This window comes from Dokdonella soli (assembly GCF_039523175.1).
GTDB classification, from domain to species: Bacteria; Pseudomonadota; Gammaproteobacteria; order Xanthomonadales; family Rhodanobacteraceae; genus Dokdonella_A; species Dokdonella_A soli.
This window is the reverse complement of record NZ_BAAAEU010000003.1, coordinates 1-57671: the sequence shown is the minus strand read 5'-3', so window position 1 is coordinate 57671 and position 57671 is coordinate 1. Positions and strand designations below refer to the sequence as shown.

The following is a 57671-nucleotide window of genomic DNA, read 5'->3' as shown; positions in this document are numbered from 1 at the left end:
CGGTTACAAGCGACAGCCGTCGAAGCCGTCGTCGAACACCAGATCTGCATTCGTCACGACATGAAGCCTTGGCTCGTGCCGTTGAGGCTACTGCTGCTCGCGGCAATCTGCAGACCCGTGGCAATCGTATAGAAGCGCTGGCCGCTGCTCAGCGTGCTGACACCGTTGACCAGCGGCGCACTGCCCAGATTCGTGCTGCCGCCACAGGCGGACACGGCGAAGCTGACCGTATCGCTGCTGCTGACCGTGTTGCCGTAGGCGTCCTTCTGAGTCACGGCAATCGTACCCAGGTTGTTGCCAGCCGCGACATCGAACGGTTGCGTCGTGAACACCAGCTGCGTCGCCGGACCGACGGTGACGTTGAACGATTGCTGGGCCTGCGGCGCGGGGTTGTAGGCGCCGCTGCCAGCCTGGTTCGCATCGATCACGCAGGTGCCGATGCTGGTGAACGACACCGCCGAGCCGCTCAGCGCGCACACCGAACTCGCCGAAGCATCGATCGTCAATGTCACGGGCAGACCCGAGCTTGCCGTCGCGGCCACCGTGTAGGTCGGGCCATGGGCCATCGCGTTGGCCGGCGCCGTCGTCGTGAACGTGATCGACTGGTTGCCCTTGCCGACGGCGAACGACTGCTGCGCCTGCGGCGCCGCGTTGTAGTTGGCGTTGCCGGCCTGGCTGGCGTCGATCACACAGGTGCCGGCGCCGATGAACGACACCGTCGAGCCGGCGATCGAGCACACCGAGCTGGCCGCGGCATCGATCGCGAACGTCACCGCATTGCCCGAGGCGCCGCCCGTCGCCGCCACGCTGTAGGTCGCACCACCCACCTTCGCGCCGACCGGAGCCGTCGAGGTGTAGGTGATGGCCTGGCTGGCCTTGCCGATCGTCACGTTCTGGCTTACCTGCGGCGCGGCGTTGTAGTTGCCGTTGCCGCTTTGGTTCGCCGTGATCGTGCAGCTGCCGGCCGCCACCATCGTCGCTGCCGTGCCGGACACCGTGCAGACACCCGGTGTGGTCGAGGCGAAGCTCACCGTCAGGCCGGAGCTGGCGGTCGCCGCCAGCGCGAACGTGCCGCCATTGCTGTAGGTCTGCGTCGCGATCGCCGGGAAGCTGATGGTCTGGCTGCCCTTGCCGACTGCGAACGACTGCTGCGCCTGCGGTGCAGCGTTGTAGTTCGCGCTGCTCACCTGGTTCGCGTCGATCACGCAGGTGCCGGCGGCAGTGAACGACACCGTCGATGCGCTGATCGAGCAAACCGCGCTGGCCGCGGCGTCGATCGTGAACGTCACCGCATTGCCCGAGGCGCCGCCCGTTGCTGTCACGTGGTAGGTCGCACCGCCGACTACTGCAGCGGCCGGAGCCGTCGAGGTGTAGCTGATGGTCTGGCTGCCTTTGCCGACCGCGAACGACTGCTGGACCTGTGGCGCGGCGTTGTAGCTGCCGTTGCCCGCCTGGTTCGCATCGATCACGCAGGTGCCGGCGCCGGTGAACGACACCGTCGATGCGCTGATCGAGCAGACCGCGCTGGCGCTGGCGTCGATCGTCAATGCAACCGCCAGGCCCGAGCTCGCCGTCGCCGTCACGTTGTAGGTCGCACCGCCGACCACCGCAGCTGCCGGAGCCGTCGAGGTGAACGTGATCGTTTGGTTCTATTTGGCGGCAGCGCAGCCCGGGAACTTGAACGAGCCGATGCGGGTATTCCAGCCGGCAGCGTCGACGTACTCGTTGGTGTACCAGAACGTGCAATCGTCGATCGGATCGACGGTCAGGTCACTGTAGTCGCCCCAGCGGTTGCCGTTGCCGGTCTGGCTGAAGGTGCCGTCGAACAGGTGCGCCTCACCCTGAGTGAGAACGCCCGGCGGATCGGTTGCCAGCCGTCCGGCGTAACGAATCTGCGGATTGATGCCGGCGCTCGATGCGCTGAATCCGACCGCGATATCGCCCATGGCGTCCATCGCCGCACTGCCCATCCAGCGCCAAGTGGTATCCGGCTGGTAGGTGCCTTCCTGGAATACGGTCGGCGCGCCCGTGGTCGCGTTGCGCAACTCGAACCAGCGCACGCCGGCCACGTTATTCGCGCTCACCGAATAGTTGCTTACCAGCGCCTCATGACCGCCAAAATTGCGGTAGGCGAGACGGAACATCAGGCGGTCGCCGATGCCATCCAGCCAGTCGGTGTTGGCGACGCCCAACTGCGGCACGCAGGCGCGGCTCGACGCGCAAAGCGCCGTATAGCCCGCGGCTGCAGGGCTGCCGGCCAAGGTGAAGGTCGTGTTGGCCGGTGTGACGAAATCGGCGTGGAAGCGAAAGACCTGGTAGGTCGGCGGGGCATTGCCCGGGAACTCCACGAACGGGGCCGGCGCTCCCAGCGCGGGCAGGGTCTGACCATCGAAGTCGGCGGGCAGGATCGGCGCGTCGTTGGCGCTGATGATGCCGGTGCTGACGAAGGTCGCCGGATTGCCGGCAAGCATCGCGGCGCGATCGAACGCGAACGGCTGCGGGCCGAGGTAGGCCGTGCCGGCTGCATTGAACACGTTCATGGCCATGTAGTAGCCGTCAGGCCACACGCCCAGATGCGGATAATCGAAGAAGTTCGAACCGAGGTGAAAGCCGTAGCGATGGTAGCTGCCGGTCGCATCGCTGGTGATGGAGACCGCGATGCACTCGTCGGTGATGACGGTGCCGCCCGCGAACTGGCTGATGACCCAGCGTTTGGCGAGCTTGTCGTAGAGCACGATCGGGTCGCCGGCACCGCCGGTTTCGCAGACGCCGCCAAAACCGGCCCATAGCGCCGAGATCTGGGTCGGGCCTGCCAACGAGGCTCCGGTGGCTTTGTCGAAGATCTGATAGGCCGTGTTGACCATCTGCACATACTGCGTTTCACCGACCGCGCCATCCGTATCGGGCGGGGCACATGCGCCGCAGCCCGCAGCAACGTTGATACCGTCGAACGTCGCGATCGGGGCCGGCATCCGCAAGGTCGGCGCGAAAAGACGGCGCTGGATTACCGTGTCCTCGCTGTCGACATGGTGATTCGGAATCCTCGGATTCTCGGCGGCCTCGCGCCCGGCAGCCTTCTTGCCACTCCATGCCGGCAGGTAGTACAGCGGCAGCGAAGTGTCGTTCTGGTAGGAGGCGCCTGTCTGGACAGCGCCGCCGCCTTGTTTCTGCGCCGGCCCCTGAGCCAGGGCTGCGCCGGCCGACAAGCCGCATAGCACCACGCAAACCGTCCCCCACAGGGACGGATGTTTGAGACCTACCATTAGCTTTCCCTCTCCGAATCTGGTGGAACAAACTCTGGACGCGATTGCGCCGGGAGTTGGTAACGTGGTCACACGATGTCGCTTGCCGGCCATTGCGAGACGCCCGGCCAGTTCCGCCAGCGACTTTCCGAATCGACTCGTCTTTCCCCATCAGCCACTCCACCCAGACCGCGCCGAGCGAGAATCCCGGTCCCCCGCGCACCTGAGCCGTCACCGCCCTCCGTCCGGTGACGGGTCGACTATACGTCCATGGAATGATCGCGAGCAACGTCATGCTCGTGCCAACAGCCATGCGCAGGAGATGCGCCATCACCAGCCCTAACGCGACGGACCCACTGCAGATCCTTGCACGCTCGCGATGACGCGCGGAATGACGCGCGGCTCAGGTTTCACCGGATCCGGAACCCACTGGAGCGAGTACTGCGCTGATCGCGTGGCGGAGCAAGGTGCTCGTGACCGGCTTGCGCGGCATCGCATCCATGCCGGCCGTGCGGATCTGCGCTTCCTCGTCGCCGACCAAGCCTGCAGTGACGGCGATAAGCGGCGCGTTCGCGTAGCTATCGTTGCGCAGCGCGCGCGCTTCGCGCTGCGCAGCACCTATTCGATGTCGAACGACTGCAATTCCACGGGCACCGTTCCGCTGGGGCCAAACCGGATGTCGTCGAACAGATAGTCCGCGCTGCCGCCGGCAGCGGCCTGGACGTAGACGGAAACGCTGACGCTGACGGTGCCGACCGGCAGCGCGATCGCGAGTGAAGACAACTCCTCTCACGTCTGCGCAGCGCCATTGAAAAAGCCGGGGAACCCCGGAACCGCGCCGGTGGCAATGGAACCGACCAGGGGGCTGCCGGCGCAATTGGAGCCATCCCAGGCAATGATGTTCGTATCCGCTTCGGTCAATGGAGGGATGGACGTCACGATATGGCGACGGACGATCAGGTCGACGTTCTTCGGGGTTATCGCGATGCATTGCTGCGCATGAGCGATGCCCCCGTTGGTGGACGTCAGCCGGATCGATCCAATCGTGGGCGAGCCGGACGTGCCGGCAAATGTCACGCTGCCGGTTCCCGTCGTGGTGACCGTCCACCCCGAGAGATCGGTCGTGAAGTCCGGATTTGCGAGCAGGTTTGCGGCGTTCGTCGAGAGTCCATGCGCAGCCAGCACCGCTCCAAACACGATTCGATTCAGCGTGGACATTTTGCATTGCTCCTGGGTTGCGTCATGCGTTTTCGAACAGATGACGATCGAAGTTGCGAGAACCGAACATGACGGCGGGAATGTGCGGTTCGAGTCATGGGCAGCCGGCGTTGATTGGCAAGCGGGCCGCCGGCTCTCGATCGGAAGCAACGATCACTGGCACGCATCGACACCCCCGAAACCATCGACAAAGATCCCGTCGATCTGGTCCGGCACGGCATTGCCGATTTCCGACGTGTTGCCCGACAGCGGCGTCGTAGCGGCGCTCAGCCAACCGCCGACTTGCACCTGCGGCACTCTCAGCAGAAAGCTGCAATGTCCATTCGCATCGGTGACCAGCCCCTTCGCACCTGAAAAAAGACCCGCGCCGCCGCGTCCGGACGAGCCCAGCGGCGCGTTGTTCAGGTGATAGAAGTCGATGCGGTAGAACGTGTTCGGCGCGGCATCGAGCGTGCCGGCGACGAGCTGGTTGTTCGGCATCGCAAAGCTGCTGCGCAGCACCGGGTAGTTCTGCGGATTCAGCGGCGTGTTCGCGTCGGGGCCGACACCGCCCAGATCGATGGCGAGGCCGTTGTCCGCGGTGGGCCCGCCGTTGCCGATCAGATCGTTGCCCAGCACGTAGTTGCCGTTGCCCGCGCTCGCCGTGAGCCATACGCCGGGTCCGACGCTCAGGCGGATGATGTTGCCGAAGCTGGTGGTGAGGAACGACGCGTTGCCGATGACGTTGTCGTGCGCACCGTTCGAGACCACGACGCCGGCGCCGGAACTGGGCATGCTGCCGTAGAAGTCCCATCCGATTTCGTTCTGCTGCACCTGGTTGCCCGCGGAGGCGGAGCCATACAGGACGATGGCGCCGCTCGTGGCGAATGTGCTGTAGCCGATGTAGTTGCCGCGCAGCGTGTTGTTCGGCGAATTGGACACGAAGACGCCGTAGCCGTTGCCTTCCGGCGTCACGCCATCCGGTGCCACGCCGATGAGGTTGTTCTGCACGAGGTTGTTGCCCGCGGCGTTGGCGAGATAGATGCCGCCGGATAGACCGTTGTCGAACACGTTTTCGAACGCCGCATCCGCGCCACCGATCTGGGCGCCGCCGGAGTTCCCCAAAACCTCAACGCCGACCCGATTGGCGACCTGGGAGGGACCACCGAACGCGTTGCCGCCGATATTGTGGCCGCTGCCGCCTTCGAGCTTGATCGCGGCCTGACTGCCGAAACCCGCGAAGAGCATGCCGAACGCGGCCAATTGACTGCCGCTGGCGGTTGTCGGCGTGTGCAGTGCGTAGTTCAGGTTCGCCCCGTTGCTGATCTCCACGCAGAGCGTTCCATTGAATGCGCCGATCGCATTGTTGGCGACCCAGCCCGGATGTGTGCGCGCATCGATGAATACCGGCGCGGCGATGTCGGGCAGCAGGCTGCCGAGCGTGATCGTGTAGGGGCATCCGGCCGCCGTGCCGAGATTGAAGACGATCGTCGACAGCGTCGTCGGATTGGCGTTCGCGTTGGCGATCGCCCAGCGCAGCGAACCCACGCTGCCGTCGTCGCGCGTATTCGTCACGATGTACTGGTTGGGAACGAAGTTTGATTCGTAGGCACCGATGTCGATTCGACCGCCGATGACGCGCAGATTGCCGTCCAAGTCGGTCTCGCTGGGCGGGTAGCTCAGGTTCGGATCGCCGGTGTTGATCGCCGGCGATGACTGCGCAAGGTGATAGTCATTGGGGCCGGCGAACAGCGTGTAGTTCGATGGCGGCGGCCCCAGGTTGGAGAATCCGTTGAAGCCTGAGCCGCTGGAAAAGAACGAGAACGATACGTTCGGCACGTTGCTGACATCGCCAACGGAGAAATCGCTGCCCCCGTTGCTGAAGGAAATCGTGTTGTAGACGTTGAGCTGGCCGCCGTTGTACGTGTTCATCTGCAGGCCGCCGGCGGCGTTGCCGGCGATCGTGCAGTTGCGGACCGTCGCGTTGCCGTTCTCCGCACCGACGCGCATCGCCGGAAGGGTTGCATTGACCGGTTGGTTGTAGACGAGGCAGTCCTGCACCGCGATGTTCGGACTGCCGTTGTTGTTGAACACCTGGATCGAGTCGTCGTGATTGGCGATGAACCGGGTCATCGCCACGTCCGACACCACCGTATAGATATAGACGCCGTGGACCGGCACGCCTCCGAGCTGGGTCGTACCGCCGTAGAAATTGCTGAAGGTCAGCCCGTCGATCGTTGCCGGGGCGTTGGGTTCCAGCGCAAAGGCGCCACCCCCGCCGCCGTCGAGGACGGACACGTTCGTCTTGATGTTGCGCTGCGCGTCGTCGCAGCTGGTGTTCGCCTTGTAGCCCCCGAGCAGCACCAGGCTGGCCGCGTTGTTGTTCAGCTGCGTCATCGAAACGACGATCGGAAACGTTCCCGCGACGACCTTGATGTTGATCTGCTCCCCAACCCCGTTGAGCCAGACCTGGAGCGCGCTGAACAGGCTCGTCGGCGTATGGCCGGGATCGATACAGAACGTCTGGTCAGCAAGCGCTTCCCTGCCGGTGAAAAGGCTGCCCATCAACAGGCCCAACGACATCAACCATCCATGCAGTTTCATCGGTTCTCACTCGCCGCCATGACACGATCGTCAAAGGTGTAACGACGCGCGTAGAGGATTCCGAACATCGGGGCATCGGTGAACATCCGGGCAGCCGTCATTGCCGCGGCGCATTTTTCGACAGCGAAGCGGACCCGGCGGGGCCTGAAGGCAGCGCACAGAACGGCCGTTGAGCGACGGCGATCAACGGCAGGTTCGCGTGATCATACTGTCGATGCCACCACGCAACCTTTTTGCGCGCTCCTGTTACATACGATCAGCTCCGTGGGCCGATTGCAGGCGTGAGGATGTGGCGAAGGGAAGCACACATCCCCACACCCAGGCGCACTTCATTGGCATCTCGCGCTCCTTGTGGCCCGGATGGCAAGGATGTCGATCCACTTCAAGCGCTCCCTCCCCGTCCATCGTTTCAACTCGCATAGTGGAGAAATATTGATGCGCACCATCAGCTGTCCGCCCCTGCTGTTCGCCGCGAGCGCGTTCTTCTTCGCGGCGCCCGCGCTGGCCGCGAACCACATCGTCAACGTCGGTGGTTCCGGACTCGTATTCAGTCCGTCAAGGCTCACCATCACGGCAGGAGACACCGTGACGTTCACCAACGCCGGTGGCTTCCACAACGTCGCTTCGGCGCCGGGCGCGGTGACATCCTTCCGCTGTGCGAGCGGCTGTGACGGCGATGGTGTCGGTGGCAACGGTGCTGCCACCAGCACGGGCTGGTCAGCGGTCGTAGCGTTCCCGAAAGCCGGAACCGTTCCGTACTACTGCGAAGTCCACGGTGCTCCCGGGCAGGGCATGAGCGGCACCCTCACGGTGCAGGCCGCGCCGGCGGGCAACGTAGCCATCACGGCTGGCTTCACGGGCACCTGGGCCGATGCCTCGCAGAGCGGACAAGCGGGTTTCGGGCTTGAAGTGCTGCCCGGAAACAAGCTGGTAGCGGAGTGGTACACCTTCGGACCGCAGGGCGGTCAGTCGTGGATCGGTGGTGTCGGCGATATCAATGGCACTCAGGCCGTGATCACCGGTTTCCAGATCCTCGGACCGGGCGGCATGTTCCCGCCGAACTTCAACAAGGCGCAGGTGCAAACCCAGCCTTGGGGCACCATGACGTTCACCTTTACCGATTGCAACAATGGAACGGTCAGCTGGGCGCCAACGGCCGCCGGTTACACCGCCGGATCATTGCCGATAACCAGGGTGACCGAACCCGCTGGACTTACCTGTCCGTAACTCAGGTGATTGCATAGGGCTCGGTGGTCGCGCGATGACGTGATCCACCGAGCCCGCGGGGATCCTCACGCATCGGCTTTTCGACCTGCCAGCGTCGCTGCCATCGCATCGGCGAGCAGCGGCGTCGTCAGCGGCTTGCGCAGCAACGCATCCATGCCCGCCTCCCGGATCTGCGCCTCCTCGTCGCCGACCGAGCGCGCGGTGACCGCGATCAGCGGCAGCGTCTCGTGGCCGCCGCTGCGCAGCATGCGCGCCAGCGTCAGGCCGTCGATGCCGGGCAGGTCGAGATCGATCAGCGCGAGGCCGTAGCGCATGACCTTCAATTCGGTCAGCGCCGCGAGTCCGTTCGACACATGCGTCGCGCGGTGGCCCAGGTGCGCGAGCAGTCCGACGATCACTTCGGCGACGGTCACGTCGTCCTCGACCAGCAGCACGTCGAGCGGCGCGCTCACGTCCGGCGCACGCGCGGTCGCGACCGCCGCATCGTGCGCAGCCTGCTTTGCTTCGTAGATCGGCAGGTCGACATCGAACACGCTGCCCTCGCCGGGCGTGCTCGACACCGTGATCGTGCCGCCCATCAGCAGAGTCAGTTCGCGGCAGATCGCGAGGCCGAGGCCGCTGCCGCCATGCCGGCGCGTCACGCCTTCGGCTTGCTCGAAGCGATTGAACAGGCGCGCGCAGACCTCGGCGCTCATGCCCGGCCCGGTGTCCGCGACGTGGAAGCGCAAATGGCCGGGGCCGACGCGCGAGAGTGCCAAGGTGACGCCGCCGCGTTCGGTGAATTTCAGTGCGTTGTTGACCAGGTTCAGCAGGATCTGCTTGATGCGCAGCGCGTCGCCCCAGATCAGCGCGGGCACGCCTTCGGCAACCTTCAGCGTGATCGACAAACCCTTGCGCTGCGCCAGCGGCTGCTGCAACTCGGCCACCTCGCGCGCGATGGCAGCAGGATCGAGCTGCTGGTCATCGAGCGCGAACTTGCCGGCATCGATGCGCGCGATGTCGAGGCTGTCGTTGACCAGGCGCAGCAGCAACTGGCCGGACTGGTGGATCGCGGTTGCGTAGTTGCGCTGGCGAGCGTCGAGGTCGGTGCCCAGCAACAGTTCGCTCATGCCGAGCACGCCGGTCATCGGCGTGCGGATCTCGTGGCCCATCGTGGCGAGGAACGCGGATTTCGCCTCGACCACCTGCTCGCTGCTGCGCCGGCGCTCGTCGGCCAGCGCGAATGCATGCCGGCGCCGCAGGCGCGTGCGGTACGCGTGCAGCACCGCGGCCAATGCGAGCAACGCGAGCAACGCATACGCTGCATACGCGAGGGGCGATGCCCACGGCGCGCGCGCGACATGGATCGATAACGGCCGCGCGAGATCGGCCCAGGCGCCGTCGGCATTCGCGGCACGCACACGCAGCGTGTAATGGCCGGGCGGCAGTTGCGAATAAACGCGCTCGCCGCGCTCGGCGTCGACCCAGGTGCGGTCGAAACCTTCGAGCTGGAAGCGGTAGCGGTTCGCGGCCGGATTCGCGTATGACAACGCACGCGCCTCGACGCGCAGATCGAGGTCGTCGTGTTCCAGTTCGATCGGCGCAGCGCTGTCGAGCGCCAGCGTCGCGTTGCCGCGGCGCACGCTGAGCGCGGTGATGCGCACCGGTGGCGCCGGCACGTCGAGCTGCAACGCTGCAGGATCGAACGCGACCGCGCCGCCGAGCGTGCCGGCATACAGCGTTCCGTCCCTTGCCGCAGCGAGCGCACCGGCCAGGAACTCCTGGCTCGGCAGGCCATCGCGCGCATCGAAGCGCCGTATCGCGTTCGAACGCGGGTCGACGCGCCAGAGGCCGCGCGGCGAGGTGACCCAGACGATGCCGTCCGCGGAGACCGTCATCGCACGCGCATTGAAGGTCGGCCAGCCGTCCGCAGCATCGAGGTGCTGGTCGAGCAGCATCACGCCGCCGCCGACGCGATAGCGCTCCAGCGCACCGAGCCGGTGCACCCACAGCGAGCCGTCCGGCGCGAACGCAAGCGCGTGCACCGCGTCGCGCGGACCGGTGCTGACCTCGGCGAAACGATCCTTCTCGTCGTCGTAGTACTCGACGCCGCTCGCGGTCGCCAGCCAGGGCAAACCCTTGGCGTCGAGCGCCAGCGCCGTGATGTCGGCGTCGCCCAATGTCTTCTCGGCCGGCAGGTAGCGGCGCACGACGCGCGGCGGCTCGCCGGCGATGCGCACGACGCCGCCGCCGTGCGCGCTCGCCCAGAGGCTGCCATCCGGCGCACGCGCGAGGTTGTCGACGAAGCCCGGCGGCAGCGCATCGACGCGGGTGAGGTCGACCGGAAATTCGCTCACCGTGAGCGTGCGCGTCGAATACAGGCGCAGACCGGACTGGGTGCCGACCCAGAGGCGCTCGGTGCCGTCGGGCAGCACGGCGGTCAGCAGCGATCCGCCAACACGCAAACGCTCGCCCCAGCGCTCGATCCGCCCGTTGATGCGGTCGATGCGATCGAGGCCATTGTTGCCGCCGGCCACCCAGATCGCGCCCGCGGCATCGACGCCGAGCGCCTTCACGCGTGAGCGGGTCAGGCTGGCCGGATCGCCGGGCATGTGCCGGAATGCGGCGAAGTTGCGCCAATGCGGCGGCAGGCGCGCGACCCCGCCGTCGAACAACGCGAACCAGACGCCGCCTTCGCTGTCGCGACGAACGTCCATCGTGCGCGTGCCCGGATACCCGCCGGGCGTGGCCTCCTCGCCGCTGTAGCGCTGCAGTCCCTGTGCATCGAGGCGCGCGAGCCCGGCCAGCGTACCGATCCACAAGCCGTCCGCGTCGGTGCGCGCCAATGCGGCCACGCGCAGCGGCGGCGTCGCGTTCGCGAGCTCGCCCTGGTAATGCAGATCCGCGCCGACGCGGAACAAACCCTTGTAGGTGCCGACCAGCATGCTGCCATCGGCTTCCTGCAGGAACGACATCACGACGGACGCACCCGGACGCTCCGTGAGTGGGGGCAGCTCGACATGCACGATGCGGCCATCGGCCTCGCGCACGTCGAGGCCTTCGTCGGTGCCGATCCAGAGGCGATTGCGCGAATCGGCCTGCAGCGCGTACACCGTGCTCGAGCGCAGACTGGCCGGATCCTCGGCATCATGGTCGATGCGCAGGAAACTGTCGTCGTGCTGCAACCGGTTGAGTCCGCCGAGGTAGGTGCCAACCCAGATCGCACCGGAAGCATCCTCGGCGAGCGAAAAAATCGTGTCGGCGCCGAGCGTGCCGAGCTGGTTCGGCGCATGCATCCAGTGCCGGAAGCTCTTGCCGTCGGCTTCCAGCCGGTTCAGCCCGGTTCCCTCGCCGCCGCACCACAGGTGGCCGGAACGGTCGACCAGCAGGGCCGAGACATCGTTCGACGGCAGCGATGCAGGATCCGCCGGATCGTGGCGGAACACACGGAAGCCGACGCCGTCGTAGCGCGCGAGACCGTCCTGCGTACCGATCCAGAGGAAGCCGTCGTGGTCCTGCACGGTCTTGTAGGTGACGTTGGATGGCAGCCCGTCATCGACCGTCAGCGGCACGAACTGCGGCGGCGCCGGCGGCGGACCCGCGAACGCGACAGCAGCCAGTGCGAGCAAAGGCAAGGTCAATAATCGGCGCATGCAGGCATCTCCCCGCGCAGATACTGCCACGCATGCGTCTGCGGTTCGATACCTGGGCTTGACGGCGCAAGTACTCATTGCAGCGGGACCGTCCGCAGGCGAGTCGATGCCGGATACCCTTAGAATCGTGCAATGTCGCGACCTCGCCTGCCGCTGCGCCTGATCTTCCTCGCCGCCCTCGCGATCGGCGCGGCGCTGCTGCTCGGCCTTGTCGTCGCAACCTTGAACAGCCTGTTCGAGTTCTACCAGCGCCTCGCCGCGATGCCGATCTGGCTGCGCGCGCCGCTGCTGGTCGCCGGCGCGTTCGTGCTCGGCGCCCTGGGCTGGCTGCTCTGGCGTCTCGCGCGGCCGGCGAAGAAATCCTCGCTCGCCGCAGTGATTCCGGTATCGCGCAACGAGATCGACGCGCGCATCGATGCCCTGCGCGAGCGGCATGCGGAAACCGTAGCGCTCGAAGCGGAGCTGGTCGAACTCGATCGCCGCCGCGCCAGCGGTGAGGTCTATATCGCACTGTTCGGCGAGATCTCGACCGGCAAATCGAGCCTGATCCGTGCGCTTGCGCCACAGGCCGCGCCCGAGGTCGACGTGCGCGGCGGCACCACGCGTCACGTCGAACATCATCGCGGCGCACTGCCGGATGGTCGTGCGTTGATCCTCGCCGACGTGCCGGGAACCGGCGAGGTCGACGGAGCGATCCACGAACAACTCGCGCGCGACGAGGCGCTGCGTGCACATGCCGTCGTCTACCTGGCCGCGTCCGACCTGACCCGCGCGCAGGACACCGAACTCGGCTGGCTGGCCGGTTTCGGCAAGCCGCTCGTGCTCGCGCTGAACAAGGCCGATCTCTACGACGAGGCCGAACGCGCTGCGCTGCTGCAACGCTTCGGACAGCGCTACGCGAAGCGCGCGCGCACGATCGTAGCGATCAGCGCCGGTGGCAGTGAACGTTATGAGCGCACGCTCGGCGATGGCCGACGCGAACGCGTGGAGCGCGAGCGCGCACCGGAGATCGCGCCCCTGCTCGATGCGCTCGAAGCGCTGACCGCGACGGGCGCGGCCGGACTCGAACCCGCACGCGAAGCGGCCGTGCTCGCCGAAGTCGGCCGGCGCGGGGACGAACTCGCGCGTGCGACCGCGTCGCGCGAATCAGCCGAAACCGTCGCCAAGTACACGCGCCGCGCGATCGTCGGCGCGATGGCCGCGGTCGCACCGGGCAGCGACATCCTGATCCAGGGCGCGCTCGCCACCGCGCTGGTGCGCGAACTCGCGCGCATCCACGGCGTGCCGGTGCGCGAGCTCGATGTCGACGCGCTGCTGTCGCGGGTCGGCCTGACAGTGCGCAACACGACCGCGATCGTGCTCGCAATTGCCGGCAATGCACTGAAGGCGTTTCCCGGACTCGGCACGCTCGGCGGCGGCGTGCTGCACGCGATCGCGTACGGACTGGTGTTCGACAGCCTCGGCCATGCGCTGGCGGATACGCTCGCAGAACGCTCGACGCTCGATGCAGCCGACGTGGAGACCCGCGTGCGCGCGCTGCTCGCCGAACCCGCACGCGAGCGCGTCGAACGCGTCACACGGATCGCGTTCGATGCACTGCGCGACAGCGGCGCGCAGGATCGCCCGCGATGATCGACTGGGAGGATCTGCGTTACTTTCTCGCCATCGCCCGCGCCGGCAACCTCTCCGCTGCGGCGCGCGTGATCGGCACGACCCAGCCGACGATGGGACGCCGCATCGAAGCGTTCGAGCACCGCCTGGGCACGCGGCTGTTTCTGCGCACGCCGGACGGATTCGTGCCGACCGCCAGCGGGCGCGCGCTGCTCGCGCATGCGGCGCGCATGGAGGATGAAGCGCTCGCCGCAGAACGCGTGGCGAGTGCGCGCGACAACGGCTTGTCGGGCACGCTCCGCATCACCGCGCCGGAATGGCTGGCCGCACGCGTGCTCGCACCGCTGCTCGGCCCCTTCTGCACGCTGCACCCCGCGCTCACGATTGCGCTGATCGGCGAATCGCGCCGGTTCGACCTCTCACGCGGCGAGGCCGACATCGCGCTGCGGCTGGCTCGCTTCGAGCAGCAGGAACTGGCGCAGCGGCGGGTTGCGGACTTCGCGTTCGGTCTCTACGCAGCGCCGGCCTATCTGGAGCGCAACGGCGCACCTGATTTCGATGCAGCCTGTGCCGGCCACACGCTGGTGACGACGACCGAGGATCTGGCCGACGTCGCCGATGCGATCTGGTTGCGACAGCATGCTGCGCGCGCGCATATCGCGTTCCGCAGCAACAGCCGCGAAGCACAGGCCGCGGCGGCCATTGCCGGTGCCGGCCTCGCTTGCCTGGCACGTGTGCACGGCGACGCGCTTGCCGGCCTGCGTTTCGTCCCGGTGCCCGTCGAGGTACCGGCGCGTCCGCTCTGGCTGGGTCTGCATGCCGATGCGCGCGACACGCCGCGCGTTCGGGCTGCGGTGGACTTCCTCGCCGGCAAGCTGCACCGGATCGCGCATGCACCGGACGCCGTGGCCGGCTGAACGGGTATGCGGCAGCGTTTGGCCACCATGCATCGGCGGGCAATACCGAAATGCGCGCGCGTTCCCTACCTTTGTTGCACGTCGCGATGGGCGACCTGAAGCAAAGGAAGAACCATGTCACGCATGCCGCTGGTCACACCCGACGCCGCTCAAGGCGAAGCCGCCAAGCTGCTCGAACGCACGCAACAGCAACTCGGACGCATCCCGAACCTGTATGCCGCCATGGCGAACGCGCCGGCCGCGCTCGCCGGCTACCTGGATTTCCGCGCAGCGCTGGTCCGCGGCACGTTGTCGACACGCCTGCGCGAACAGCTCGCGCTGGTCGTCGCCGAAGCGAACGGCTGCGAGTACTGCGTGTCCGCGCACTCGTTCCGCGGCAGCAAGCTCGGCCTTTCGGAGCCCGAACTCGTAGCGACGCGCAACGCGCAGTCGGCGGATCCGGCGACCGCCGCCGCGTTACGCTTCGCCGTCGAGGTGGTCGCGACCCACGGCCGGGTCAGTGACGCCGCCCTGGCGGCGGTACGCGCTGCCAGCCATGACGACAAAGCGATCGGCGAGATCGTCGCGCACGTCGCGCTGAACACCTTTTCCAACTATTTCAACCACGTCGCCACGCCGGAACTCGATTTCCCGCGCGTCGCGGTAGGCCATGAGGAATGAAACGATGAACACGCAGCGACCGAGCCTCGAGACCCTCGAGGCATCCACGCGCCCAAGCGCGACGATTCGCTACGCCACGCCGAGTACCCAGCCCGGCTTCCAACGTGAAGCCGTTTCGGCGCTGTCGTTCGATGACACGCTCGCGCAGCTCAAGCAACGCCTCGCTGCAGAAGATCTGTGGCTGATCCACGAGATCGACCCGCAGAAGCTGCTGCAACGCGCTGGTCATGAGATGGGTCCGGCACGCCAACTGCTGTTCTTCCATCCGCGCTACATGCTGCGCCTGCTCGCCACGGATCCTGCCGCGTTGATCGAGGCGCCGCTGAAATTGGCGCTGCTGGAATCACCCGATGGGACGGTGCGCCTGCGCTGGTTCGATCCGCTCGCAAGCCTCGATCGTTACGGCCACCCGGACCTGCGCACGCTGGCACGCGAGTTCCACACACTCTACGCGCGGCTGCTCGACGGCATCGCGGCCTGATCCATACGAAGCGGTCGTGCGAACGACGACGCGCACGATCGCTCCTGTCGCCCGATGGGTGATGCCAGCGCACCACAGCGTTCACGCTGCGACGCTGGCGTGACCGGGCGGTTTTTGCCAAGCTGGCGGAATGCACAACACGCCGTCAGCGCCGCTTTCCAGCCCTCTCCCCCAACGGCTGTTTCGTTGGGGGAGAGGGTTGGGTGAGGGGGCGACGGCTCGGCTCTCCTCGAACCGCTGCAGTCCTGAGCAGACGAGCCTTGCACTTCGCATCGCGTACCGGGCAGGCACCCAGGTTTCGCTTCGTTGCAACCCCGCCCCCTCGCCCCAGCCCTCTCCCCCTAGCTTCGCTTGGGAGAGAGGAAGTTTCGGCGTCGCAAGCGTCGTGGCGCTGTCGCTGTTGTTTCCAACACCCGCGCGCGCGGTGCCGGAAACGTATCGTTTCGACCCGGTCCATTCGCAAGTCTGGTTCAGCGTCGGGCATCAACGCTTCTCGCATCCGCAAGGTCGCCTGCGCATCAAGGAAGGCTGGTTCCAGTTCGACGACAAGGACTGGAGCGCCAGCCGCGTCGACGTCGCGATCGACCTCGCTTCGGCCGACATGGGTGACGCGAAATGGAACGACACCGTCAGATCCGGCCAGTTCCTCGACGTCGGTCGCTGGCCGACCGCGCATTTCGTCAGTCGCAGCGTCGAGAAGCGGGACGCGACGCATGGCATGATCCACGGGGATCTCAATTTCCATGGCGAGACGAAGCCGATCGACGTCGCGTTCACGCTGAACCGCATCGGCAACGATCCTTACGCGTTCAAGCAGAAGGCTGGCTTTTCCGCCAGCGCTACCCTGCATCGTTTCGAGTTCGGCATGAAGCGCTATGCCGACGTCGTCAGCGAGGCGGTCGAGCTGCGCCTCGAGATCGAGGGTATCCGCGACGGTGATGCAGCGAAATCCAAACAAGGGGATAACTGAGATGACACTCAAAGGCAGCACAGCGCATTGGGGCAGTGTGGCCAAGCTCTTTCACTGGACGATCGTGCTGCTGATCCTCGCGCAGGGCGTGATCGGCCTCATCATGGTCGAGCTGCCCAAGAAGCCGAACATCATCCCGATCTACACGTTCCACAAATCGCTCGGACTCACCGTCCTGCTGCTCGCGATCCTGCGCCTGATCTGGCGGCTTTTCGACGTGCGCCCGGCCGAACCGGCGACGATGTCGCACGCACAGGTCATGGCTGCGCGCGTCGGCCATGCCCTGCTCTACGTGCTGCTGTTCGCGGTGCCGCTATCCGGCTGGCTGTTCGATTCGGCAAGCAGCCTGCGTCCTCTGTACTGGTGGGGCATCGTGCAGATGCCGAGCCTGACCGGAGGTCCCGACGACCAGCTCAAGGAAATCGGGCACGAGACTCACGAATGGCTGTTCTGGCTGCTCATCCTGGTGGCCGCAGGCCACGCCACAGCCGCGCTCGTTCATCATTTCTACCATCGCGACGATGTGTTGCGCCGGATGCTTCCGGGCCGGCGCACGGCATCCGGTCCGACCCCCTGACTCCGAGGAGATTGCATCATGGTGCGCACGCTGATCCTTGCTTCCCTGCTGTTGCCGGCCGCCGCGTTCGCGCGTGACTGGCACGTGGACGCCGCGAAAAGTTCGCTGACCTTCAAGGGCAGTTATCAGGGCGAATCCTTCGACGGCATGTTCAAGAAGTTCGACGCGACGATCGTGTACGACGCAGCCGATCTCGCCAAGGCGAAGTTCGACGTGAACGTCGATACCGCCAGCTCGGACACTGCCAGCAGCGAGCGCGACGACGCGCTGAAGGGCAGCGACTTCTTTGCTACCGGCAAGTTCCCGAAGGCGCACTTCGTCACGGAGTCGTTCACGAAGGCCGCCGACGGCAGCGAGGCCAAAGGCACTCTGACGATCCGCGATCAGACCAAGCCCGTCACGCTCAAGGTGAAGTTCGCTGAAAACGGGAACACGGCGACGCTGGATGTCGACACCACGCTGAAACGCGCCGACTTCGGCCTTGGCAACGGCAGCGACTGGTCCGACATCGGCGCCGACGTGTCGGTGCACGGACATCTCGTGCTGAGCGCCAAGTAACGAGAGCGTTGTAGGAGCGGCTTCAGCCGCGATGCTCTTCAAGCCCTCCCCTTCAAGGGAAGGGTTGGGTGGGAATGGTGTGCTCTGGTCGTGACACCGATCGCGGCTGAAGCCGCTCCTACGGATTCTTGCGCGCGCGAGCTATCGAATGAACGGTCCCGTTTCACTGTGGCAACGCTTGCGCGCCGGGTTCCTGCGAGCGGGCGATCGGCCTGTCGCCGCTGCACCTCGTGGCGACACGCACAGTGCGCAAGCCACCGAAAGCCTGCGTGCACTGCTCGACGATCCGGATATCCCGACCGCGATCCGCAGCAGCCTTGCCGTGGACTTCGCGCGCCTCGAGGCGATGCTCGGCAAGCTCGAGCGCGGCGAGCTGCACATCGCGGTGTTCGGCAGGGTCAGCGTCGGCAAGTCCGCGCTGGCCAATGCGTTGCTCGGCGAGGACGCGTTCACGGTCGGCGTGTTGCACGGCACGACACGCGAAGCCGCCCGGCGCAGCTGGCAAGAAGTCGCCGGCAATGGCGTTCATCTGATCGACACGCCGGGCATCGACGAACTCGATGGCGAGGCGCGCGAGAAACTCGCGTTCGACGTTGCGGGTGTCAGTGATCTCGTGGTTTTCGTCGTCGACGGCGACATGACCCAGCGCGAGCGGGATGCCTTGCAACTGCTCGCGCGCACGGAGCGCCCGCTGCTGCTTGCACTGAACAAGGCCGATCGGTACGGCGAGGACGAACGCAAGCACTTGCTCGAACGCCTGCGTGAACACGCGACGGGCCTCGTGCGCGCCGACGATGTCGTCGCGATCGCCGCGCAGCCGGCGCCGCTGAAGCGGCTGCGCGTCGATGCAGACGGCATCGAGCATGCCGAACTGGTCGAACAGATGCCCGATCTCGACGCATTACGCGACCGGCTCACCGCGATCGTCGAACGCGAGGGCCGCACCTTGGCCGCGCTGAACGCGAGCCTGTTCGCCGGCCGCGTCTCGGACCAGGTCGGTACGCGCATCGCCGAGGCGCGCCGTGAACTCGCGGACAAGGTGATCCGCCAATACTGCATAGCCAAGAGCCTCGCGGTCGCGCTGAATCCGATCCCGGTCGCCGACCTGCTCGCGGCCGGTGCGCTCGACGCGGCGCTGGTCATGCACCTGGGCCGCGTCTACGGCCTGCCGCTGACGAAGGGCGAGGCCGGCTCGCTGATCGCGGTGATCTCGGCGCAACTGGCCGCGCTGATGGGCGCGATCTGGGGCGTACACCTGGTCGCCTCGGCGCTGAAAGGCCTCAGTGCCGGTCTATCGACGGTCGTCACCGCCGGGGCGCAAGGCGCGCTGGCCTGGTATGCGACTGAACTGGTCGGCCGCGCGGCCGAGAAGTACCTGATCGCCGGCAAGTCCTGGGGCGAGAAAGGACCCAAGCGCGTCGTGACCGAGATCGTCGAAAGCCTCGACCGCGACTCGATCCTGCGCGAGGCGCGCGAGGAGATTCTGAAGCGCCTGCGCGACCGCAAGGCGGATTGATCCAACCCCGGCGCCCGACTCTGCCCGCTGACATTCGCCGCCCGAACTGCGACCATCGCGGTTTCGCGCCGCGTTTGCGGTGAAATCTGGAGTTCGCATGTCCGAGCACTACGCCATCCACCGCGATGTCGGCCCCTGGGCCCTGATGCTGACCGGCCTCGGCTCGATCATCGGTTCGGGCTGGCTGTTCGGCGCCTGGCGTGCGGCGGGACTTGCCGGTCCGGGCGCGGTCTGGGCCTGGGTGATCGGCGCGGCGATCATCATGACGATCGCGCTGACTTATGCCGAGCTCGGCGCGATGTTCCCGGAATCCGGCGGCATGGTGCGCTATGGCCACTACTCGCACGGTTCGCTGGTCGGTTTCATCGCGGCGTGGGCGAACTGGATCGCGATCGTCTCGGTGATCCCGGTCGAGGCCGAAGCCTCGGTGCAGTACATGGCCTCGTGGCCGTGGCAGTGGGCGCAGGACCTGTTCGTGCACATGCCCGATGGGCACGGTGAGCTGACGCCGCCGGGCCTCGCGATCGCCGCGGTGCTGGTGATCGTCTACTTCCTGCTGAACTTCTGGAGCGTGAAGCTGTTCGCGCGCTCGAACACCGCGATCACCTGGTTCAAGCTCGTGGTGCCGGCGGCGACCGGCCTGGCGCTCATCGCGAGCGGCTTCCACAGCGGCAATTTCGCGGTCGGCGTGCATGGCGACACGCATGCGATCGACTTCGCCGCGGTGCTGACGGCGGTCGCGACCGCCGGCATCGTGTTCAGCTTCAATGGTTTCCAGAGCCCGGTGAACCTCGCCGGCGAGGCGCACAATCCGGGCACGAGCATTCCGTTCGCAGTGATCGGTTCGATCGTGCTGGCGACGATCGTCTACATCATCCTGCAGGTTGCCTACATCGGCGCGGTGCCGCCGGAGATGCTGGCGAAAGCGGGTTGGCACGGCATCGACTTCCGCTCGCCGTTCGCCGAGCTCGCGATCATCGTCAACCTGCATTGGCTGGCGATGTTGCTCTACCTGGATGCGTTCATCAGTCCGAGCGGCACCGGCATCACCTACACCGCAACCACCGCGCGCATGATCTATGGCATGGAACGCAACGGTACGCTGCCGAAGCTGTTCGGCCGCCTGCATCCGCGCTTCGGTATTCCGCGGCCGGCGATGTGGCTGAACCTCGCAGTGTCGTTCCTGTTCCTGTTCTTCTTCCGCGGCTGGGGCACGCTTGCCGCGGTGATCTCGGTCGCGACGATCATTTCCTACCTCACCGGTCCGGTCGCGGTGATGACGCTGCGCCGCACCGCGCCGGACCTGCATCGCCCGTTCCGCCTGTCCGGCCTTTCGATCCTCGCTGCGGTCGCCTTCGTGTTCTCGACCGAGTTGCTGTACTGGGCGAAGTGGCCGCTGACCGGCGAGATCATCCTGCTGATGGCGGTCGCGCTGCCGGTGTATTTCTACTATCAGGCGCGCGCCGGATGGCACGACTTCGGCCGCCAGCTGCGCGGTGCGTGGTGGTTGATCGTCTATCTGCCGGTGGTCGCCGCGCTGTCCTGGGCCGGCAGCGCGAAGTTCGGCGGCCGCGACTACCTGACCTGGGGCTGGGATCTCGCCGCGGTCGCGGTGATCGGGCTGGCGTTCTACGTATGGGGCGTGAAGTCGGGCTGGCGCACGCCGTCGGTCGAGGCCGCGCATGGAGAAATTCCACCAGTATGAACCGGGGGCGCCGAACGCTGAGCTGTTGATCTCGCAGGGACGAACACGGTCGTGATCACGACAAGCAAGCTGGCAAGCGTCGCCCTACACGGGTTTCCGATGTTGTAGGAGCGGCTTCAGCCGCGATGCTCTTGACGAAAGGCATCGCGGCTGAAGCCGCTCCTGCGAAAGATCGCCCCTTGCCCCGATTCCCTGCGTGCCGATTCAACCACGCAGAAACGCATGCAGCGCGGCGGGTTCGAACGGCCAATCGAGTTCGCGATCGGCCTCCTGATCCCGCAGCACCGGCACGCGCGTGCCGTAGCGCGCCTCAAGCGCCGCATCGTCATCGATCCATACGCTGTCGAAATCCGGCGCGCGCGCGGCGGCCAGCAGCGCGAGCGCGTGGTCGCACAGCGGGCAATCGTCGCGTTGGAACAGGATCAGGCGCATCGTTCCTGCAGGTAGGCGTGATTCGAACGCGTAGAATAGCGGCAACTCCACCTCCAATCACCGCCATGGCCGTCAGCGTCTTCGACCTCTTCAAGATCGGCATCGGACCCTCGTCCTCGCACACGGTCGGGCCGATGCGCGCAGCGGCACGCTTCGTCTCGCGCTGGCTCGAAGAACCCGGCGTGCTCGGCCGCGTCGCGCGAGTGCGCTGCGAACTGTTCGGCTCGCTCGCGCTGACCGGCCGCGGCCATGGCACCGACAAGGCCGTGCTGTGCGGGTTCGAGGGTGCGATGCCGGACACGATCGATCCGGATTCGATCCCGGCAACGCTGAAGCGCATTCGCAACGAGAAGAAGATCCGCCTGCTCGGCAAGCACGAGATCGCGTTCGACGAGAAGGCCGATCTGGTCTTCAACAAGCGTACGAAGCTGCCGTATCACTCGAACGGCATGCGCTTCAGCGCATATGCCGCGGACGACACCGAACTCGCGACGCGCGACTATTACTCGGTCGGCGGCGGCTTCGTCGTGAACCAGGACGAGGCGGCCGAGGACCGCATCGTCGCCGACACCACGCCGCTGCCCTACCCGTTCCACAGTGGCGACGAACTGCTCGCGCTCTGCGAAAAGAGCGGCAAGACGATCGCGCAGATCATGCTCGAGAACGAAAAATCCTGGCGAGGTGAAACCGAGATCCGCGCGCGCCTGCTCGACATCTGGCGCGCGATGCAGAGCTGCGTCGCGCGTGGCACGCGCGAGAGCGGCACGTTACCCGGCGGCCTGCACGTGCAGCGCCGCGCGCCGGCGATGTTCACGGACCTGCGCGATCGCCCGGAAGCGGCCCTGCGCGATCCGCTGACGATCCTCGACTGGGTCAATCTCTACGCGCTCGCAGTCAACGAGGAGAACGCGGCCGGTGGCCGCGTCGTCACCGCGCCGACCAATGGCGCGGCCGGCATCGTACCGGCGGTGCTGCACTACTACGAGCGGTTCTGCCCGAAGGCGAACGAAGACGGCATCATCGATTTCCTGCTGACCGCGGGCGCGATCGGCATCCTCTACAAGGAGAACGCGTCGATCTCCGGCGCCGAGGTCGGCTGCCAGGGTGAGGTCGGCGTGGCCTGCTCGATGGCTGCCGGCGGCCTCGCCGCTGCGCTCGGCGGCAGCATCTATCAGATAGAGAACGCGGCCGAGATCGGCATGGAGCACAACCTCGGCCTCACCTGCGACCCGATCGGCGGCCTCGTGCAAATCCCGTGCATCGAACGCAACGCGATGGGTTCGGTCAAGGCGATCAACGCGCAACGCATGGCGATGAAGAGCGACGGCAAGCACCGTGTCTCGCTCGACAAGGTGATCAAGACGATGCGCGAAACCGGCCGCGACATGAAGGACAAGTACAAGGAAACCTCACGCGGCGGCCTCGCGGTCAACGTGATCGAGTGCTGAATCCCGCACGGCTCAACGCTCCCGCCGAATGCGCGGGAATGGAATGTCTACTTCATGAAGATCGATCTCGGCTGCGGCGCGCATAAACGCGAGGGTTTCATCGGCGTCGACATCTCACCCGAATGCGGCGCCGATGTCGTGCACGACCTGCGCACGACGCCCTGGCCCTTCGCTGATTCAAGCGTCGACGAAGCGTACTGCTCGCATTTCTTCGAGCACCTGACCGGCGCCCAGCGCGTCGATTTCATGGCCGAGCTGTACCGCGTGCTGAAACCCGGCGCGCTCGCGACGATGATCACCCCCTACTGGAGCAGCATGGGCGCGATGCAGGATCCGACCCATCAATGGCCGCCGGTCGGAGAAGGCAGCTACTACTATTTCAACAAGGCCTGGCGCGATCAGTACGGCCTCAGCCACTACGGCATTCACTGCGATTTCGACCTGGAATTCTCGTTCCGCCTCGATCCGGCGCTGGCACAACGCCCGCCGCAGGAGCAGCAGTTCGCGGCACGTTTCTATGTCAATGCGGTGCAGGAGATGACCGCGGTGCTGAAGCGGCAGTGAGCCGGGGCTGAGCGAATCGGGCCACAACGCGCGCCCAGGCTGCTCGGCTTCATAAAGGGCCCTTCCTCGGGACGCAACAAGAAGCGACGCGCCAAAAAAAGAGGCCTCCCGAAGGAGGCCTCGAAACTAGAGGTCGGACTCCAGGACTCAGTCCGCCTGCTTCAGCAGGCCAGCGTCCGGGCTGAGCACGGGACTGGGAGCAAGGAACGGGCTGACATTGGTCGGATCGAGCGTCACGTCGTCGATGAAGATGTTGCCATCCTTGTGGGTGGCGGCAGCATCGGCATAGACGTACTCGAATTTGATCACATGCGCCGCACCATTGGCGTAGGCGCTGACATCGATCGAGTGGTGGCCGTAGGCGGTCTCCGCTGTGATCGTGCTGAGGTTGGTCGTCTCTACCGCCGTTCCATCAATCGAAACCGTCAGCGTGCCCGCCGCATCCGGCGGAGTCGCAGCGCGACGCCAGTAGTTCAGGAACTGCGGGCCGCCAGCCGGGAAGGTGACGCTCTGCGAGATGTGCTGGACTTCCGCACCGCCACCCCAACCGCCGAACCAGACTGCCCAATTTCCGGTGCGAACCGGAACGGGAAGTGCCGTCGTATTGTTGAAGAAGTTCGTGCCACCCGCCGCACCAGGATTGGTATCCAGGGCATCCCACGAGGGATTCGTGCCAGCCGGACCGGTCGTCGTCTCGAAGCTCGAATCGTGCACAGGCTGCTGAGCCTTGACCGCGACGGTGAGGTGCTGATCCGGCGACAGGCTGCCACTTTCATGCAGATCCACCCGACCATAGGCAAATTGCGTCGACGTGGCGCCGATAGCCGTTGCCGTGATCGTGACTTGCTGGGTGTAACCCGGCGCCAGCGTAAACGCAGCAGGGCTGAAGCTCAGCGTGTAGCCGGCCGGATTGACACCCGCCGCCAGCGCCCAATTGCCGGACTTGTTGAGGCGGTTCCTGAACGTGCGTGTCCAGGTGCAGCCCGTCCCGCACTTCGAATTGCGCAGCGACGCAACGTTCAGGTCCTTGATCGGCAGCGCCGCGGGATCGAAACCGTCAATGAAAATCGTGTCAGCGACTACGCCACGGTGCGGATTGGCCAGTAAGAAGTTGTCCGGCGTCTCATCGAGTGTGAGGCCCGCAAGTGTCGCCTTGGTGAGGTCGACACGGCCGCCGCCGACATCATCCACGGCCCACTGCGTCGTGCCATCCTCTTTGGTGCCCGTCAGCGTGGCTGTCGTTTGCAACGCCGACTTGACTTCCATCGGCGACCAGCTCGGATGCACCGCACGCACGAGCGCTCCGGAACCAGCCAAATGCGGCGAGGACATCGAAGTGCCGCTGAACAGACCGTAGTTACCCTCGCCCGCATCGAGCGCGGCGTAGATGTTGACGCCTGGACCGGTGATGTCCGGCTTGGTCAGGTCGTCGTACGGTGCCATCGTCGGACCGCGGAAGCTGAAGCCGGCGAGCACGTCACCCTGAACCGGCCCGATCACGGCGCGCCGATAGTTGCCGGTGGACCCGGCATTGGCGTTGACGAACGCGATCAGCGCGTCACCGGGAACCTGCGTCATGCTGAACGCGGCGACATTACCGGCAATGGCAGCCGTCAGGGTCGAGGTGTCCATGGAGATCGAGCCGGCCTGGTTGTTGCCGATGACCACCATGCGTGCGCCCGCGTTGTACGCATTGGTGATCTTTTCTGAGAAGGCGCAGCTGCCACGCCGCAGGATCGCGATCGTGCCGGTGAAATTGACGGTGATTCCACCGGTCGCAGTGCAACCGACGGGATTTGCCGGATTCGTGAGCAAGGGGTAGCTGGTGAGATCCGTGGTCGCGGCCGGGGTCAGCGTCGTGCTGCCGGCAATCAGCGGGACGTTCTGGGTTGCGGCAGGCGGCGTGCCAGGACCCACAGCGGTCAGCTGTGGCGAGATCAGCTGGTCCTGGGTCGACGCGGCCACGGTAAGCATCCACGGTCCGTTATTGGCGACGAGGGTAGTCGGATTCGTGCAAGTGGCGCGCGTGTTACCGGCGGATGCCGCCACAAACACGTCAGCACCCTCGGCGCTGAGGAAGTCGAGACTGTCCTGCCATGGATCGCCGCCGCCGCAGGTCGGTCCGATCGAATAGTTGACCACGTCGACCTGGTCGGTGATCGCGTTCTGGATCGCTGCAGTGATCGCATCGCTGGTACAGCCTTTGGCGACATTGCAGACCTTGTACGTGAAGACTTCCGCACACGGCGCCACACCCGACATGGTGACGCCGTTGGGCAGCAACGGTGCCGGACTGACCGTGTTGTCGATCGTGTTGCCGGCGGCCGTGCTGCTCGTATGCACGCCGTGACCATTGCCGGAATCGGCTTCCGGTGTGGTACCGGTGCACGACGTGCCATTGTTGGTCATGCAGTCCTTGGCGTGCAGCTTCGGATGGGTATTGCTGAAGCCGCACATGGGATCATTTGCGAACGAGGGGTGTGCAGCGTACGAGCCTGTGTCGATGACGCCAACGCGCACGCCCTGGCCACGGGTGGCGGCGGCGTAGCTCGGGACCTTCGTACCGTCCCAGATCGTGTTCGCGCCAATGAAGGTGGGGCCGCGGAACGTATCCGGCTGCAAGACGGCAACTGCCGACACCGACACGACGCCGGGCACGCCTGCAACGGCAGCGGCCTCGGCCTGGCTCATCGCAACGGAAATCGCGCTGCGCGTGACGTCATAGGTGAAGCTGATGGCAAGGTTGCGACCGAGCTTCTGTTCGATCGCGCTGATGTAGTAGTCGCGCTGCGCGGACAGATAGGCCTTGTAGGAGTTGGCGGCCGGTGAGTTGGCGTCGACCTTGCGCGAACTGTTCGCACTGACCAGATCCGACGCTGGCGCAGTTCGCTGCAGACCCGAGATGCCACCCTTGTAGTTGGCAAGACCCGCCTCCGCAAAAGTGATGATGTAGCGACCCGTTGTCACAGCCCCTGCGGCATTCTCTCCCTTGGACTCTGGGGAAGACCCCGCCGCGTACAGGTCGGGCGGGCTCATTCCACACAAGGCTATCCCGACGGCGGCGGCCAGGACTGAAATTCGAACCGATTTCATGCGTTACCCCCTCTCAAAAGAACGAATCTGTCGCTTCCCGGACCGGAGATCCGCGACGCGACCCCAAAAAGACACGGCACACCAGCTCCATTTGAAGCGATTGCGCCGACCAAGCCCGTTTTGTTGCAAACAGAATCCGCCGCGCCCCTCCCCAGGAGTGCGCCCGTCGTCCATGAGCGAGGTGAATCGACACTGAAACAACGTGAGGCTGGCTCTTATAGCATCGTCATTTGGTTGTCGCAAAGGTCTGCGGCACGCATTTCGATGGACTCCGCCGATAGACAGAGACGAGGCCGGTACTGAAGACGGAGATCTTGCGGCTACGCGCTCACGATGGCGCGCGCTGAAACCTCATGCCAAATCATTCGCAAACAAAGGGATGGCTGATCCGAGTCGATTCCGTCAGGGATGGGCGGTGAAAAACCGCTCGACGTCGGCCGCCTCGCGCGTGCGTGGCAACGGCGGCAGGCTGGCGAGGAAAAGCTTTCCATAGCCGCGCGACGTCAGGCGCGGATCGCACAACACCAGCACACCGCGATCACGCACGTCGCGGATCAATCGACCCGCCCCCTGCTTCAATGCGATCACGGCGGCCGGAATCTGCCAGTCGGTGAACGGATTGCCGCCGGCTTCGCGCAATGCCTCTAGCCGCGCGACCAGCACCGGATCGTCCGGCGCCGCGAACGGCAGCTTGTCGATGACGACGACGCTGAGCGCCTCGCCGGCGACATCGACGCCCTCCCAGAAGCTCGCCGCGCCAAGCAGCACGCCGTTGCCCGATGCGCGGAACGCTTCGAGCAAGCGGTTGCGCGGCGCTGTGCCCTGCACGAACAGCGGGAACGCCGCGCGTTCGGGCAGCAGTTCCGCCGCGCGGCGCAGCGCGCGGTGCGAGGTGAACAGCAGGAACGCGCGGCCACGCGAAGCTTCGAGCACCGGAATCACCGCATCGATGACGCGGTCTACGTAGTCCGCCGCGGACGGATCGGGCAAGCCCCGCGGCAAGTAGGCAAGCGCCTGCTGCGCATAGTCGAACGGGCTGTCGAGGAGCAGCGTGTGCGGATCGTCGAGGCCGAGCTGGCGCGCGAAATGATCGAAGCGGCCGGCGACCGACAAGGTCGCCGAGGTGAAGATCCACGCCGCATGGCTCTGCGCGCGCAGCTCGCGCAGCGGCTGCGACAGGTCGAGCGGCGTCGCGTGGAACGCGAAGCCATGCGTCGTGAGTTCGTACCAGTGGACCGCGTCGCGTGCGCCGCTGTCGGTCAGGTGCGCGAGGCGCGCGACTTGTTGCGCAGCGCGCTCGCCGACGCTGGCGAGGCCGCGACTGCGTTCGGCGTGCTTGTCGAGCGTCTCGGCCAGTGCGCCAAGCGCATCGCGCAGAGCGGCCAGTTCGGACTCAACCTCGGCGTCGCGCTCGATCTGCACGAACGCGCCCTTGGCCGGGAACCGATCGAGCGCGAGACGCACGCGTTTGACCGCCGCGTTCAGCGGCTCGATCACCGGTTGCAGCACCGCCAATGCACCGCTCACGTTCGCACATTCGGCGAACGCGTCGCCGGAAAGCTCGGTCAACTGGCGTGCCGACAGCGTCACCGAGAAGAACTGTCCGGCCAGTTCGGGGATCTGGTGCGCTTCGTCGAGGATGAACGCGTGTGCGCCGGGCAGTATCTCGCCGAACCCTTCCTGCTTGATCGCGAGATCCGCGAACAGCAGGTGATGATTGACGATGACGAGATCGGCCTCCTGCGCCGCGCGTCGCGCCTTGACCACGAAGCAGTCGTTGAACATCGGGCAATCGGCGCCGAGGCAGTTCTCGGTCGTCGAGGTCACGCGCGGCCACAGCGTCGAGTCTTCCGCGATCTCGGCGAGTTCGGCGCGATCGCCGCTGCGCGTGCGCGTGGCCCAGACGCGGATCGCCTGCAGTTGCGACACTTGCTCGCGGCTCGTGAAACGCCCTTCCTGATGCGCCTGGTCGAGCCGGTGCAGGCACAGGTAGTTCGCCCTGCCCTTCAGCAGCGCAGCCGACAGACGCGCGCCGAGCACGCTGCGCACCTGCGGCAGATCGCGATGGAACAGCTGGTCCTGCAGCGTCTTGGTGCCGGTCGAGACAATCACGCGCTTGCCCGACGTGAGCGCGGGTACGAGATAGGCGAAGGTCTTGCCGGTACCGGTGCCGGCCTCGGCGACCAGCATCTGCCGATCGGCAATCGCTTCTTCGACGGAAGCCGCCATCGCTTGCTGCGAGGCACGCGGCGCGAAGCCGGGCACCTCGCGCGCGAACGGACCATCGGGTCCGAGCAGGTCGGCGGCGGCCGTCATGGCGTCGCGACCCGAAGCCCTCTCCCTCGGGCAGAGCCCGGGGGAGCGGGTTGGGTGAGGGGGCGGGGGTTGAGCGAAGACGATGGCATCGAGGTTTGCGGGAGCAGTCGTGGCAGGCAAGCATCCGGGAAGCGTCGGCGACTTGCAGCATCGCGCACCATCGAGCCCCCGCCCCCTCACCCCAACCCTCTCCCCCAACGATGACGCCGTCGGGGGAGAGGGAGGTGAAGTGTCACATCCGCAATCGCGGCGGCACGCGGCATTCCTTGAGGTGCTGCTTCGCCTGTGCAACCGTCGCCGCGTCGTCCATCGCGGTGCGCGCTTCGACCATCGTCTGCCAATTGCGTGCGCACAGACTGCCGACCTTCGGCCCGAGACTGAAGCTCTTCATCGCCAGCTGCTCGGCTTGCTGCCAGTCGCTGCGCCCGATTTCGAGCTCGGCCAGGTACTGCAGGATGTCCGGCGCGTCCGGCGCAAGCTTCAGCGCACTGTTCGCGGCGTTCACCGCACCCGCGTAGTCGCGCGCGGCCTCGGCATCGTGTGCCTTCTTCAGGAATCCATCGATCGCCGAATCGCGCAGCGGCTGCACCTGTACCGCGGAATCGAGACCGTCGCCCGCGGCGCGGATCGCGTGCACCGCGGCAACGGGATCGTGCGCGGGTGCCGGCTTCACGCTCGGCGAGGGCGGACCAGGTTGCGTGCAAGCGGTGAGCGCGAGCGCAGCCAACAGGGAACAATGAAGCGTGTATTTCATGTCTGCTCGATGGGAGGTGGATCGAAGGGCCGAAGCGACGGCCGGAGCGACCGATTTTCGCACGTGCGCCTAGTGATTCGGACGGATTTGATTCAATTCGACCGAATCAAATCCCCTCCCCTCGCCCTCTCCCGCTGGCGCAAGGGGGCAATCGGAGGTACGCAAACCATTCGCTTGTCGTGTCATTGACCGCTGCTGGTTCCGAAGAACTGGCGCAGCTGATCCAGCGGGCAATGTTCCTCTTCGGTCGGCGCGTAACCGGTCGCGAACGGCAGTTCACGTGCGCCCGAGCAGGCGGAATCCGAGCGCTTGCCCGATTGCGGATCCACCCAGGCCTGCTCGATGCCATCCTGCGGCACGACCAGCGGCGTGGTCGGCAGGCGTTTCATCAATTCGATCCAGATGCGCAGGCCGCCGGTCGCGCCGACCAGGCCGGTCGGCTTGTTGTCATCGCGGCCGACCCAGGCGACCGCAAGCGCATCACCGGTGAAGCCGGCGAACCACGAGTCGCGCTGAGTGTCGCTGGTGCCGGTCTTGCCGGCCGCATGCAGGTTGCCGAGGCCGACATCGTTGATCGCATGCGCGGTGCCGTTGATCGCGACCTGCTGCATCGCATGCGTCACGAGGCGCGTCGCGGTCGTGTAATCGCCGGCGCCAGGCTTGACTGCGTAGCGCGACAGCGGGCGGCCTTTCGCGTCGAGCACGCCACGCAGTGTGCGCAACGGCAGCGCGTGCCCGTCCGCAGCAAGGTACTGATACAGCCGCGCGACATCGAACGGGCTCAGATCGATCGCGCCGAGCAGCATCGATGGATTCGGATTGATGTCGCGGCCGAGTCCGAACGATTGCAGGAAGCCGTGTACGCGATCGACTCCGATGCGCTGGCCGAGATGGATCGTCGCCAGATTCCAGCTGTGCGCCAACGCATCGATCAGCAGCACCTGACCGTGGGTCTGGTGATCGTCGTTCTCAGGACGCCAGCGTGCGCCACCGGGCTGCGGCAGGTCGATCGCGCTGTCGTCGAGCAGGGTCGCCAGCGAATAGCGCTGCGGCTGCGCGAGCGCAACCAGGTTCACGAAGGGTTTCACCAGCGAACCGATCGGACGCAATGCATCGAGCGCGCGATTGAAGCCCGGCGCATCGACGTCGCGGCTGCCGATCATCGCCTGCACTTCGCCATCGCGCGCGCCGGTCACGACCAGCGCGGTCTCGACCGCATCACCGCGCTTGCCGATGCCCGCCAGCGCTTTCTCGATCGCGTCCTCGCCGAGCGTCTGCACCGACGGCGCCAGCGTGGTGTGGATCGCCAGGCCCGCGCTGTTGAGTTCGGTGTCCGGATAGTCCTGCTTGAGCTGGCGGCGCACCAGGTCGAGGAAGGCCGGGTAGCGATCGCGCGGCAAGGTCGCGTTCGCTGCCGTGCCGATCGGCTGCTTGCTCGAGCTCGCGAATGTTGCGTCGTCGATCAGGCCGGTATCGCGGAACACGCCGAGCACGACATTGCGCCGCGCCAGCGTGCGCTCGGGATTGCGGCGCGGGTCGTACAGGCTCGGCCCCTGCACCATGCCGACCAGCAGCGCGATGTCGGCGGGTCCGAGTCCACGCAGGTCGCGACCGAAATAGAACTCGCTTGCGGCAGCGAAGCCGTGCACGGCCTGGCCACCCTGCTGGCCGAGAAACACCTCGTTGACATAGGCCTCGAGGATGCGTTGCTTGTCGTAGCGCGCCTCGATCAGCAGCGACAACAGCGCCTCGTTGAGCTTGCGCGTGAAGGTCTGGCCGCGATCGAGGAACAGGTTCTTGACCAGCTGCTGGGTCAGCGTCGAGCCGCCCTGCACGACGTGTCCGGCGACCAGGTTCGCCCATGCCGCGCGCACGATCGCACTCGCATTGATGCCGTGATGGTGCTTGAAGTCGCGGTCCTCGACCGCCTGCAGGCCGCCCAGCAGCAACGGCGGTACCTCGCCGAGCTGCACGATGCGGCGATCTTCTTGCAGCGCGCCATACAGCGTCGCGATACGCGCGGGCTCGAGGCGCACCTTCGCGAGCGCGGCGCCGGAGTCGGCATCGACCAACTGGCTGACGCGACCGTCTGCGAGGCTCACCGCGATGCGCTTCTCGTGCTCGCGGCCATCGAGATAGACAAACCCGCGCCGCGCGATCGTGAACCGTGCGCCGGCGCGATGCCAGGTGCCCGGCGTGCGCGCCTGTGGATCATCGACGTAGCGCGCCGCGGCCAGTTCGATCTGCAGCATTTCCGCGCTGAGCGGCATGCCGGGCGCGAGCTGCAGCGGACGTGCATAGACGCGACTCGGGATTTCCCAGGACAAATCGTCGAAGCGGCTGCGCACCTCGCGATCCAGATAGAACGTGTACGGCGTCAGGAAGCCGATGGCGGCGCCGACGCCGATCAGGAACGGAATCCGCGCCCAGCGCCAGAGGATGCGCGATGCGCTCAGCGAACTCGAAAGAAAGGACAAGCGGAAGGTCCGGGCGGGTGCGGTGGGATCAAAGCCGCGCGCAGTGTAGCCGCGCCGCGTCGCGCGTGGCGAGACGCGCGACGCAGACGGATCGGCGATAATCGGGCTTGTCTGCGCCTGCCACCGGAGCCTTGATGCACGCCATTCCGTTCGCCGCCAAGCCGTCCGACGGCAACGGGATCGACGAGCGTGCCGCGTCCGCAGCGCCGCTGCGCGTCTGCGTCTACGGGACGGAAACGCCCAGCGACGACGCGCTGGCCGCCCTCAAAGCGAGGCTGCCGGAGTCGGCGCGACTCGCGCTCGTCGGTGGATGCGCGACCAGCACGGCCTGGCCGGAGGCTGAACGGCTGCTGGATGTCGAACAAGGTTGGCACCCGACCGAAGTCGCCATCGGAGCGAGCAAGCGGTTCCCGGGCGAGCACATTATTCTCGTCCGCGCCGACTTGCGCCTGCCCGAGTTCGCCTGCGAACGCCTGCTGCATGCGCTGGATAGCGACGACGTGCTCGGCGCGGTGTCGCTCGACAATGCAGGGCGGTGTCCGCTGCCAGCGCACGAAGGCAGCGGTGTCGATGCGCAGCGGCTCGATGCGCTCTGCTTCGCGTACTCCGACCGTCGCCTGCTCGACGATCCCTATTTTCCGGAATCTCCAAACGGGTTCTCGGCCTGGCACGGCGAACGTCTCGCGCGCCTCGGCGCGGACCGCCTGCGTGACCGCGACGCGATCGAAGCGTCCGGGCTGCGCGTCGTGCTGCTCGACCATCTCTATATCGAAACAGGGACAGGCACCGGAAAAGCGCCTGATCCATCGAAGGGCGAACCCCGCGATGCCAAACCACCGTCCGTGCTCGATCCGCTGCGCGAACGCGTAGCCGCCGCGCTGACCGCGGAATTCACGCCGGGCTGCCCCGGCCTCGATCGCAAACCCGTGCTGCTGCACGTGCTGCACGGCTGGGGCGGCGGCGCCGAGCGTTGGGTGCGCGATTTCGCGGCCGCAGACGGACGTTCGCATCACCTCGTGCTGATCGCGCGCGGCAACTTCGCACGCCGGCGCCACGGCGAGTGGCTCGAACTCCATGACGGCACCCTTGCCGGGCCGCCGCTGCGGCGCTTTCCATTGCCGCGACCGATCGCCGATACCGCATTGGGCGATCGCGCTTATCGCGACCTGTTTGCGAACATCGTGCGCGCCTACTGCGTCGACGCGATCGTGGTGTCCTCGCTGATCGGCCACAGCCTCGATGCATTGCGCAGCGGCCTGCCGACGTCCTGCGTGGTGCATGACCACTATCCGCTGTGGCCGATACTGCATCGCGATTTCGGCGACGCGTCGCTGCGCTTCGACGACGCGCAGCGAGCGGCCGACCTCGCCGCGGCCAGTGACGACCGCGAATTCGCGAACCGTGATCCGCAGCATTGGCGGCGCTTGCGCGACGAAACCGTCCACGCGATGCACGCGGCCCGGGCAACCTTGATCGCCCCGAGCCGCTCGGCGCTGGCGAATCAGCTGCGCCTTGCGCCGGAATTGCGTGAGCTGAGCGCGCATGTCGTCGCGCACGGACTCGCGCCGTGGCCTGCCGATGCGCCGCGCGTGTCCGCTTCGCTACCGCGCGGGCGCCTGCGCCTGGTCGTGCCCGGACGCATCCGTCGCGGCAAGGGTGCCGAGCTGCTGACGACCGCGCTGCCGCGCTTGCGCGAGCACGCGGACTTGTTCCTGCTCGGCGCCGGTGCCGACGCGCACGCGCTGTTCGGCGAAGCGGGCGTGCATATCGTGCTCGACTACCGCCGCGATGAGCTGCCGCGCCTGCTCAACGACATCCGGCCCGATGCCGCGCTGCTGCTGCCGACCGTCGCCGAGACATTCAGCTACACGCTGTCCGAGTTGAGCAGCCTTGGCGTGCCGGTGATCGCGACGCGCGTCGGCGCGCTGGCCGAGCGCATCGACGACGGCGTCGATGGTTTTCTCGTCGACGCCGATGCCGATGCGGTCGTCGCGCGCATCGGTGCGCTCGCCGTCGACAAGCGCCCTTTGGAGCAGGTCCGTACGACGCTGGCGGCACGACCCGTCGCAACGCCGCTCGACATGGCGCAGGCCTACACCACGATCCTGCAACTCCACGAGCGCGCGCCACTGCGCTATCCGCTGGCGACGACGGACGGCGCGTTGCTGGAAGCCGCCGTCGCGGTGGACGCATTGCGCGCCGCACGCGAACACGAGCAGGTCCTGCAGGCGGATCTGGCCGCGACACGCGCGGAAAGCGATCGCCGTGGCGACTGGGGCCACGCGCTCGATCGCGAGCTCGCGGTCACCGGGCGCAAACTCAAGACGCTGCATGGCGAACTCGATGAGCGTACGCGCTGGGCGCTTGCACTCGATGCCGAGCTGCAGGACGTCAAACCGCGCCTTGCGCAGATGCTCGCAAGTACGTCATGGCGTATCACGGCGCCGCTGCGAGCGGCGAACGCACGCGTGCGCGGCCTGCGCGCCAGCCTCGCCTACCGCACGCTGAAACTGCGCGCCGTCGGCGGCCGCCTGCGCGGCAGTCTTGTGCAACGCGGTGTCGCCGGTACTTTCGCGCGCATCGCGCAGGAATTGCGTGGTGGCGGCCGGACCAAGGCGCGCGTCGCCTACGCCGAGCCGCGCGACGACTTCGCACCGTTCGCGGTACCGGGCAGCGACACACCGCGTGTCTCGATCGTGATCCCGGTCTACAACAAGATCGCCTACACCGGCGCCTGCCTGCGCTCGATCGCCGAACATGCCGGCGCGATTCCGTTCGAGGTCATCGTCGTCGATGACGGCTCCAGCGACGCGACCCCACAGCGCCTGGCCGAGATCACCGGTATTCGCGCGCTGCGCAATGCGCAAAACCTCGGCTTCATCGGCTCGTGCAATGCCGGCGCCGCCGCCGCGCGCGGCGACTACGTGCTGTTCCTCAACAACGACACCGTGGTCACCGCGGGCTGGCTCGACGCGTTGGTGCGTTGCCTCGAGGAGGCGCCGCAGGCCGGCCTGGTCGGTGCGAAGCTCGTGTATCCGGATGGCCGCCTGCAGGAAGCCGGCGGCATCGTGTTCAACGACGGCTCGGGTTGGAATGTCGGTCGCTTCGAGGATCCGGACGACGCCCGCTACAATTTCCGCCGCGAAACCGACTATTGCTCAGGCGCCGCAATCCTGCTGCGCCGCGACCTGTTCGCGCAGCTCGGCGCATTCGACACGCGCTACACGCCGGCCTACTACGAGGACACCGACCTCGCGTTCGCAGTGCGCGCGGCCGGTCTCAAGGTGTACTACGAACCGGCGGCGACCGTCGTGCATTTCGAGGGCATCACCTCGGGAACCGACACCGCGAGCGGCACCAAGCGCTACCAGGTGATCAATCGCGAGAAGTTCCTGGAAAAATGGAAGGATACGCTCGCACACCAGCCCGCGCCGGGCACGCCGATCACGCGCGCGGCGACGCATCGCGCGCGCAAGCGCGTGCTGATCGTCGACGCGACCACGCCGACGCCGGACCAGGATTCCGGTTCGCTGCGCATGGTCAATCTGATGCGCGTGCTCGCCGATCTCGGCTGCCAGGTCAGCTTCCTGCCGGACAACCGTGTCTACGTCGAACGCTACACGCGCGCGTTGCAGGAGCTCGGCGTCGAAGCGTTGTATGCGCCGTATGCGCAGGATCCGGTCAAGCTGTTCCGCGAGCGCGGCCGCGAGTTCGACTTGATCGTGCTGTCGCGCCACTACGTCGCCGCGAGTTTCGTCGGCCTCGCGCGCCTGTATGCGCCGCAGGCGAAGCTCGCGTTCGATACCGTCGACCTGCACTACCTGCGCGAGCAGCGCGCAGCGGAACTGGACGGCAACGCCGATCTCGCGCGTCACGCGGCCGCAACACGCGCGCAGGAGCTGAAGCTGATCCGCGAATGCGATGTCACGCTGGTCGTCAGCCCGGTCGAGCAGGAACTGCTTGCCAGGGATGCACCCGGCGCGCGCGTCGAGGTGCTGTCGAACGTGCACGAAGTCTTCGGCTGCCGCAGACCCTACGCCGACCGTCGCGACCTGGTCTTCGTCGGCGGTTTCCAGCATCCGCCGAATACCGACGCGGTGGACTGGTTCGTCAGCGAGGTCTTTCCGCTGGTCCGCGCGGAACTGTCTGAACTGCGCTTCCACGTGATCGGCAGCAAGGTGCCGGACGCGATCCGCGCGCTCGCCGGCGCGCACGTGATCGTGCACGGCTATCTCGAGGACATTGATCCGTACATGGAAGGCTGCCGCATCTCGGTCGCACCGCTGCGCTACGGTGCCGGCGTCAAGGGCAAGGTCAACATGGCGATGAGCCACGGCCTGCCGGTCGTCGCGACCACGGCCGCGGTCGAGGGCATGCACGTGAATGCGGGCACGGACGTGCTGGTTGCCGACACCGCCGTCGCGTTCGCCGCCGAGGTCGTGCGCCTGTACCGCGATGAGGCGCTGTGGAACGTCTTGTCGGCGAACGGCCTCTCCAACGTGGAACGGCATTTCTCGTTCGCGGCAGCGCGCACGGCGGTGCAGCGCATCCTGGCCCGCTGACGTTACATCGCGACGCAGCGCCGGGTCGCGCGCTTGCGCCACCTCCCCACCCACACTTAGGTTTGCGCCGGCCGTGCCGACCGGCGCCGCTCGCTGCGCGCGGCGCCGGATTGAACCAGGAGGGCGACATGAACGGACGACGCGTCTGGGCATTGGGTGCCGCGCTGGTTGCGGCGTCGACGGCTCCCGCGACGAAATGGGCCGGCACGATCCAGGTCACTGACACCGGCGCCGCGTCCGCCACGACGTGCACGGTGGCGCAGGCGATCTACGCCGCCAACCTCGCCAACAATCCCGCCAACGCGACACCTGCGGGCGTCACCACGGTGATGCCCCTTTCGGACTCAGCCACGACGACGACCGGCAGTTGCAACGGAGCCGGCTCGGGCGCCAACACGATCGACCTGACTGCAGTCGCCGGCCGGACCCTCACGTTCTCCGCAGCCGACAACTACTGGTACGGTCCGAATGTGCTGCCGCCGATCGCCAGCACCATAGTGATCGAGGGCCAAGGCGCTACGCTCAGCGTGATGACGGGCGTCGGCCGGCTGCGTTTCTTCTTCATCGGCGCCGATGCAAACAGTTCTGCGACGCCCGGTTACAACACGCCCGGCCCGGGCAATCTCACGCTGCACCGACTGCGCCTCACGGGCGGACGCCAGCAGGGTGGCAATGCCGCTCTCCGCGAGCAGCCCGGCCTATAACGCGGCCTACATCTGTGCGGACGCCCAAGGCCATCCGATCGCGACCGACGAGCGCGGTGTTGCCCGACCGCAATTCGGGTCGTGCGATCTCGGCGCTTACGAGTACGACAACGACTACATCTTTGCGAACGGCTTCGACTGACGCGCCCCGATTCACCGCCATGCGGTCGACTGCATGAGTATCGCTGGCGCGTCGCGCCTGCGGCCGCTTCGCCGCCGCGCAGCACTGCGGGCGGAAGCCCAGCGTCAGGACTCCATTGTCTCCGCAAAACCGGCCCGCGGCGATGCCTGCCAGCGCGCTTCGCCCTGCGCACTCTCGTCCGGCCCAAACCGGCGCTCGCGCAGGATCAGGGCCCCATCTGCGCGGCGCGCCGCCAGCGTTCCGGCGCGCGTGCCGTATTTCTCGCCACGGATGAAGATCGGTGCAAGCCGGCGTTCGAGATCGAGGCCGATACCGGTGTCGGGCAACAGTTCGTCCGATGGTTGCACTTCATCCATCAGCAGATCGAGCAGGCGCGTCTCGTCACCGGCGCCGGGACGTGTTCCGGCCGCTTCGACGAACCGGCGCCGCAAGCGCTCGGTCTTCGGCCAGTGCACGCCGATCGCACCATTGCTGATCACGTGCACGCCTGCGCCGAGTGTCCACACGTCGCCGTCCGCGCTGCCGAGTGCGAACGCGCCCGAACGGTCGCCGACGACCAGGTTGAACGGACCGTAGTCGCCGGTGTCTGCGCGCAGCGCATCGAGAAACGCGGCCGGCTCCGCATCGCCGAGCATGAAATCGCGCACCAGCCAGCCACGCGAGCGCGGCGCGGTTGCCGGCACGCCGGTACGCAGGTTGGTGACCGCGGCAAAGCGACCGTCGTCGCGCAATGCGAGCCAGGAACCGCCGGCGACGAGGTCACGACCGCCAACGACGTGCGCGTTCTCCACCCAAGGCTGCGCCGCGGAACTTGCACGCGCATGGAACTCGTCGCGGTTGCCGAGCAGCAGCAGCGGGAATTCGGGTGTCGCGTCAATCGCGATCAATAGCAGGCACATGGGAAGTTTGTAGCTAGCGATTGAACTCGGTAAGGGTCATCGAACACGCGTCAAATTTCTTGCGGCGAGCCATGCTGACGCCTCCATGTCCAACAGCTGAACTCGATCGAAGCCAATCTCGGCGACTAGATCGTTGACCACTAAGAATTCGCGGTTCCACGGAAACTAGCCGCGCCCTTCCGCCATCGCCCGCACCCGAGCCTCCAGCGGCGCGAGACGCGGACTGTTCGGACTCAGTTCGCGCGCCGCATCGAGCGCACGCGCGGCGTCGGCGCGACGGCCTTCGCCGATGCGCGCGTCGGCCTGGTCGAGGAATGCGTTGGCGAGGCGTTCGCGCATCGCCGGGACCGAGGCATCGTCCGGCGCGATCTGGCGCACCGAATCGAGCAGCGCGCGCGCACGCTGCGGCGCGCCGTCGGTCAGCGCCTGCGCGAACAGCTCCTTCGCGCGCGCGGGCAGGCGCGCCATGCCGTCGAGCGCGTCCCGGTCGTTGCCGTCGATCGCGAGCGCGGCGCGGTACTTGTCGTAGGCGCTGTCGCCAGGCGGGATGATCAGGTTGCCGGCGGCGACAGCCCTTGCGGCGTCCGCGACCAGCTTGCGCACCTGGTCCGCCTGCGCCGGCGTGACGGGGCCCCGGTGCGAATCGATATCGAGGCGCTCGCGCAGTTCGCGCAGGTTCGCACGCGCGGCGCGCAGATCCGGCGAGGCCGGTGCGAGTTCCGCCGCAGACGCGAGCAGCTTGTCGGCTGCGCCGGGGTTGCTGTCCTCGATCGCCGCATTCGCCTGCACCACGAACGCCTGCGCGATGCGCTGCAGGCCCTGCTTTGCGCGCGCGTTGGCCGGGTCCTGCTTCAACACCGCGCGGAACAGGTCGAGCGCGGATTCCTCGCTGCCGGCGAGCTGGCCGGCGCGCACCTGGGCTTCGGCGCGATCGAGCGTGGCCTCGAGCGCTGCGCGCTCGGCGTCGCGCGCTTGCGCAATCTGGCCCAGCAGTTCCGGCAGCCCCGGGTACGCGGGCTGGATGCGCGAAATCTCCTCCGCACGCGCGCTGGCAGCGGTCGTGTCCTTGTCCGCCAGGGCACGCCGCGCCTGCGCGACGAGTGCGTCGGCGGATTTGCCAAGGCCTGCCTGTGCAAGTGCATTGCCCTTGTCACCGTCGAGTGCGCGCTGATAGAGCGCGGCGGCGCCGTCCGTGCCGGTGATGCGCCCGGCGTCGAGCGCACTGCTCGCCTGCTCCAGCAGTTGTGCGGTCGCAGTGCCGTTCGCCTCGCGTTCCTTCAGGGCATGATCGAGGCGATCGACGTCGAGTCCTCCGCCGAGCAGTTCACGCGCGCTGTCGAGCGACCCCCGCGCCGCGGCGAGATCATCCTGCTTCAGCGCCGCCTGCGCGCGCTCGAGCAGCCTGTGACCGACCTGTTCGACGCCACGCCGCGCGATGTCGTTGTCCGGATCCTGCGCGCGCGCGGCGAGGAACAGCTCGCGCGCGCTGTCGCCCTGGTTGCCGGTCAGGTTCCCGGCGTCGAGCGCATGCTGCGCACGCGACAGCGTGTCGTTGAATTCGGTGCGCGGCAGCAGGTGGCGCAGGCGGTCCTGGTAGTGCCAAGCGGCCAGCGCGGCGCCGGCCAGCAGCGCCACGATGATCAGCGTGCCCAGGCCGCGATGGGAACGTCCCTTGCGCGCGCGCCGCGCTGCGGGCGCAGCGCGATCTGCCCTCATGACGTCATTGTCGAGCGCGGCGACGATCTGGTCGAATCGACCGAGATTCGGTTCGGCACGCTCGCGCGGTGCCGCGCCCGATGCTGGTGGCGGCGTCGGGACGATCGATATCCGCGTGTCGAGCGGCGTGTCGTCGCGACCGGACATGCTCGGCATGCCGGTGAGCTCGGGCAACGCGCCATCGCGCGTGTGACGCTCGATCTCGGCGATCGCGGCAGCAACTTCGTTGCCGGTCTGGAAGCGGTCCTCGGGCTGCTTCGCGAGCATCCTGTCGAGCAGCGGCTGCAGTGCGCCGAGTGCTTCCGGCAGCAGCGGCACCGGCTGCGTGATGTGCATGATGCCGATCGCGAGCGAATCCTCGGCGTGGTACGGCACGCGCCCGAGCAGCATCTCGTGGAGGACGACACCGAGGCTGTACAGGTCGGCGCGTCCGTCGATCTGCCTGCCTCGCGCCTGCTCGGGGCTCATGTAGTGCGGCGTGCCGACAATGGCGCCGGTCTTGGTCATGCGCAGCGCCGAGTCGAGCGCGCGCGCGATGCCGAAATCGGTGAGCGCGGACGAGCCATCGTCGCGCAGCAGGATGTTGTCGGGCTTGACGTCACGATGGACGAACCCCTTCTCCTGCGCGTAGTTGAGCGCGCCGGCGATCTCGCGGGCCACGCGCAAGGCGAACGCAGGCGCGCGCGGGCTGCCGTCCTTGGGCAGCACCGGACCGCCGCTGAGGTATTCCATCGCGATGTAGTGGTAGTCGCCGGCGCGGCCGACGTCATGGATGCCGACGACGTGGCGGTGATGCAAGTGCGCGGCGATCTTCGCCTCGCGCAGGAAGCGTTCGCCGAAGTTCGGATCGGCCAGCAGCGCGGGCGACATCACCTTCAGCGCGACCTCGCGATCCACCGACTCCTGGACCGCCAGGTAGACCGTGGCCATGCCGCCCCGGCCGAGCTGGCGCAACAGGCGATAACCGGGAATCTCGATCACGTTCGCGTCATTTCCATGGGTGCGTCCGGCTGCGGGCAGGACGGGGAGCAGCTTCAAGAATAGCGCAAGGCCTCAGGTCACGCGGCGCGCCTCGATCACGTTCGGTACCGCAAGCAGCTGCGCGAGCAGGCCGCTGAGCTGGCCGAAATCGCTGACGCGGATGGCGTAGTTCATCTCGGCGATGCCCTTGCGCGCATCGACGCGTGCGTTGAGCGCGATCACCTGCGCGTTCGCGGCCGCGATCACGTTGCTCACGTCCTTGTGCAGCCATTTGCGGTCGTAGCCTTTGACCACGATGTCGACTTCGTAGGCCTGCTGGCGGCGCAGGCCCCATTCGACCGCGATCAGACGGCTGGCGTCGCGTTCGCGCAATTTCCCCAGCTGCGCACAGTCGGCGCGATGCACCGAGACGCCGCGGCCACGTGTGATGTAGCCGGTGATCGCATCGCCCGGCAGCGGCTGGCAGCAGCGCGCGAGCTGGCTCAGCAGGTTGCCGATGCCTTCGATGATGATCGCGCCATCGGCGGCCTTCGCCGCGCGTGCGAGCGCGGCCGGCGATGGCTTGGGCGCGCTGTCGGGCACCTCGCGCGGCGTGGTGAGTTCGTGCAGCGCGCGCGCGAGCTGGCCCGAGGAGATGTCGCCGAGCGCGAGCGCTTCGAGCAGGTCGTCCTGGCTCTTCAGATGGAAGCGCTCGGGCAGGCCATCGAGGCTCGCCGGTTGCAGCGCAAGGCGTTTGAGTTCGCGCTCGAGCAGGGCGCGGCCGGCGGCCAGGTTCTGCGCCAGGTCGATGCGCTTGAACCAGGCGCGCACCTTCTCGCGTGCGCGATGCGTGGTCAGGAATCCGTGGTGCGCGGACAACCAGTCGCGGCGCGGCTCGATGGTCTTGCCGGTCAGCACCTCGACGCGATCACCGCTGGCCGGCTGGAACGTCAGCGGCACGATGCGTCCGTCGACCTTGGCGCCGCGGCAGCGATGACCGACATCGGTATGGATCGCATACGCGAAATCGAGCACGGTGGCGCCGCGCGGCAAGTCGATGACCTGACCCTTCGGGGTCAGCAGGTAGACGCGATCCTCGACGACCTCGGTGCGGAAACCGGCCAGCAGGGCCGCATCGTCGTCGCGCGCGTCCTTGGCTTCGAGCAGCTGGCGCATCCACGCGATCTTGCGTTCGAAGCTCGCATCGGCGCCGCCACCTTCCTTGTAGCGCCAGTGCGCGGCCACGCCGAGTTCGGCGTGGCGATGCATCTCGACCGAGCGGATCTGCACCTCGAGCGTCTTGCCGTCCGGCCCGACCACGGCGGTGTGCAGCGACTGGTAGTGGTTGCCCTTCGGGCTCGCGATGTAGTCGTCGAACTCACCGGGAATGTACGGCCACAGCGTGTGCACCACGCCGAGTGCGGCATAGCAGCCGGCCAGATCGTCGACCAGCACGCGCAGCGCGCGCACGTCGTAGAGCTCTGAGAACTCCACGCCCTTGCGCTGCATCTTGCGCCAGATCGAATAGATGTGTTTCGGGCGGCCGGCGATGTCGGCCCGGATGCCGGCCTTGCCGAGCGCGTCGCCGAGCTGGCGCTTCGCGTTCGCGATCCAGGTCTCGCGTTCGCCGCGGCGCTCGTCGAGCAGGCGCGCGATGCGCCGATAGGTGTCCGGCTGCAGGTAGCGGAACGCGAGGTCCTCGAGCTCCCACTTGACCTGCCAGATGCCGAGCCGGTTCGCGAGCGGCGCGTGGATATCCGCGGTCAGCTGGGCCAGCGCGCGCTGCTCGGCTTCAGGTGCACGTGCGGCGGCGCGCATGCGCACGAGCTGGCGCGCGAGCAGGATGAACACGACGCGCAGGTCGCGGATGATCGCGAGCAGCAGGCGCCGCAATCCCTCGGCGCCGCCGACGCTGCCATGCGCCGCGTACAGCGACCACACGCGCTCGGCTGCCTGCTGACCATCGAGCAGCGCGCGCACGTCATCCGGAAACGCGGCGAGGTCGGTCGCGCCCAAAGGCACGCCACTCGCAATCAGCGTGTGCAGCACGCAGGCGGCTTGCGCCTCTTCGCCGACGCCGAGCTCGCCGATCAGGTCGAGGCTGGCAACCAGTTCGGATTGCGCCTGGGCCCATGCCGCATTGGCGGTCCCGGCGTGATCGAGCGCGAAGCGGCACGCGCGCACGGCCATGCCCGCAGGGGATGCCTGTACCAGCTTCGATGCCCAAACGGCCAGGTCAGCAGGAGATTCGGCGGTCGAGTTCACGATCCGATGGTACGCATCCGCGATGCGGCAAAGAACAACCGGAGCGGGAAAAGAAATCGGCGCCCGCAGGCGCCGATCGGATGAAGCATGGCTGCGTAAAGCGCCGCGTCTATTGACCGACCATCCAAGGGAAGCCCGTGGAACCCGGCATGAACCCGAACGCCACATCATCGCCGCTGAACTGATTGCCACCGGACGTAACGAGAGCCGGATCGACCAGAATCGAGACACCGACGACCGGTGTAGTGAAATTCGTATGCGTGTTCTGGCCGATAGAGCGGACCACGGCCACATAGAACGAAGTCGACCCGCTGCCCACCGGCGGCGGACTCACCGTGGTTCTATACGTCAACGGCAGCGCGTATATCTGTGCTCCCGTACAAACACTGCTGTTCAATGCAGTCGGAAGCGTGGTCAGGAAGCAGTATTGACCGGTTGCCGTCAGGAAAGCGGAATCGTAGGCGTCGGATATAAAGAACGCCTCACCGTTGGGAGCCGTCGAGGCCGATGTGCTGGCCGGTGTTGGCAACTGGAACTGGGTAGGTGCCTGCGTAGGCTGCGCACCGTAGCGCGCATCGACGCGGAAAAGATACGTGAAATGGGTTGCGTCCGTAGCGGTCCAGATCGTCCCCGCGCGAACTCCCAATCCGGCCGTCGACGCAGGGCGAACGCCGGTAACGGCTGCGCAGGCTGCAGTCTCCACCACTCTGACGGGCTGGGCCACCGTGGAAATACATGGATTCGTCGGCACCTTGGTCCAATCAGGCGTGTTCCAATCGAACCCGGCCGGCGGGATCCAGTTCACCAGATGGTTGTAGTTGGTCGCGGTCGTCGACTCCCATCCGTTGTCGAAAATACCATCAGTCAATCCAGTGGGAGCGTCCCCGGCGGCACCTACGCCCTGGCAAATGAGCGTCGTCCAATGAGCGCCAGCGCTGTCGCGATTCACGCTGAGCACGCCACCGGTATAACTGACGAGCGGCACATCCGCCGCGTTCTGGAAAAACCATGGATGCGCGGGCGAGAAGCTCTGGTCCTCATGCGCGGTGATCAAGGTCGCTGGAGTCGATCCCAGGAGTGGATTGCCGCAGAACAGAAAGCCGTCGGTGTACACCTCCAGCGCGCTGGCATTCGAACTGGTCTGGACATACGAAATGCCGCCTGGCGGCGCCGTTTTTCCGGGCGGCACCAGCGTCGGTGTCTGCACCGTCTGTCCAGCGCTGTTGACCACCACGCCGGCGACCGTCGGGGCCTGCACCTGGGCCTGTGCGGTCTGGATGGAGGAAACGGAAGCTACGGCTCCGATGAACACATACCCCACAAACTGCTTTACTGACGACATTCTGGGATTCTCTGGGCCTTGGCTACCGATGGCTTCATTCAACGTTCCGCATCGCTGGGCGATGCGCGACAGGTTCCAGCCATCCAGGCTGCTGTTCGATCGCACTAACCCCCTCGGGCCAAAGCCCGACAACGTCGTGCTACACTCGAACCCGCCGCATTCTAGCGACTCGCGCGACCGCGCGCACCTGTTAACTTCGTGTTAGACAAGGATTTTTGCGGCTGCGGTCACATTCCGATGCCCCTGCCGATCAGACCTATGCGCCCGATTTCGAGCCTTGCCCTCACCCTGTTGGTCGTCGTTGCCACCGCCGCCAGCGCCCAATCGCAGTCACCGACGCTCGAGGAGCGCATGTCGCAGACGGAGTTTCATGCCGCGGGCCTCGACAAACTCTCGCCGCAGGAATTGCAGCAGCTGAATGCGTGGCTCGATGCGCACGGCGGCTCGAAAGTGCAATACGTGAGTTCGAGCGGCGCACCGGTGTTCTATCCCAACGACTCGGCGCGCGACACCATCGAGGCCCAGATCGAAGGTACGTTCGTCGGCTGGCGCGGCAAGACCCTGTTCAAGCTGGACAACGGCCAGGAGTGGCAGCAGGCCGAATCCGGCGCCTATGACGCCGGCAAGTTCAACGCACCGAAGGTCAAGATCAAGCCGATGTTGCTCGGCAGCTGGCTGATGTACGTCGAAGGCTGCGGCTGCAGCGTGCGCGTGCTGCGCACCAAGTGAGCGCAGGATGCGCTCATCCCGGCCAGCACATGGATGTGCGGTGAGCCGGGATCCAGTTCACTCCTCATGAACTCATCCCGTGCAGGCCATGGATGGCCGACGACACGCGATCCAGCTGTCTGAAGCATACCTTCATCCCGTGCAGTACATGGACGTACGCTGACACGGGATCCAGCTCCTTTGAATTGAACTCATCCCGTGCAGTACATGGACGTACGCTGACACGGGATCCAGCTCCCTCGAAGTACGCTCATCCAGCGAAGCGAAGGCACGGGGTCCCGGCGTTCGCCGGGACGACGATTGGCAGCTCGCGCCGCGCAGGATGTACGCCGACACGGGACCCTGCTGCCTCTATTTTCTCGGCTTCAGCGTCTCGACGAGCTTCGCCAACCGCTTCGGCGACACCGGCTCCGCCGTACGCAACTCCTGCGCGAACGTTGACACCCGCAGTTCTTCGACCAGCCAACGCAGTTCCGCGAGTTCCGCATCCTCGCCACCGCGCTCCGCACGCAACTTGAGATAGTCGCGCCAGTAGCCCTGCAGCGCGAGCATGCGCGCCTGGTCGCGCGCCGGATCCTGGCGCAGGCGTTCCGCACGCAACCGCATCGCTTTCAGGTAACGCGGGAATTGCGCGAGACGCGCTTTGTCGACCTCACGCAGGAACCCCGGGAACAGCAGTTCATCGAGCTGCTCGCGCAGGTCGTCGTAGTTCGCGCGCGCGAAGCCCATCAGCGGCGGTTCCAGCAACGGCCGCAACTCGGCGTAGGCGGCGATGATCGTTTCCGCGAGCGCGAGGTGCTCGACCGCCGCCGGAAACAGTTCGCGCGCGATCGCATCCTTCGCGTGTTCGAAATCGCCGCGCCGGCGGATATCGAGATCGTGCGCTGCCAGTCGTTCGCGTAGCGCAGCCTCGATCAGATCACCCCGTAGCGCCTCGGCACTCCCCAATGGAGTCCATTTCAAGGCGAGGGCATTATTCAGCGGCAGCTGCCTGCGCGCCTGCTTGAGCTTGTCGGCGAGCGCGCGGCGCAGCAGGCGCTCGACGCCGCGGCGATGCTCGGCCAGCGCCTCGTCGTGGCGTTCGAACACGCGCAACGCGACGCTCTCGCCGAGATCGACCAGCGCCGGGAACGCGGTCAGCCCTCCTGTCGAGACGATGCTGTCCGGAATGTCTTCGACGTCGAAGCTGTCGACTTCCTCGCGCGTCAGTTCGATATCCGCGCGGCGCGAGAACGCGACACGTGCTGCACCGGTCCACTGCGCCTGGATCGCGGCGAGATCGCGGCTTTCGACGAGCGTCTTGCCCTGCTCGTCCCGGCCATGATCGGCGATGATCCGGAAGTTCATCGCCAGATGCGGCGGCAACTCGATACCCGCGAAGTCCGCAGCGCCGATCACCACGCCGGTTACGCGCTGCAGGTAGCGCGCGAGCGCGCCGAGCAGCGGTTCGTCACGCGGCGCCTCCGCCTCGGCGAATGCGCGCGCGAAGTCCGGCGCAGGCACGAAATTTCGACGCAGCGCCTTCGGCAGGCCGCGGATCGCTTCGGCGACCTTCTCCGGCAGCAGTCCGGGCACCAGCCATTCGCAGCGTGGCGCGGACACCGCGTTGACCAGCGCGAGCGGCACCTGCAAGGTCACGCCGTCGGCCGCATCACCCGGCACGAACCGGTACGACAACCGCAACGCATGACCGGCGACCTCGAACTGCGCCGGGAAATCGCGCGCGCCTATGCCGGGAGACTCGCCGAGCACGTCCGCCAGCGACCAGTGCAGTGCGGCCTGCTCGGTCGGCGTGGCCTTGCGGTACCACGCATCGAGCGCCGCGCTGGTGTGGATGTCGGCCGGCAGCTTGCCGGCGAAGAACGCCACGAGTTCCTCGTCGGAACGCACGAGCCCGCTGCGACGCCGCTTCGCCTCGATCTCGCGCGCCTCGGTAAGCACACGCGCATTCGCACGCACGAAGTCCGCGCGCGCGTCGATGTCGTTGCGCGCGAGCGCCTCGGTCACGAAGATCGTGTGGGCGAGTTTCGGATCCTGCTGGCCGAACTGCACCGCGCGCTTCTCGACCAGGGTCAGGCCGAACAGCGTAACCTGCTCGAACGCGACCACCGCGCCGCGCTTGCGCGACCAATGCGCGTCGCGCCAGCTTTTCCGGACCAGATGCGCGGCCTGCTGCTCGATCCAGGCCGGCTCGACGCGCGCGCAGAGCATGCCGTACACCTTCTGCAGATCGAGGATCTGCCCGGCGAGCAGCCATTGCGGCGGCGCCTTCGCGACCGACGAACCCGGGAAGATCGAAAACTTGCGCTCGCGCGTACTGCGGTATTGCCCGCGCTCGTCCTTGAGGCCGACCTGGGTCGGCCAGCCGGACAGCAGGCAGCGGTGCACCGCTTCGTACGCCTGCGCATTGAAGCCCTCGCCCCCGACGGCTTCACCGTTGGGGGAGACGGTTGGGTGAGGGGGCGAGGGTCGCGGGTTGTCACGCCGTGCGGTTTTCGCCGGGACTGCAAGGCTGGTGGGCTGGGACCGCGCGCCCCTGTTGGCCGCTTTCGCAGACTTCGCGCCCCGCCCCCCCATCCCAGCCCTCTCCCCCGACGGAACAGCCGTCGGGGGAGAGGGAGCGTGTGCGGCCCACCCAAGCTCGTCCGTCACCAGCAGCAATTGCCGATGCAGTTCACGCCATTCGCGCATGCGCAGGAAGGAGAGGAAGTGCGCCTGGCACCAGTCGCGCAATTTCGACTGCGTGAATTCCTCGTGCGCGCTGGCGTACGCGGTCCAGAGTTTGAGCACGCCGATGAAATCGGATTTCGGATCGGCGAACTCGGCGTGCGCGGCATCGGCCTGCTGGCGCGCGTCAGCCGGGCGCTCGCGTGGATCCTGGATGCTGAGGAACGCGGTCAGGATCAGCAGCTCGCGCAATGCGCCGCGCGATTGCGCCTCGACCAGCATGCGGCCGAGCGCGACATCGATCGGCAGCTTCGCAAGCGTGCGGCCGATGTCGGTCAAGCGCTTGTCCTCCTCAATCGCCCCGAGTTCGGCCAAGCGCCGGTAGCCATCGCCGAGCGCGCGCTCGGACGGCGCCTCGACGAACGGGAAATCGGCGGGGTCACCGAGCTTCAGCGCGAGCATGCGCAGGATCACGCCGGCCAGCGACGAACGCAGGATTTCCGGTTCGGTGTAGCGCACGCGCTGCGCGTAGTCGTCCTCGGCGTAGAGGCGGAAGCACACGCCAGGCCCGACGCGACCGCAGCGGCCCTTGCGCTGGTCGGCGGCGGCCTGCGAGATCGGCTCGATGTGCAGGCGCTCGAGCTGGTTGCGCGGGCTGTAGCGCTTCACGCGCGCCGTGCCGGTGTCGACGACGTAGCGGATGCGCGGCACGGTCAGGGAAGTCTCAGCAACATTGGTCGCAAGCACGATGCGCCGCTGCGGACCGGGCTTGAACACACGGTCCTGCTCGGTCGCAGACAGCCGCGCGTAGAGCGCCAGCACCTCGGTTTCGCGGTACTTGCGCCGCGACAGCGCCAGGTGCGCGTCACGGATCTCGCGTTCGCCGGGCAGGAACACCAGCACATCGCCGCGCGGGTCCTCCTGCGTGATCTCGTCGGTCGTCGCGACGATCTGCTCGGCGAGGGAAATGGGGTCAGAGTCATTTCTCCGCTTGCGCGAATCGGTCGCCCCGGCGTCTTCGCCGGAAAAATGACTCTGACCCCATTTCCGCCAGCGCACTTCGACCGGATAGGTGCGACCTTCGACCTCGACGACCGGCGCGTCGCCGAAGTGCTTCGCGAAACGCGACGTATCGATCGTCGCCGAGGTCACGATCAATTTCAGATCACCTCGCTTCGCGAGCAGGCGTTTCAGATAGCCGAGCAGGAAATCGATGTTGAGGCTGCGCTCGTGCGCCTCGTCGAGGATGATCGTGTCGTAGGCATTGAGCCACGGATCGGACTGCGTCTCGGCGAGCAGGATGCCGTCGGTCATGAACTTGACCAGCGACTCATCGGAGACCTGGTCGGTGAAGCGCACCTGGAAGCCGACCAGCTTGCCGACCTCGCTGCCGAGTTCACTCGCGACGCGACGCGCGACGCTGCGCGCGGCGATCCGGCGCGGCTGCGTGCAGCCGATCAGCCCGGCCATGCCACGCCCGGCGGCGAGGCAGAGCTTCGGCAACTGCGTGGTCTTGCCCGAGCCGGTCTCGCCGGCCAGCACGACGACCTGACGCGCGCGGATCAGCTCGACGATCTCGTCAGCGCGCGTGGCAATCGGCAGCGACTCGTCGATGCGGATTTCCGGCATGCGCGCCGCTCGCGCCGTGCGACGCGATGCAGACGCTGCGATCGCGGCACGCAGCGCATCGATCTCGCCGGAAGACGGCGCCGGGCGCGTGGCAGCGAGCCGGCGCCAGCGTGCCAGCAGGCGACCGAAATCGCGCGCCATCACGGTATCGAGCGCGTTGCGCAGGGATTGAAGGTCAGGCATCGGGTGATTGTCGACGACGCGCGCTGCGCGCGCGAGGGCTGGATTGCAGTGGGCAGCGCCGATAATTGCGGCCTATCGCGACGATTCGCAAGTTCGATTTCCCAGAGGCCCAGCGCTGCACTAGCCTTCAACGCATCGACCCACTAGGAGCCCGGTCATGGCCATCGACATCGGCATCACGAAGAAGGACCGCGAGAGCATCGCGAGGAATCTCTCGAAACTGCTGGCGGATACCTATTCGCTGTACCTGAAGACGCACGGTTTCCACTGGAACATCACCGGTCCGATGTTCAACACGCTGCACCTGATGTTCGAGACGCAGTACAACGAACTGTGGATCGCGGCCGACGCGCTCGCCGAACGCATGCGCGCGCTCGATGTCTACGCGCCGGGTTCATACACGCAGTTCGGCAAGCTGACCTCGATACCGGAGGAAACCGGCGTGCCGGACTGGAAAGCCATGGTGCGGCAGCTCGTCGACGGCCATGAGACGGCGACACGCACCGCCCGCGAGGTGTTCAAGGCCGCGGACCAGGCCGACGACCAGCCGACCGCCGACCTCGCGACGCAACGCATGCAGGAACACGAAAAGACCGCGTGGATGCTGCGTTCATTGTTGCGCTGAGGCGGGACCGGCCGGCCGGCGCAATCGTCGCCGGTACGACGAAGAAGGTAAGCGTCCGCCTCGATCAGGATGACGTCGGCGTGTGCCCGGCCGACGCCATCGCCAGCGCCTGCGGGAAGTCATCCGCGAAGCGCAGCACTTCCCCGTCGGCGACGATGCCCATGTCGGCGAGGATGCGCGCGGGCTGCGGCTGCAGTCCGGTGAAGATCAGCGCCGTGCCGGTACGCCGGCAGCGCGCGACGAGGCTGCCGATCGCGGTCGCGCCCGATGCATCGATCAGCGGCACTTGGCGCAGCCGCAGGATGAACACGCGCGGCGGCTTGCCGAATGCGCGCAGTACGTCGTCGATGCGGTTGGCGACCGCGAAGAACAGCGGGCCCGACACGCGGTAAGCCTCCACGCCGTCGGGCAGCGCATCGTGCCCCACGATCCGGCGCGCGCGCGTGAAATCGTCCTCGTCCTCCTCGACCAGGTCGACATGCGCGTCCATCGCCACGACCTCGCTCATGCGGTGCATGAACAGGAACGCAGCCAGCACGACACCGACCTCGACCGCCAACGTGAGGTCGAACATCACCGTCAGCGCGAACGTCACGACCAGCACGAGGCGATCGCCGAGCGGCGAGCGCATCAGCTGGCGGATGCGCTCGATCTCGCTCATGTTCCAGGCGACCAGCAGCAACAGCGCGGCCATGGCCGGCAGCGGCACATAGTTCGCGAGCGGCGCCGCGACCAGCACGAACAGCAGGATGAACACGGCGTGCGCCATGCCCGCCACCGGGGAACGCGCGCCGGCGCGCACATTGGTCGCGGTGCGCACGATCGCGCCGGTCGCCGGCAGGCCGCCGATCAGCGCCGACGCGGTGTTGGCCACGCCTTGCGCCACCAGTTCGCAATTGGAACGGTGCCGTCCGCCGATCATGCCGTCGGAAACGACCGCGGACAGCAGCGATTCGACGCCACCCAGGAATGCAATCGTGAACGCGCTCGGCAGCAGTTCGCGCAAGCGTGTGATGTCGAACGACGGCAGATGCGGCGTCGGCAGTTCGCGTGGAATCGGCCCGAAGTGCGACAGGATGGTTTCGACCGGCAGGCCCAGCAGCGCGGTGACGAGCGACGCGGCGACGACCGCAATCAGGAAGGCCGGCCAGTTCGGTCGCCAGCGGCGCATCGCGACCAGCGCGGCCAGCGTTCCCAGCGCCAGCAGCGCGGCGGCCGGATTGAGGCTGTCGATATGGGCGCCATAGGCCTGCCAGCGCGCCAGGAACGTCGCCGGCACGGTGGCCAGGTCGAGGCCGAGCAGATCCTTGATCTGGCTGCTGAAGATGCTGACCGCGATGCCCGCGGTGAATCCGGTGATGACCGGCTGCGGCATGTACTTGACCATCGTGCCGAGGCGCAGCAGGCCGGCCAGTATCAGCATCATCCCGGCCATCAGCGTCGCGACCACCAGTCCGTCATAGCCCTGCGTCGCGATCACGTTGAATACGACCGGTATGAACGCCGCGGTCGGACCACCGATCTGCACGCGCGAACCGCCGAGCGCGGAGATCAGGAAGCCGGCGACGATCGCCGTGTGCAGACCGATCGCCGGCGATGCGCCGGACGCGATCGCGAGCGCCATCGACAGTGGCAGCGCGACGATCGAAACCGTCAGCCCGGCGAGCAGATCGTGGCGAAGGTCGTCCAGGCCGTAGCCCTGGCGCAGGACGCTGACCAGTTTCGGCACGTAGAGATGCCATGCCGGCGGCGAGGTCGGCGAGTGTGCGGACATTAGGAATCCGGATCGATGAAGTAGCTGGCCAATTATGCCAGCCGCCCTACAGCTTGCGCCGCGGCGGCACCAGCAGGTCGCCGAACAGCAGGCCGGCCACGATCGCGACCAGCAGCGTGACCAGCGTGATCGCGGTATCGATGCCGAGCATCACGTCGCGCTCGAACACGGAGCTCAAGGTGCGGAAACCGACGCTGCCCGGCACCAGCAGGATGATGCCGGGCTCGCGCACCAGTGCGCCGGGACGCTGCATCACGCGCGCGAACACGTTGCTGACCGCACCGATCACCAGACCGCCGATGAACACGCCGAACGCCGGGGTCACGTAGATGCCGCCGAGCTGCGCGCAGACGTAACCCAGCGCGACCGAGGCAACGACGACCGGCACATAGCGGCGCGGGCTGCCGAACAGCACCGCGAACGCGCAGCCGCCGGCGAACACGGCGATCCATTCGGTCCAGCGCGGAACGCCGGCTTCCGAGCCATTGCCGGGCACCCAACCGAACAAAGTGCAGAGCTGGGTCGCGATCACGGTGCCGAACGCGAGCTTGAGCAGGGTCGCGACCGCGCCCATCATGCGCGCGGTGCCCGAGATCAGGTGCTGGCTCGACAGCTCGCGCACCGCCGTGGTCAGCGTCATGCCCGGCATCAGAACGATCAGGCTCGCGATCACCACCGAGCGCAGCGCGAGCGGCGCGACATAGACCGCGATCGCGGTCGCGATCACCGTCGCCAGCAGCGCCGACAGCGCCTCCGCGGCCGCGGCGAGGTTCGGTCGCCCGGTCGCGGCAAGATAGACCAGGCCGATCAGCAGGCCGATCAGGGTCGCGGCGGTGACGCCGTTCCAGCCGGTGTGCAGGATCGCCGCGATGCTGCCGGCCGAGACGCCGTAGCTCGCCACCATCCCGATGTTGTACGCGCGCGAACGCCGCGCCTGACCGAATTCGCGCAGGCGACGGCGACCGGCCGCGAGGTCGAGACGGCCGTCGATGACCCGGTCGGCGATCTCGTCGACCTGGCACAGGCGTTTCAGGTTCACCTCGCCCGGCGGCAGGCGTACGACCTGGGTGATCTCGGCCAGGCCGTCTTCGCGCGCCGGGTCGGAGAACGACATCACGATCGAGGTCGGCGTCGACAGCACGTTGCAAGCCAGATCGAGCCGCGCGCTGACCAGATTGATCACATCCTCGAGCCGCGGCGCCGCGGTGCCGTACTCGTGCAGGCGCTTGGCCAACTCGACCACGAAGCCGATGCGCGCCTGCAACGCCGATTCGCCGCCGTGGCGGTCCTTGAGTTCATCCATGCCCATGGTGCAATGATGCCGTGCCTTGCCCCGTGAATGCGAACCTTGCGTTGTGTGCCGCTGCACGGCGCTTTCCGGAATTCACGACAGCCTGCTAGCCTTGCGCGATGAGCGCCGCCGGCACCGCCACGATCCAGCGCGACACGCAGGGCGAACTCGTAATCGTTTCCGGCGACTGGACGCTGGCCAGCGCGCCCGCGCTGACCGATCTCGTCGCCGCGCTGAAACGCAAGCTGCCCGCTGGCGCACGCGTCGATGCGCGCGACGTGGGCCGCGTCGACACAGCCGGCGCGGGCCTGCTGCTCGATCTCGCCGGCACATCCTCGATCGACGGGCTGGACGCGAACCGGCGCGCGCTGTTCGATGCGGTGGCCAAGGCACAGTCCGCGCCGATGGTCGTGCCGCCACGCGACACCGGCCTGGTCGCGCTGCTCGCGCGCACCGGCGCGGCGGCCGAGCAGGTCGCGCGCGATGCCTGGCAACTGCTCGGCTTCATCGGCCTGATCCTCGCCACGCTGGCGCGCGGCGTCTTCGATCCGCGGCGCTGGCGGATCACCTCGCTTGCGTTCCATCTCGAGCAGACCGGACTCGACGCGGTGCCGATCGTGGTGCTGCTGAATTTTCTGGTCGGTGCAGTCGTCGCGTTCCTCGGCGCGACCGTACTCAAGGATTTCGGCGCGAGCATCTTCACGGTCGAACTGATCGGCTACTCGTTCCTGCGCGAGTTCGGCGTGCTGCTGACCGCGATCCTGATCGCCGGCCGTTCCGGGAGCGCGTTCACCGCGCAGATCGGCTCGATGAAGGCACGCGAGGAGATCGATGCGATCCGCACGCTCGGCCTCGATCCGGTCGAGGTGCTGGTGCTGCCGCGCCTGCTCGCGCTGCTGATCGCGCTGCCGATGCTGACGTTCCTCGCGATGCTTGCCGGCATCGTCGGCGGCGCGGCAGTCTGCGCGCTCACGCTCGACATCTCACCGACGATGTTCGTGACGCGCTTCCACGACCTGGCCGCGGCGAAACATTTCTGGGTCGGCATGAGCAAGGCGCCGCTGTTCGCTTTCCTGATCGCGGCGATCGGTTGCCTCGAAGGCTTCAAGGTGTCCGGCAGCGCCGAATCGGTCGGCACGCACACGACCTCGAGCGTCGTGCAATCGATCTTCGTCGCGATCCTCGTCGACGCGCTCGCCGCGATCTTCTACATGGAGATCAACGTATGACCGAGCGCGAGAAGGTCATCGAGGTGCGAAACCTGCGCAACCAGTTCGGCGCGCAGGTCGTGCACGACCATCTCGACCTCGATGTGTACCGCGGCGAGATCGTCGGCGTGGTCGGCGGCTCCGGCAGCGGCAAGTCGGTGCTGCTGCGTTCGATCATCGGCCTGAACCGACCGGCCGCCGGCAGCGTGACCTTGCTCGGCGAGGACATGATGCGTGTCGCCGACGCGCGGCGCGCACAGATCGAGAGCCGCTGCGGCGTGCTGTTCCAGAACGGTGCGCTGTTCTCCTCGCTCACGGTCGCCGACAACGTGGCGGTGCCGCTGCGCGAGCACTACCGGTTGCCACTTGCGCTGATGCAGCGCCTCGCGAACCTGAAGATCGCGCTGGCCGGCTTGCCGGCCGAGGCAGGCGCGAAGTTTCCGTCGGAACTCTCCGGCGGCATGGTCAAGCGCGCCGCGCTGGCACGCTCGCTCGCGCTCGATCCGGATATCCTGTTTCTCGACGAGCCGACTGCGGGTCTCGATCCGATCGGCGCGGCCGCGTTCGACCAGTTGATCCTGACCCTGCGCGAAAGCCTTGGCCTGACCGTGTTCCTGATCACGCACGATCTCGATACGCTGTACACGATCTGCGATCGCGTCGCAGTGCTGTCGCAGAAGCGCGTGCTGGTCGCCGACACGCTCGCGCGCGTCGAGAACTACGACGACACCTGGATACGCGAGTATTTCCAGGGGCCGCGCGGGCGCGCCGCCGAAGCGGCGGCGGAGATTGCGGCGACGCGCGGCGAACGCACCAGCAAAAGCATCGCGGCTGAAGCCGCTCCGACGAAGAATTGAACCATGGAAACGCGCGCGCACCACGTTCTCATCGGCGCTTTCACGATCGGCGTGTTCCTGATCGCGCTCGGCTTCGTGCTGTGGATGTCGAAGACCGGCAGCGACCGCAGCTACAGCGACTACGACATCGTGTTCACCGAGGCGGTCACCGGCCTCTCGACCGGCGGCCTCGTGCAGTACAACGGCATCAAGGTCGGCGAGGTCACGCGGCTGAGCCTCGCACCGGACGATCCGCGCAAGGTGATCGCGCGCGTACGCCTCGACGCGAGCGCGCCGGTCCGGCAGGACACGCGCGCCAAGCTCGCCCTGCAGGGCGTGACCGGCCTCGCACTGATCCAGCTGTCCGGCGGTACGCCGGGTAGTCCGCCCCTGCTGCCTACGTCCGAGCATCCGGTGCCGGTGATCCCGTCCGAGGAATCGGCGCTGTCGAAGCTGCTCGCCTCAGGCTCGGACATCGTGCTCAGCGCGAACGATGTGCTGTGGCGCATGAACCAGATCCTTTCCGACGACAACGTCAAGCACATCTCGACCATGCTCGAGCACGCAGACCAGCTGAGCGGCGCACTCGCCAACCAGCGCCAGGACTTCGGCACCGCCATCCACCAGCTGACCGAAGCCACCGGCGAACTGAAGAAGACACTGACCGCGGTCACCGCGACCGCCAACTCGACCAACGCGCTGATGCAGAACGATGTGCGCGCGATGCTGAAATCCACGCAGAAGGCGCTCGATTCGGTGGACAAGGTCGCCACCTCGGCCGGCGCGCTGGTCGAAGACAATCGCGCCGCGATCGGCAGCTTCAGCAACCAGGGCTTGCGCCAGATCGGGCCGACCGTGGCCGAACTGCGCGAGACACTGCGCTCGCTGAAACAGCTGAGCGACAAGCTCGGCGCCTCGGACAGCCTGCTGCTCGGCCGCGACCAGCCCAAGGAGTTCCAGTCGAAATGAATATCCGACGCTTTTTCCTGCCGCTGCTGTTCGCCCTGCCCGTCGCCGGCTGCTCGTCGCTGCTCAACGTGCAGCGCCAGCCGTTCACGATCTACTCGCCGAATCTCGACGCGGCGGCCACTCCCGCCGCGGGTCCGCGCGTGGACTGGCAACTTGCTGTGGAGACGCCGCTCGCCAGCGACGTACTGGACAGCGCGCGCATCGCGGTGATGCCGACACCGGGCGTGCTGGAAGTGTTTCCAGCCGCGCGCTGGCGCGATCCGGCACCCGCACTGCTGCGCAGCCTGGTCGTGCAGGGCTTCGAGAACTCCGGCCGCATCGTCGGCGTCGGCAGCGCCGCGTCCGGACTGCGCGCGGACTATGCGCTGTCGATCGGGCTGCACGATTTCCAGCTCGAACTCCGCGCCGGCACACCGCACGCCGTAGTCCGCTTCCAGGCGCAGGTGCGCGACTACACCAGCAACCGAGTGCTCGCGACGCGGGCGTTTGCCGAGGACGCGCCCGCCGCCGGAACCGATGCCGGCAACGCGTTCGCGGCGTTCGAGGTCGCGCTGAACAAGATCATCCCGGAACTGGTCGACTGGACCTTGCGCGAGGGCGAAGCAGCGCACACGAAGGCGCCGGGTGCCTGATCTCACCGCCTGCGTGAGAGACCGCGAAAGGCGGTGTGCCTGGTGAGCCGCGGCACGATGCGGGATTCAAGCGGATAATTCCTCCGCCCTCTTTTTTCTTGTTGCCGCGGTGCCTGTCAGGCTACCGCAACCTGTCGCAGCGGGCTGCCCTTACGCGAACGTGCTCATTGCGGCGCCCTATGCAGCAACGAAAAGTCTTCGTCGATTGAGGAATAGTGGACAAGGTGCACTCCGTTTGCATTGGTGTGCTCGACCATAACGCCACTTTTCAGGTAAGCCCAATCTGATGCTAGGTAACCTTGCACGGCGTCCAGCGTTGGAATGACCACAACAACGCGCGCGGTTTGACCGTCCCATTCCTTTCCTGGGCCGAGTACGTCTCCAGCGCGAACTTCTTCACCGCTTGGATATTGCACTGACATCATTTTGCGCATAGCGCTTGAGGTAAGTGACCGCTGCCACAGTGAGCGTCAGGTCACCGCTCGACATCGCAGAGGGAGAGTTCCTACGAAAAAGTGGACACTCGTTGGTTAGGCGCACTGGGCTTCAAACTCGGC

General features: G+C 66.7%; 39 protein-coding genes. 21 read left to right on the top strand and 18 right to left on the bottom strand.

From position 1 onward, the window contains the following. Positions 1-53 precede the first annotated feature (53 nt). The 5 genes from ABD002_RS03335 to ABD002_RS03315 all read right to left on the bottom strand — a co-directional run bounded on the left by ABD002_RS03335 (position 54) and on the right by ABD002_RS03315 (position 7043). The gene (locus ABD002_RS03335) at positions 54-1607 is read right to left on the bottom strand and encodes a hypothetical protein (protein ID WP_343787147.1); all 1554 of its coding nucleotides are present in this window, start codon (positions 1605-1607) and stop codon (positions 54-56) included. Positions 1608-1649: 42 nt separating this feature from the next. Continuing rightward, positions 1650-3263 (bottom strand): hypothetical protein, encoded by a 1614-nt coding sequence (locus ABD002_RS03330; RefSeq protein WP_343787145.1) that lies wholly within the window; start codon positions 3261-3263, stop codon positions 1650-1652. A 597-nt stretch (positions 3264-3860) separates the two neighbouring features. Beyond that, entirely contained in the window at positions 3861-4025 is a 165-nt protein-coding gene (locus tag ABD002_RS03325) for a hypothetical protein (protein ID WP_343787143.1), read from the bottom strand. Positions 4026-4031: 6 nt separating this feature from the next. Next, positions 4032-4610 (bottom strand): hypothetical protein, encoded by a 579-nt coding sequence (locus ABD002_RS03320; protein WP_343787141.1) that lies wholly within the window; start codon positions 4608-4610, stop codon positions 4032-4034. Between the two features lie 3 nt (positions 4611-4613). After that, positions 4614-7043 (bottom strand): choice-of-anchor Q domain-containing protein, encoded by a 2430-nt coding sequence (locus ABD002_RS03315; protein WP_343787138.1) that lies wholly within the window; start codon positions 7041-7043, stop codon positions 4614-4616. Between the two features lie 435 nt (positions 7044-7478). Here ABD002_RS03315 and ABD002_RS03310 point away from each other — a divergent pair, with 435 nt between their 5' ends. Continuing rightward, on the top strand, positions 7479-8270 hold the full coding sequence (locus ABD002_RS03310) for a plastocyanin/azurin family copper-binding protein (protein ID WP_343787136.1): 792 nt from the start codon (positions 7479-7481) through the stop codon (positions 8268-8270). Positions 8271-8335: 65 nt separating this feature from the next. Here ABD002_RS03310 and ABD002_RS03305 read toward each other — a convergent pair whose 3' ends face one another. Continuing rightward, complete coding sequence (locus tag ABD002_RS03305; protein ID WP_343787134.1) at positions 8336-11902, bottom strand: hybrid sensor histidine kinase/response regulator; 3567 nt, start codon at positions 11900-11902, stop codon at positions 8336-8338. Positions 11903-12034: 132 nt separating this feature from the next. Between ABD002_RS03305 and ABD002_RS03300 the strand changes: the two genes are divergently transcribed. From ABD002_RS03300 to ABD002_RS03260, 9 genes are all read left to right on the top strand, one after another. Further along, positions 12035-13534, top strand: a complete 1500-nt coding sequence (locus ABD002_RS03300; RefSeq protein WP_343787131.1) for a GTPase — start codon at positions 12035-12037, stop codon at positions 13532-13534. Further along, the gene (locus ABD002_RS03295; RefSeq protein WP_343787129.1) at positions 13531-14430 is read left to right on the top strand and encodes a LysR family transcriptional regulator; all 900 of its coding nucleotides are present in this window, start codon (positions 13531-13533) and stop codon (positions 14428-14430) included. Before ABD002_RS03300 ends, ABD002_RS03295 begins: the two co-directional genes overlap by 4 nt. Positions 14431-14544: 114 nt before the next feature. After that, positions 14545-15090 carry a carboxymuconolactone decarboxylase family protein gene (locus ABD002_RS03290; protein ID WP_343787127.1) on the top strand — a complete coding sequence of 182 codons (546 nt, stop codon included), beginning with the start codon at positions 14545-14547 and terminating at the stop codon, positions 15088-15090. A 4-nt stretch (positions 15091-15094) separates the two neighbouring features. Continuing rightward, complete coding sequence (locus tag ABD002_RS03285) at positions 15095-15571, top strand: DUF302 domain-containing protein (protein WP_343787125.1); 477 nt, start codon at positions 15095-15097, stop codon at positions 15569-15571. Between the two features lie 385 nt (positions 15572-15956). Continuing rightward, positions 15957-16541: a YceI family protein gene (locus tag ABD002_RS03280; RefSeq protein ID WP_343787123.1), complete on the top strand. Its 585-nt coding sequence runs from the start codon at positions 15957-15959 to the stop codon at positions 16539-16541. A gap of 1 nt (position 16542) precedes the next feature. Continuing rightward, on the top strand, positions 16543-17118 hold the full coding sequence (locus ABD002_RS03275) for a cytochrome b (protein ID WP_343787121.1): 576 nt from the start codon (positions 16543-16545) through the stop codon (positions 17116-17118). 18 nt (positions 17119-17136) lie between these two features. Continuing rightward, positions 17137-17676 (top strand): YceI family protein, encoded by a 540-nt coding sequence (locus ABD002_RS03270; RefSeq protein WP_343787119.1) that lies wholly within the window; start codon positions 17137-17139, stop codon positions 17674-17676. 148 nt (positions 17677-17824) lie between these two features. After that, positions 17825-19192 carry a DUF697 domain-containing protein gene (locus tag ABD002_RS03265; protein WP_343787117.1) on the top strand — a complete coding sequence of 456 codons (1368 nt, stop codon included), beginning with the start codon at positions 17825-17827 and terminating at the stop codon, positions 19190-19192. A 97-nt stretch (positions 19193-19289) separates the two neighbouring features. Beyond that, a complete protein-coding gene (locus tag ABD002_RS03260; RefSeq protein WP_343787115.1) occupies positions 19290-20897 on the top strand; it encodes an APC family permease in 1608 nt (535 codons plus the stop codon). 204 nt (positions 20898-21101) lie between these two features. On the opposite strand, the gene ABD002_RS03255 is transcribed toward ABD002_RS03260, so the two are convergent. Continuing rightward, positions 21102-21329, bottom strand: coding sequence for a glutaredoxin family protein (locus ABD002_RS03255; RefSeq protein WP_343787113.1), 228 nt, complete (start codon positions 21327-21329; stop codon positions 21102-21104). A gap of 65 nt (positions 21330-21394) precedes the next feature. On the opposite strand from ABD002_RS03255, the gene ABD002_RS03250 reads away from it, so the two are divergent. Both ABD002_RS03250 and ABD002_RS03245 read left to right on the top strand, forming a co-directional pair. Further along, the gene (locus tag ABD002_RS03250; protein WP_343787111.1) at positions 21395-22777 is read left to right on the top strand and encodes an L-serine ammonia-lyase; all 1383 of its coding nucleotides are present in this window, start codon (positions 21395-21397) and stop codon (positions 22775-22777) included. Positions 22778-22831: 54 nt separating this feature from the next. Next, a complete protein-coding gene (locus ABD002_RS03245) occupies positions 22832-23341 on the top strand; it encodes a class I SAM-dependent methyltransferase (protein ID WP_343787109.1) in 510 nt (169 codons plus the stop codon). A gap of 147 nt (positions 23342-23488) precedes the next feature. Here the strand turns inward: ABD002_RS03245 and ABD002_RS03240 are convergent, their stop codons facing one another. From ABD002_RS03240 to mrcB, 4 genes are all read right to left on the bottom strand, one after another. Beyond that, the gene (locus ABD002_RS03240; RefSeq protein WP_343787107.1) at positions 23489-26308 is read right to left on the bottom strand and encodes a S8 family serine peptidase; all 2820 of its coding nucleotides are present in this window, start codon (positions 26306-26308) and stop codon (positions 23489-23491) included. Between the two features lie 528 nt (positions 26309-26836). After that, positions 26837-28750, bottom strand: coding sequence for a DNA repair helicase YoaA (gene yoaA / locus ABD002_RS03235; protein ID WP_343787105.1), 1914 nt, complete (start codon positions 28748-28750; stop codon positions 26837-26839). Between the two features lie 232 nt (positions 28751-28982). Continuing rightward, on the bottom strand, positions 28983-29504 hold the full coding sequence (locus tag ABD002_RS03230) for a tetratricopeptide repeat protein (protein ID WP_343787103.1): 522 nt from the start codon (positions 29502-29504) through the stop codon (positions 28983-28985). Between the two features lie 182 nt (positions 29505-29686). Beyond that, a complete protein-coding gene (gene mrcB, locus ABD002_RS03225) occupies positions 29687-31981 on the bottom strand; it encodes a penicillin-binding protein 1B (RefSeq protein ID WP_343787101.1) in 2295 nt (764 codons plus the stop codon). Positions 31982-32115: 134 nt separating this feature from the next. Here mrcB and ABD002_RS03220 point away from each other — a divergent pair, with 134 nt between their 5' ends. From ABD002_RS03220 to ABD002_RS03210, 3 genes are all read left to right on the top strand, one after another. Then, a complete protein-coding gene (locus ABD002_RS03220) occupies positions 32116-36543 on the top strand; it encodes a glycosyltransferase (RefSeq protein WP_343787099.1) in 4428 nt (1475 codons plus the stop codon). Between the two features lie 128 nt (positions 36544-36671). Then, complete coding sequence (locus ABD002_RS03215; protein WP_343787097.1) at positions 36672-37247, top strand: hypothetical protein; 576 nt, start codon at positions 36672-36674, stop codon at positions 37245-37247. Next, a complete protein-coding gene (locus ABD002_RS03210; protein WP_343787095.1) occupies positions 37216-37389 on the top strand; it encodes a choice-of-anchor Q domain-containing protein in 174 nt (57 codons plus the stop codon). Before ABD002_RS03215 ends, ABD002_RS03210 begins: the two co-directional genes overlap by 32 nt. Before the next feature lie 104 nt (positions 37390-37493). On the opposite strand, the gene ABD002_RS03205 is transcribed toward ABD002_RS03210, so the two are convergent. From ABD002_RS03205 to ABD002_RS03190, 4 genes are all read right to left on the bottom strand, one after another. After that, positions 37494-38288, bottom strand: a complete 795-nt coding sequence (locus ABD002_RS03205) for an NRDE family protein (RefSeq protein ID WP_343787093.1) — start codon at positions 38286-38288, stop codon at positions 37494-37496. Between the two features lie 165 nt (positions 38289-38453). Continuing rightward, complete coding sequence (locus ABD002_RS03200; protein ID WP_343787091.1) at positions 38454-41042, bottom strand: protein kinase domain-containing protein; 2589 nt, start codon at positions 41040-41042, stop codon at positions 38454-38456. A 15-nt stretch (positions 41043-41057) separates the two neighbouring features. After that, positions 41058-43154, bottom strand: coding sequence for a RelA/SpoT family protein (locus ABD002_RS03195; RefSeq protein ID WP_379989364.1), 2097 nt, complete (start codon positions 43152-43154; stop codon positions 41058-41060). Positions 43155-43338: 184 nt separating this feature from the next. Beyond that, entirely contained in the window at positions 43339-44676 is a 1338-nt protein-coding gene (locus ABD002_RS03190) for a hypothetical protein (protein ID WP_343787086.1), read from the bottom strand. A gap of 153 nt (positions 44677-44829) precedes the next feature. Between ABD002_RS03190 and ABD002_RS03185 the strand changes: the two genes are divergently transcribed. Further along, positions 44830-45300, top strand: coding sequence for a hypothetical protein (locus ABD002_RS03185; RefSeq protein ID WP_343787084.1), 471 nt, complete (start codon positions 44830-44832; stop codon positions 45298-45300). A 351-nt stretch (positions 45301-45651) separates the two neighbouring features. On the opposite strand, the gene hrpA is transcribed toward ABD002_RS03185, so the two are convergent. Beyond that, a complete protein-coding gene (hrpA, locus tag ABD002_RS03180; RefSeq protein WP_343787082.1) occupies positions 45652-49779 on the bottom strand; it encodes an ATP-dependent RNA helicase HrpA in 4128 nt (1375 codons plus the stop codon). A gap of 157 nt (positions 49780-49936) precedes the next feature. Here hrpA and ABD002_RS03175 point away from each other — a divergent pair, with 157 nt between their 5' ends. Continuing rightward, positions 49937-50404: a Dps family protein gene (locus ABD002_RS03175; RefSeq protein WP_343787080.1), complete on the top strand. Its 468-nt coding sequence runs from the start codon at positions 49937-49939 to the stop codon at positions 50402-50404. 64 nt (positions 50405-50468) lie between these two features. Here the strand turns inward: ABD002_RS03175 and ABD002_RS03170 are convergent, their stop codons facing one another. Both ABD002_RS03170 and ABD002_RS03165 read right to left on the bottom strand, forming a co-directional pair. Continuing rightward, complete coding sequence (locus tag ABD002_RS03170) at positions 50469-52178, bottom strand: SulP family inorganic anion transporter (protein ID WP_343787078.1); 1710 nt, start codon at positions 52176-52178, stop codon at positions 50469-50471. A 46-nt stretch (positions 52179-52224) separates the two neighbouring features. Then, entirely contained in the window at positions 52225-53487 is a 1263-nt protein-coding gene (locus ABD002_RS03165; RefSeq protein WP_343787076.1) for a threonine/serine exporter family protein, read from the bottom strand. Positions 53488-53588: 101 nt separating this feature from the next. On the opposite strand from ABD002_RS03165, the gene ABD002_RS03160 reads away from it, so the two are divergent. The 4 genes from ABD002_RS03160 to ABD002_RS03145 are packed head-to-tail and all read left to right on the top strand — an operon-like array spanning position 53589 to position 57114. Next, entirely contained in the window at positions 53589-54698 is a 1110-nt protein-coding gene (locus ABD002_RS03160) for an ABC transporter permease (protein ID WP_343787074.1), read from the top strand. Then, positions 54695-55534, top strand: a complete 840-nt coding sequence (locus tag ABD002_RS03155; RefSeq protein ID WP_343787072.1) for an ABC transporter ATP-binding protein — start codon at positions 54695-54697, stop codon at positions 55532-55534. Before ABD002_RS03160 ends, ABD002_RS03155 begins: the two co-directional genes overlap by 4 nt. A 3-nt stretch (positions 55535-55537) precedes the next feature. Further along, the gene (locus tag ABD002_RS03150) at positions 55538-56482 is read left to right on the top strand and encodes an MlaD family protein (RefSeq protein ID WP_343787070.1); all 945 of its coding nucleotides are present in this window, start codon (positions 55538-55540) and stop codon (positions 56480-56482) included. Further along, complete coding sequence (locus ABD002_RS03145; RefSeq protein WP_343787068.1) at positions 56479-57114, top strand: ABC-type transport auxiliary lipoprotein family protein; 636 nt, start codon at positions 56479-56481, stop codon at positions 57112-57114. Before ABD002_RS03150 ends, ABD002_RS03145 begins: the two co-directional genes overlap by 4 nt. The last annotated feature ends 557 nt before the right edge of the window (positions 57115-57671 follow it).

Excerpts from the sequence above, each read along its gene's own strand:
- ABD002_RS03160 (WP_343787074.1), top strand. The coding sequence starts at position 53,589 with ATGAGCGCCGCCGGCACCGCCACGATCCAGCGCGACACGCAGGGCGAA.
- ABD002_RS03155 (WP_343787072.1), top strand. The coding sequence starts at position 54,695 with ATGACCGAGCGCGAGAAGGTCATCGAGGTGCGAAACCTGCGCAACCAG.
- ABD002_RS03300 (WP_343787131.1), top strand. The coding sequence starts at position 12,035 with ATGTCGCGACCTCGCCTGCCGCTGCGCCTGATCTTCCTCGCCGCCCTC.
- ABD002_RS03145 (WP_343787068.1), top strand. The coding sequence starts at position 56,479 with ATGAATATCCGACGCTTTTTCCTGCCGCTGCTGTTCGCCCTGCCCGTC.
- ABD002_RS03265 (WP_343787117.1), top strand. The coding sequence starts at position 17,825 with ATGAACGGTCCCGTTTCACTGTGGCAACGCTTGCGCGCCGGGTTCCTG.
- ABD002_RS03330 (WP_343787145.1), bottom strand. The coding sequence starts at position 3,263 with ATGGTAGGTCTCAAACATCCGTCCCTGTGGGGGACGGTTTGCGTGGTG.
- ABD002_RS03255 (WP_343787113.1), bottom strand. The coding sequence starts at position 21,329 with ATGCGCCTGATCCTGTTCCAACGCGACGATTGCCCGCTGTGCGACCAC.
- ABD002_RS03285 (WP_343787125.1), top strand. The coding sequence starts at position 15,095 with ATGAACACGCAGCGACCGAGCCTCGAGACCCTCGAGGCATCCACGCGC.
- ABD002_RS03275 (WP_343787121.1), top strand. The coding sequence starts at position 16,543 with ATGACACTCAAAGGCAGCACAGCGCATTGGGGCAGTGTGGCCAAGCTC.
- hrpA (WP_343787082.1), bottom strand. The coding sequence starts at position 49,779 with ATGCCTGACCTTCAATCCCTGCGCAACGCGCTCGATACCGTGATGGCG.
- ABD002_RS03250 (WP_343787111.1), top strand. The coding sequence starts at position 21,395 with ATGGCCGTCAGCGTCTTCGACCTCTTCAAGATCGGCATCGGACCCTCG.
- ABD002_RS03305 (WP_343787134.1), bottom strand. The coding sequence starts at position 11,902 with ATGCGCCGATTATTGACCTTGCCTTTGCTCGCACTGGCTGCTGTCGCG.
- ABD002_RS03165 (WP_343787076.1), bottom strand. The coding sequence starts at position 53,487 with ATGGGCATGGATGAACTCAAGGACCGCCACGGCGGCGAATCGGCGTTG.
- ABD002_RS03215 (WP_343787097.1), top strand. The coding sequence starts at position 36,672 with ATGAACGGACGACGCGTCTGGGCATTGGGTGCCGCGCTGGTTGCGGCG.
- ABD002_RS03245 (WP_343787109.1), top strand. The coding sequence starts at position 22,832 with ATGAAGATCGATCTCGGCTGCGGCGCGCATAAACGCGAGGGTTTCATC.
- ABD002_RS03185 (WP_343787084.1), top strand. The coding sequence starts at position 44,830 with ATGCGCCCGATTTCGAGCCTTGCCCTCACCCTGTTGGTCGTCGTTGCC.
- ABD002_RS03170 (WP_343787078.1), bottom strand. The coding sequence starts at position 52,178 with ATGTCCGCACACTCGCCGACCTCGCCGCCGGCATGGCATCTCTACGTG.
- ABD002_RS03315 (WP_343787138.1), bottom strand. The coding sequence starts at position 7,043 with ATGAAACTGCATGGATGGTTGATGTCGTTGGGCCTGTTGATGGGCAGC.
- ABD002_RS03230 (WP_343787103.1), bottom strand. The coding sequence starts at position 29,504 with ATGAAATACACGCTTCATTGTTCCCTGTTGGCTGCGCTCGCGCTCACC.
- ABD002_RS03260 (WP_343787115.1), top strand. The coding sequence starts at position 19,290 with ATGTCCGAGCACTACGCCATCCACCGCGATGTCGGCCCCTGGGCCCTG.
- ABD002_RS03205 (WP_343787093.1), bottom strand. The coding sequence starts at position 38,288 with ATGTGCCTGCTATTGATCGCGATTGACGCGACACCCGAATTCCCGCTG.
- yoaA (WP_343787105.1), bottom strand. The coding sequence starts at position 28,750 with ATGACGGCCGCCGCCGACCTGCTCGGACCCGATGGTCCGTTCGCGCGC.
- ABD002_RS03270 (WP_343787119.1), top strand. The coding sequence starts at position 17,137 with ATGGTGCGCACGCTGATCCTTGCTTCCCTGCTGTTGCCGGCCGCCGCG.
- ABD002_RS03150 (WP_343787070.1), top strand. The coding sequence starts at position 55,538 with ATGGAAACGCGCGCGCACCACGTTCTCATCGGCGCTTTCACGATCGGC.
- ABD002_RS03220 (WP_343787099.1), top strand. The coding sequence starts at position 32,116 with ATGCACGCCATTCCGTTCGCCGCCAAGCCGTCCGACGGCAACGGGATC.
- ABD002_RS03175 (WP_343787080.1), top strand. The coding sequence starts at position 49,937 with ATGGCCATCGACATCGGCATCACGAAGAAGGACCGCGAGAGCATCGCG.
- ABD002_RS03290 (WP_343787127.1), top strand. The coding sequence starts at position 14,545 with ATGTCACGCATGCCGCTGGTCACACCCGACGCCGCTCAAGGCGAAGCC.
- ABD002_RS03210 (WP_343787095.1), top strand. The coding sequence starts at position 37,216 with ATGCCGCTCTCCGCGAGCAGCCCGGCCTATAACGCGGCCTACATCTGT.
- ABD002_RS03195 (WP_379989364.1), bottom strand. The coding sequence starts at position 43,154 with ATGGCCGTGCGCGCGTGCCGCTTCGCGCTCGATCACGCCGGGACCGCC.
- ABD002_RS03310 (WP_343787136.1), top strand. The coding sequence starts at position 7,479 with ATGCGCACCATCAGCTGTCCGCCCCTGCTGTTCGCCGCGAGCGCGTTC.
- ABD002_RS03295 (WP_343787129.1), top strand. The coding sequence starts at position 13,531 with ATGATCGACTGGGAGGATCTGCGTTACTTTCTCGCCATCGCCCGCGCC.